The sequence below is a fragment of the Halosimplex halophilum genome, assembly GCF_004698125.1.
GTDB classification, from domain to species: domain Archaea; phylum Halobacteriota; class Halobacteria; order Halobacteriales; family Haloarculaceae; genus Halosimplex; species Halosimplex halophilum.
This window is the reverse complement of record NZ_ML214297.1, coordinates 1,382,628-1,436,542: the sequence shown is the minus strand read 5'-3', so window position 1 is coordinate 1,436,542 and position 53,915 is coordinate 1,382,628. Positions and strand designations below refer to the sequence as shown.

The window sequence follows — 53,915 nt, the reverse complement described above, 5'->3', positions numbered from 1 at the left end:
ACCCGGACCGCCCCCTCGCCGGTCCCGATGCGGGTCCCCTCCGCGAAGGTCCGGTCGGGCGCGACGCCGGCCACCGCCTCGAAGGCGTCCGTCCGGCCCGTCCGCGCCCAGACCGTCGCGTCGTGTTCGGCCGCGTAGTCGGCCACGGCGCCGACGTGGTCGGGGTGGTGGTGCGTGACCGCGACGTGGCCGACGCGGCGCTCGGCCGCCACCGCGTCGAGGCGGTCGGTCCGTGCGGCGGGGTCGACCAGCAGCGCCGGATCAGAGCCCAGCACGTACGCGGCCGTCTCGCCCGTCGGCGCGCGGGTCTCGACCGCCACGTCGACTCGCGCCGCGTCGACGCGCGTGCGTTCCATGCGTCTCGGGTTCGACCGGCCGACACCTGTCAGTTTCGGGGTCACCGCCGAACCGCTCCGGGGGATCCCCGGGTATAAGCTTTCTGTCCCGATACGTCCGACAAGTTTACCAGTGGCAGGTCCTTCCGGGCGAGCGTGAAACGAACGCTCATCGCGGTCGGACTCGCGACGCTGGTTGCACTGGCCGGCTGTTCGGCGCTCACCGGCGGGAGCGGCGACGGCGACCCCACGACGGTCACGGGCGAGCAGGTCGCCCTCGAAGACGACAGCGCGGGCGCGACCGACGTGAACCAGACGCTCCGCCTGACGGTCGACGAGACGACGAACGGCAGCGAGTGGACCGCGATCGGCGCGACGTACCCCCGCGAGAACTTCACCGTCGACTCCGCCCAGCACGGGGAGATCGTCCTCGGCGTCGACACCGACGACGACGGCGAGCTGGAGCGCGAGTTCGACGAGGGGTCGGTCAGCGGCGTCAACAACAACGCCTACTCCTTCGACGTGACGCTGGACACCGACTACACGCTCTCGGAGGGCGACGTGGTCGTCGTCGGCTACCCCGCCGTCGACAACCCCGACGAGCCCGGCGACTACGAGGTCGACGTGCGCGTGAACGACGAGCAGAACGCGGCGGCCACCGTCACCATCGAGTGACGACGGCCGGCGGTCGAGGCCCCTCTCGACCCGCGAGGGTCGACAGGCATTTACTCGCGGCCGGGCGACTCACCGACAGATGCGCGAGGCACACCCCGTCGAGCGGGCGGTCGGGATGGAGTACTACGTCAGCGACGCGCCCGGTCTCGGGGGCCGCCTGCGCGAGGCGCCCGAGGACTTCCGCGTCACCGAGGTCGAGGCGTTCGATCCCGAACCGCTCGATTCCGGGGCCGGCGCCTACCCGAACGTGCTCGCGCGGGTCACCCTGCGGGGGTGGGACACCAACGACTTCGCCGCCGAACTCTCGGACCGCCTGGGCATCTCCCGCGAGCGGGTCTCCTGGGCGGGGACGAAGGACAAACACGCCGTCACGACGCAACTGTTCTCGGTCGAGAAGGTCGAACCCGACGACCTCCGGGCGGTCGACATCCGCGACACCGAGATCGAACCGCTCGGGCGGACCGGCCGGCCGGTCCTGTTCGGCGACCTGGCGGGCAACGCCTTCGAGATCGCCGTCCGCGGGCTCGACCTCGACGCGCCCGAACTCGCCGACGCCGTCACCGCCGATCTCCGGGCGTTCGCCAGCGGGAGCGACCCCGGGGAGTCCGAGACCGCGGACGCCACCGCTGGCGACGAACCCGTCACCGTCGGCGTCCCCAACTACTTCGGCCAGCAGCGGTTCGGCAGCAAGCGGCCGGTCACCCACGAGGTCGGCCTGGCGGTCCTCCGCGGCGACTGGAAGGGCGCGGTGCTGGCCTACGTCGGCAACCCGGCCGATCGCGAACCCGAGTCGACGCGGGAGGCCCGCGCCTACGTCGACGAGACCGAGGACTGGGCGGGCGCGCTGGATCGACTCCCGAGGCGACTCGGCTTCGAGCGGTCGATGTGCCACCGGCTCGTCGAACGACAGGGAGGGGGCGGCGACCTCGACGACGAGGACTACCGCGCCGCGCTCGAGGCGGTCCCCTCGAACCTCCAGCGGCTGTTCGTCAACGCCGCCCAGTCGTACGCGTTCAACCGGATCCTCTCGGAGCGGCTGGAGCGGGGGCTCCCGTTCCACGAACCCGTCGCGGGCGACGTGGTCTGTTTCGCGGACTCGGACGCGCCGGCGGGCGTCGCGCTCCCCGATACCGACCGCACCCAGCGCGTGACCGAAGACCGGGTCCGGACGGTCCGCCGGCACTGCGAACGGGGCCGCGCGTTCGTCACCGCCCCGCTGGTCGGCACCGAGACGGAACTCGGCGACGGCGAGCCCGGCGAGATCGAGCGGGAGGTGCTCGACGACCTTGACCTCGACCCCGCGGACTTCGACCTCCCCGGCGAGTTCGAGTCGACGGGGACGCGCCGGGCGATCCTGCTGCGGACCGACCTGTCCGTCGACGGCGCTGGCGCGGGCGGGACCGACGGCGCCGACGGACGCGGCGACGCCGACGGGGTGGTGACCTTCGAGTTCACGCTCCCGAAGGGCAGTTACGCGACGGTCGTCCTGCGGGAGTATCTCAAGGGCGACCCGGACGACCTCTGAACGAGGCGCCGGGTCGTCGGCGGTGGGCTGTCACCGACACACACGGAACGGCCCGTTCCGCGCTCCTTTTGCCGCTCGACCGGAATATCCCCGTACATGGAGTGTCGGCGCTGTGGCTCGTCGCTGGAGCGGCCGGGCGACTACTGCCTGGTCTGTCGCTCCGACAACGCCGACGCCGTCGTCCTCGAACTGGACCGGGACCGCGCCCGCGTGACGACGCTCGTCGACGAGGAGGTCGTCGGCGTCCGCGAGGTGACCACGACGCCCGAGGACGGCGACGAGAGCGAGGTGGTCGAGTTGCGCAACTTCGCCGGGCTGGTCGCCGACGAGGTGCGCCGCAAGCGCCCCGAGGAGGTGTACGCGACGGGCGACCGGGAGGTCCTGCGGGCGGTCCGCGGGCAGTTGCACCACGAGTTCTACCGCGTCGGCGACGAGGACGACCCCGTCGAGTCTGTCCTCGCCCGGCGGGGCGAGGCCCCGCTGGAGGTCGTCGACGCGGCGCCGAGCGAGAAGATCGGCGGCTCGCACTCGACGCTCGTCGGCGGCCGGGCGGGCAAGCGGGCCATCCGGACCGTCGCCGGCCACCCCCACGTCAAGAAGATCATCCCCGGCCCCATCGACGCCGGCGGCTCGGGCTCGCGGTCGGGCGTCCGCGCCAAGGCCACCCGCGCCGGCGAGAACGGCAACGTCCGGCTGCTCATCCGCGACGGCTCCTCGGTGCAGGAGAACCGCGTCGTCACGACGGCCCGCGAGCGCGAGCTCGGCGAAGTGGTCCGGGAGGACCTCAACGAGGCGCTGCGCGAGGCCGACCTGCAGGACTGACCGACACCGATCTCGCGGGCGAGCACCCGGAGCGTTCTACTCGTCGCCGACGGCATCGAACGCGGCCAGCAGCTGGTCGCGGCCGGAGGCCCGGAAGGGGGCGTCGATCTCGCGCAGTTCGGCGCGGGAGACGAACCGCGCGTCGGCGGCGTCGGAGGCGGCCGCGACCGTCCCCGTCGCCGCGTCGGCGGGCGCAGCGTAGTTGAACGACACCATCGTCGTCGCGTCGAACTCCAGGAAGCCGTCGCCGAGCAGTTGCAGGTCGGCGGGCGCCACCGACAGCCCGGTCTCCTCTTCGAGTTCGCGCGCGGCGCCGGCGCGGGGCGGTTCGCCGTGTTCGACCCGGCCGCCGGGCAGCGCCCACTCGCCGGCGTCCTCGCCGACGCCCAGCCGGACCAGCAGCAGTTCGTCGCCGTCGACGACCGTCGCCCGTGCCATCGGGACCGGGTTCCGGTAGACCGTCAGGTCGCAGGCCGCGCAGTACGGGCGCGTCCCGTCGGATGTCTCCCGTTCGCCGAGTTCGGCGCCGCAGGTCGGGCAGTGCGTGACGGTGTCGGTCTCGACCGTCCATCCCATGTCCAGTCCGTCGCGCGGCGACGGCAAACGAGTTGCCCTCGCGGGCCGTGACGCGGCGGCGGGCGAGTGGCCGCCGGCAGCCGGGCGGTCTGCGAGCGGCTGTCGGCGACCGGGCGGCGGCCGGCGCGTCGAGCGGTGCGGGCGGCTGCGACTCGCAGGGTTTATACGGCCCACTGCCGGACGGTACGATACTATGGCCGAACAGCAGGGACGAACCGGGAGCGCGGGACGGTTCGGCGCGCGGTACGGCCGCGTCGCCCGCCGCCGCGTCGCCGAGATCGAGAGCGAGATGAACGAGGACCACGAGTGCCCCGAGTGCGGCGAGGACCGCGTCGACCGCCAGGGCACCGGTATCTGGGAGTGCGGCTACTGCGGGCACACCTTCACCGGCGGCGCGTACAGCCCGACGACCCCCGGCGGCCGGACGGTCACCCGGTCGATCCGCGCCGCGCTCGCCGACGACGACGAATGAGCTACAAGTGTTCCCGCTGCAAGCGCGACGTCGAACTGGACGAGTACGGCGGCGTCCGCTGTCCGTACTGCGGCCACCGCGTGCTCCTGAAGGAGCGCAGCCGCGACGTGAAGGAAGTCGACGTACAGTAGCGCGGAGCCGTGGACCACGAGGCCGTTTTCGACTGCGAGTATCCGGACGCCGAGCGCGCGCGCCGCGTCGAGCGCAGCGTCGCCGTCGAGGCCGGCGACATCGAGGGCGACCGCACGACCGCGACGCTGGAGCGCGACGGCGCGACGCTGACCGTCACCGTCAGCGCCGCCGACCTCGTCGCGTTGCGGGCCGGCTGTAACACCTGGCTGTCGCTCGTCGCCGTCGCCGAGGAGTGCGGGGCCGCCGTGACGGCGGACTGACGGAGCGGCGAGCCGACCTACCGCTCCCGCGAACCAGGCCCACAAGTTATGAGCCTCGGCGCTGTACCGTACGCCCATCATGGGTAGGTACCACGTGTGGGAGGGGGGTCCGTGAGCGAGCGGGTCGAGGGTCGCGGGGCGGCGGACGACCCCCTCGTCGACGAGTTGCTGGACGCGGTCGACGACCCGGCGGTCGTCTGCGGTCCGGACGGCGCGATCCGCGTCTGGAACGGCCCGTTCGCCGAACGGGTCGAGGCGGACCCGCGGGAGTCGTCGGTCGGCGAGGTCGTCGACTGCCCGAGCGACCCGCTGGAACGGGCCGTCGAGACCGGCGAGCGCACCATCGGGAACGGCGTCGTCGACGGGACCGGCCGGGAGGTCACCGTCGCCGTCCGGCCGGTCGAGCGCGAGGGGGGCGTCACGGTCGCGGTCGTGACGTTCGCCGAGCCGACCGACCCCTTCGAGACCGAGCGGGCGCTCTACGAGGCCAGCGTCGACGCAGCCGCCGACGCGGTGTACGTGGTCGACCGCTCGCACACGATCCGGGCGGCCAGCGACGGGTTCACCCGGTTCACGGGCGTCCCGACCGAGCGCGTCGAGGGCCGGGACGTGGACTGCCTGCGCGAGCTCGGGATCATCGACGGCGAGATCTTCCACGAGGGGATGCGCGCGCTGCGCGCGCTGTTCGCGGGCGGGGCCGAGAGCCGGACGGTCACCTCGGAGGTCCGGCTCGACGGCGGGACGGGCGTCGTCGAGAACCGCATGACGCCGATCGAGCGCGGCGGCGAGGTGGTGGCGGTCGTCAACGTCGTCCGAGACGTGACCGAGCGCGAGCGCCGCCGGGAGGCGCTGGCGGCCAACCGCGAGCGGCTCGGCACCATCATGGCGGACCTGCCGGTGATGATGGTCGTCGTCGACGGGGACGGGCGGGTCGACCACTGTCAGGGGCTGGACTTCGACGCGCTGGTCTGCGACCGCGAGGAGTTCCTCGGCGAACCGGTCGAGGCGTTCGAACCCGTCTGCCCGGACCTGGTCGATGGGTTCCGGCGGGCGCTCGACGGGGAGACGACCGTCGAGACGGCGACGATCGACGGCCGGACCTACAAGGCGTGTCTCGAACCCCTCTCGGAGTCGGCGACGACCGGCGAGGGCCGCGACGACGCGTCGGACACGGGCGCCATCGCCGTCGCCATCGACATCACCGACCGCGAGCGCCGCGAGGAGGAGATCCAGGCGCGCGAACAGGAGCTGCGGGCGGTCATCGACAGCAGCCCCGACCCCATCGCCATGCAGGACACCGAGGGGCGCTACCAGGTCGTCAACAGGGCGATGCTCGGGAACCTGGGGATGGACCGCGACGCGGTCGTCGGGGCCACAACCGGCGACGTGTTCGCCGACCCGGTCGCCGAGCGGATGGAGGACCACCGGCGGGCGGTCCTGGAGTCCGGCCGGGCCCGGACCGTCGAGGAGGAACTGGCCGGCGGGGACGGCGAGCTGGTCGTCCAGCTGACGATCGCGCCGTACCGCGGCCCCGACGGCGAGGTGCAGGGGACCGTCACCATCGCCCGGGACATCACCGAGCTGGAGCGCCAGCGCGGCGAGCTGGAGACGCTGGCGGAGATCCAGGAGCTCGTCCAGGAGAGCGTGCGCGCGCTGACGGGGGCGACGACCAGCGAGGCCGTCAAGGAGACCGTCTGCGAGCGGCTGGCCGAGTCGGAGTACTACGAGTTCGCCTGGATCGGCGGGCGCGAGGCCTCCGAGCGGGAGCTGCGGCCGGAGTGTTGTGCCGGGATCGCCGACGACTACCTCGAGGAGATCACGGTCACGGTCGGGGCGGGCGAGCGGGGCGGCGGCCCGGCCGCCGAGGCCTACCGCACCGGCGAGGTGCAGGTCGTCCACGACATCGCGAGCGACCCGGTCTTCGAGCCCTGGCGGACGGCCGCCGTCGAGAACGGGTTCGGGTCGATGGTCGCGGTGCCGCTGACCCACGGGGCGACGACCCACGGCCTGCTGGCGGTGTACGCCGCCCGCCCGAACGCCTTCAGCAAGCGGGAGCTGGCGGGCTTCGAGACGCTCGGCGAGGCGGTCGGGTTCGCGCTCGCGGCCGCCCAGTACCGCCGGCTCGTCGAGTCGGACTCCGTCCTCGAACTGGAGTTCGAGGTCCACGGCGACCTCCCGCTGTTCGAGGCCAGCCGCGAACACGGCTGTCGGTTCGAGATCGACCACGCCGTCCGGACCGGCGACGACCGCGTCGTCAACTACCTCACCGTCGAGGGCGTCGACCCCGAGGTCGGCGCGGCGGCCGCCCGGGAGCTGTCCAACCTCGAGGAGATCCGCGAACTCGACCGCGAGGACGGCCCCCACTTCGAGATGACGCTGACCGACTCCGCCTTCCGGTACCTGGCCGACGCCGGCGCGCGCGGCAAACGCGGCGTCGTCGAGGACGGCGTCGGCCGCATGCTCGTCGAGGCGCCGGCGGATCTCGACGTGCGGCAGGTCACCGAGGCGATGGACGCCCGGTTCCCCGAGGTGCAGCTGGCCGCCAAGCGCGAGCGCCACCGGACCGACGCCCCCTGGTGGCCGGGCCACGGCGACATCGGCGCCCGGCTGACCGACCGCCAGCGCGCGGTCCTCAAGACCGCCTACTACAACGGCTACTACGAGTGGCCCCGCGAGGCCGACTCCGAGACGCTGGCCGACTCGCTGGACATCGCATCGACCACCTTCCTCCAGCACCTCCGCAAGGGCCACCGCCGCGTCCTCGAGGCGATGTTCGACTCCCAGTGACCCCGCCGGCCCACCGCGCCGGGAACGTCCGGCTCTCGGAACAGGTGAGCGAGACAACAGGTACCCTAGGCTTCTAGGGCCGATATTCTTGATGGAGAGCGGGCAACGGTAGGGTAGATGGGTATGAGTGAACGGAGCGGGTCAACGGACGACGGACGTGGTCGCGCGGAGCCTGCGGTCGAGGACCTGGAGGGGGATCGGCCGTTCATCGACACGGTGTTCGAGGCCCTGTCGGACTGGCGGCGCCGCGAGGTCTGCCAGTTCTTCCGGGAGGGCGACGTGAGCACCGCGACGGTGGACGAACTGGCGATGCTGCTGGCGGCCAGCGAGCCCTCGGGTCTGGGGGAGGCCCGCGGGCGCAGCCACGACGAGTTCGCGACGGAGCTCGTGGAGACGCACCTCCCGCGGCTCGACGCGGCGGGCGTCGTCGACTACGACCACCGCTCGGACACGGTCCGCTACTGGGGCCAGCCGACCGTCGAGAAGTGGCTCGAACACGTCACCGAGGTCGACGGCCGCAACAACTGACGGGTCCGGCGGCGCGACGGACACGGTCGGGACCCGAACGGCGCCGCGGTCGGGCCCGGCGGCCGGACCGCTCGCCGTCCCGACTCGAAAGCGGGGGTTTTTCACCACGGGTCCCGCACGGCAAGGTATGCAGGGTAATCTGCCGCCTGAAGCACAGGAGAAGCTCGAGGAACTGCAGGACCTACAGGAGAAGGCCCAGCAGGTCGCCGCGCAGAAACAGCAGGCCGAGACCCAGCTCCAGGAGGCCGAGACGGCCCTCGAGGAGCTCGAGAACATCGACGAGGACGCCGGCATGTACCGCCGCGTCGGCGAGCTGCTCGTCCAGACGGAGTACGGCGAGGCCCAGGACGACCTCGAGGAGAAGGTCGACAGCCTCGAAGTGCGCGTCGAGACGCTGGAGAAGCAGGAGGAGCGCGTCCAGGAGCAGTTCGAGGAGCTCCAGACCGAACTCCAGAACATGCTCCAGGGCGGCGGCGCGGGCGGTCCGGGCGGCATGGGCGGCCCGGGTGCCGGCGGCGCGTAGATGCCGACCGACGACGCGGCGGCCGACGGGGACGCCGACCCGACGGACGAGGAGGTCGTCCAGACCGCGGCCGAGGCCGCCGAAACCGTCGTCTTCTCGCGGTTCGACCGGTCGGCGGTCGACGACCTCGACGTGACCGTCACCTTCGAGGACGGGGTCCTGGAGGTCGACGTGTACCTCAACGCGCCCGACGCCGCGGGCGACCCCGACCGCGTCGCCGACGACGCCGCCCTGGCCGCGCGCGGCGCCGTCGACGACCTGTTCGCGTAACCCGGCCGGTCCTCGGCCGGCGACGCTCGCTCCGGTAGTGACGACGCTGGCTCGCCCAGTGGCGACGCTTGCCAGTGGAATCGCTGTCCGACTATCCACGAATGCCGCTCGCGACGCCGTGGGGCTACGCCATGTAGTGCTGCTCACGACGCCGTCGCTCGACACGAAGCCACTGCTCGGCGAATCCGGCCGGCGTCATACGGATGATTGCAAGCGTTTACCGGGTCGACCGCACGCGGTCGTGCGGTCGATCCCGGACTGTCTTGCAATCATCCGTATCAGTCGTGGTCGACCTCGGCGACCGCGGGGTCGTCGTCGACCACGCGGTCCCCGACGAAGCCCGAGCGGAAGGCGATCCAGGCGAGCGCGCTCATGAAGAGGATGGGCGGGAGGATCATGAAGCCCCACAGCGGGTTGATCCCCCACCCCAGCAGGAGGAGCACGTCCGCCACCCCGAGCAGGAGGAAGGGCAACACCGCCAGCGCCGCCCGCTTCCGGTTGTACCCCCCCTCGTCGGTCTCGGCCATACCCGGCCTTGGGTACCCACCGCAAAAAGCGACGCGCTCTCGCGCGCGGCGGCGTCCGTCCGGCGGGACGAACCGGCGGGACGAGCGAGCAGTTAACAGGCTCCGGTCGGAAGGGTGGCCAACGCATGACGGGGACCGGACCGGGTCGGCGCGGGCGACGGCTCGGGCAGTTCGTCGCGGCCGCGCTCGCGCTCGCGGCCGTCGCCGGGCGCGCGGCCGCCCACTCGGGGTCGCTGGGCGGGTCGGTCGCCTCGGCGACGGTGCCGACGTGGCTGACCATTCTCACGGGCGGTGTCGTCGTCGGTGGCTCCTTCCTGTTCACGACGCTGCTCACGGACCACGACGCGATGCGCGGGGTGAACTGGTGGCGTCTCGCCCTCCCGGCGCCCGCCCGGATCCGTCGGACGGTCGTCCCGTTCGCCCGCGCGCTCTCGGTGGGCGTGCTCCTCCTGGTGGTGGCGACCGGGTTCGTCGGCCCGCGCGAGGGCGTCCGGAACTTCGCGCTCCTCGTGGTGTGGGTCGGCTGGTGGGCGGGCTACACGGCGACGACCTACCTCGTCGGGAACACCTGGCCCGCGCTGAACCCCTGGCGCGCGCCGCTCGCGGCGGCCCGGTGGGTCCGCGCCAGCCCCGACGAGCGCGGCGGTGACGCCGACGAGGGAGACGATACCGACGGCTCCGTCGTCGGCGGCGTCTCGCTCCCGGCCTCGTGGGGCCGCTGGCCGGCGGTCGGCGGGCTACTCGCGCTGGTCTGGCTGGAGGTCGTCAGCCCGGTCGGCGAGAACTCGCGACTGCTCGCGGGCGTCGTGGTGGCGTACACGCTGGCGACCGTCGCCGGGTCGCTGCTCGTCGGTGAGTCGTGGTTCGACCGCGTCGACCCGATCAGTAGTGTCTTCGCCGCGTACGGACGCGTCGCACCGCTCCAGCGCGACGCCGACGGCTCGCTCGCCGTCCGGTTGCCCGGGACGGCGCTGACGGAGGATCCCCTCCCGGACCGGCCCGGCGAGGTCGCCTTCGTCGTCGCCCTGCTGTGGGTGACGACCTACGACGGCCTCGTCGCGACGCCGGCCTGGGCGGCGGCCGTCGAGCCCGTCGTCGCCCTCGGCGTCCCGGGTCTCGCCGTCTACGCCGCGGTCCTGCTGGCCGGGTTCGGCCTGTTCCTCGGCGTCTACCGGCTGGCCGCGCGGCGAGTGCGGACGAGCGCCGACACCTACGTCACCGCGCGGGCCATCGAGCGGTGGTTCGCGCCCGCCCTGCTGCCCATCGCCGCCGGCTACCACCTCGCGCACTTCCTGGGCTACTTCCTCGGGCTCGCGCCCGCGCTCGCCGCGGTCGCCGCGAGCCCGTTCGCGCCGCCGGCCACGCCGATAGCGCTCGTCCTGCCGGGCTGGTTCGCGTCCGCGAAACTCCTGTTCGTCCTCGGCGGGCACGTCCTGGCCATCTGGGTCGCCCATTCGCTGGCGTTCGAACTGTTTCCAGGTGTTCTGGCCGCCATCCGGAGCCAGTATCCCTCCGTAGTGGTGATGGTCTTTTACACGATGACCTCCCTATGGGTGATCACGCAACCGTACGCGCCGCCGCCGTACGTCTGACCATGCCCGACGACACCGCCGCTCCACCGCACGCCGACCGCGCGCCCGCGCTCCGGCCGAGTCGCGACACCGCGGTCCCCGCCGACGAGGAGCCCGCCGCGACGTGTTCGCACTGTGGCTGTCCGTTCCGGAGCGAACACGCCCGCGACCTCCACGTCGGCGAGCGCCACGACCCGACGCCGGCCGAGCGCGAGCGCTACGAGGCCGCGCTGGAGACCGAGCGCGACGACCTCTGGCTGTTCCACGCCAAGGCTGTCGTCGCGCTGGGCGTCACCTACGCCGCGACCGTCATCCTCTACATGGCCGTCCTCGGCAGTTTCTTCTGACCCGGCGCCGCCGCTCGACGACCGACGGTCGTCCGAAAACAGCGCGTGCGCGACGGCGCGACGGGCGGGAACGGTCCGACGCGCCGGGGGAACGATGGGGACCGCACGGAGCGTGTGACTGCGGTGGGGTGTGCGGCTACAGGTGGAGCGTGTGACTTCGGATGGGTGTGACCGTGGGTGGAGCGTGTGACTGGGCCGCGTCAGCGGGAATCCTTACGGCGCGGGCGTGGCGGTCGCGTTGCCCGTCTCGGCCGGCTCGTCGGCGTCGTCGTCCGGCGTCAGGTCGCTGATCCGCTCGCCGAGCGACTGGGCGCCGTCGACGGCGCCGCCGGCGACGCTCCCGACCGTCTCGTGGATGTCGCTCACGAAGTCGGGCACCTGCGCGGGCACGTCGACGGGCGGTCCCTGGCTCCCGCTGGCGGCGTCGGCCGCGCCCGCGGCGGGCACGTTCGAGGGCGGCCCGCGGCGAGCGTCGGAGTCGTTCTCGTCCGCCTCGGAGTCGTTCGCGTCGTCGGCCGCGGACCCGTTCTCGGCTGCCTCGTCCGCGTCGTCCTGTGCGTGGTCGTCTGCCTGTGCGGTCCCGTCCTGCGCGTGGTCGGGTGCGTTGCCCGGCATCGCCACGGCTGCGCCGGTCGCGACCAGCAGGACGCTCGCGAACACTGCGGCGAGTTTGAGTTTCATTTCTATCTGCGTCCACTCGCTCCGTGGACGGCGGACCCCTTGAAGGGGGCAAGCGCTCGCCCCGGATTTGGCCGGTTTTGAGCCGGTTTGTCTCGGTTTGTTCCCGGTCAGAACCCGGTTTCAGAGGGATTAGATCGGCGATCCGGGGGAGCGACCGGAACCGGCGGTAGACCCCTCTGTCCACGGGCCGCGCGCGCTCGTCCGGCTGCTCGTCGGGGGTGGCACGGCCCCCGGGGGACCGCGCAAGCAGTCAGCAGACCTGCCACCCGCCGTCGACGTGGAGGAGTTCGCCGGTCGTGTAGCCGGCGGCGTCGCTGGCGAGGTAACAGATGGCCGGGGCCACGTCCGCCGGGACGCCCGCGCGCCCCATCGGGATGTCCTTGAGGAAGCCGTCCTCGCCGCCGCCGGCCGACTGCTTGGCCTCCTCGGTCCACCCTTCGAGGAACTCGGTGGCGATCTGGCCCGGCGCGACGGCGTTGACCCGGATCCCCGACTCGGCCAGGTCGAGGGCGGCGCCGCGGGTGAGCATCCGCACGGCGCCCTTGGTCGCGTCGTAGCCCACCTGGCCGTGCTGGGCGAGCGAGGAGCTGATCGAGGCGGTGTTGACGACGGCACCGGGCTCGTCGCGCTCGATCATGTCGCGGGCGGCGACCTGCGTGCCGAGGAAGACGCCGCGGACGTTGACCCCGAACATGGCGTCGAGGTCGGCGGCGTCGAGGTCGGTGACCGACCCGCCGCGGAACAGCCCGGCGTTGTTGACCATCACGTCGACGCCGCCGAGTTCGCGGACCGCCGCGACGACGCTCTCGACCTCGTTCCGGTCGCTCACGTCCGTCTCGACGAACTCGGCGTCGCCGCCCGACGCCTCGATGCGTTCGTCGGTCGGCGTCTCGGCGTCGAGGTCCTTGGGCTCGCGGCGCACGTCGGCGACGACCACGGTCGCGCCAGCCTCGGCGAAGTCCAGGGCCGTGGCGCGGCCGATGCCGGAGCTGCCGCCGGTGACGATGACCACCTCGTCGCTGAAGTCGAAGGTCGCGGTTCCCATGGTCGAGCTGTCGGCCGAGCGGGACAAAACCCCACCGGCGGCCCGCTCGCGGGGTCGCCTCGCGGTCCTCGGGGTCCCGGCGGGTCCGACCCGCCTGTCCTTCGGGAATCGCCACAAGGCTCTTTCGGGACGCGCTCCCACGGACGAGTATGCAGGAGGCCTGGATCCAGCTCCAGTGTCCCGAATGCGGCGAACAGTGGGAAGCCAACCCCGCCGACCTCCCCGAACCGGACGCGGAGTTCGGGTGCAAGGACTGCGAGGAACGGCGCCCCCTCTCGGAGTTCACCAAGACCGCCCGCGACTTCGAGATCCTGGAGGAGTTCCACGGGAGCTAGGGACCGCGCCGCGACCGCGGTCGACCCCCGCCCGCGGCCGTCGCCCGCTCTCGCCCGTGCTAGCCGGCCCCACGCGGCCGAAACGCTTAGGCGCGCTCGCCCGGACGCTCGACCGCATGGGCGAGTTCGACGCCGTCTGTTTCGACCTCGACAGCACGCTCTGCGTCGCCGAGCAGTCCGACGCCGAGATCCACGCCGCCGTCTTCGACCGCGTCGGCCTCGACCCCCTGTTCTCGCCCGCCGACGTGCGCGCCGTCGACGCGACGGACCTGCCGACCGCCCACTCCGACCGGGAGTTCTACGAGCACCTCTACCGGGCGGTCTGCGCCGACGTGGGCGCCGACCGGGCCCACGCCCCCGAACTGGCCGAGGCGACCGTCGAGGTGGTCGACGAGACCGCCGTGAGCTTCCGCGAGGGAGCCCGCGAGGCGCTCGACCACGTTCGGGAGCGCCACGAGGTCGGCCTCGTGACGAACGGCGGCGAGGCGACCCAGACCGCGAAGCTGGAGCGGCTGGGGGTCGCCGACGCCTTCGACGCGACCGTCTTCTGCGACCCCGCGAACGGGGTGGAGCCGAAACCCGACACCGAACCGTTCGAGCGAGTGCTGGCCGACCTCGACGCCCCGGCCGGTCGAACCCTCTACGTCGGCGACAGCCACGGCGCGGACGTGGTCGGCGCGCACGCGGCGGGACTGCACTCGGCGTGGGTGCCGCTGGTCCGCCACGACGCCGCGCCGCCCGCCGATCCCGACCCCGCGCCGACCCACCGGCTGGACGGGATGGCCGAGCTACCGGACGTGCTCTGAAACCGGGGTTCCGTCGCCCGCGCCGACCAGTTCGAACCGGACCGCGAGCGCCGGCGGCCCGTCGTAGACGAAGCGGTACTCGCCCGCCGGGAGCGCCTCGCAGACGACGAACTTCCCGGCCGAGAAGCCCGCGGCGCTCGCGCGGAACGACCACTCGAAGCCCTCGCCGGGGTCGTGGACGTGAGCGGTGGCGTTGAACCCGCCGCGACCCGCGGGGAACCGCGTGACCGTCCGCCACGCCTCGCCGTCCAGCCGCTGGAGCGCGTAGCGGTGGCGGGTGCCGGTCGACCGTTCCCCGTCCGCGACGTTCGTCAGTTCGAACTCGACGGCGTCGCCGCGCTCGACGACCCGCTCGCTCGCGGTCAGGTCGAAGCCGTCCGCCCCCGCTGGGAGACCGCCGCTCGACCCGATCCGGGGCGCGGTTTCGCCTCCCGAACAGTCCGGCGGGGTTCCGACGGACGGCGTCGGTGTCTCAGCGGACGCCGCCGCGGTCCCGCCGGCGGTCGCCGCTGTCGCGTCGCTTCCCGAGTTGGCCACGGCGGTCCCGGAGGCCAGCCCCTCGGGGACCGAACCTGTCCCGAGACAGCCGGCGAGCGACGCTCCTGCGAGCAGTGCGACCGCCGCGACCGTGCGGGTTCCGTCGCGCATGGCCGGTCCGACGGCCGGGGAGTACCTCAACGTCCGGTGAACTAAAACGGCGATTTACGCGGTGGGCACGTTCAAGGTGGCGGGCGCCGTCGGCCCGCGTATCGTGAACGCGAGGGGAGTCGAGCCGTGAGGAGCATCTTCCCGCTGCGGTCCGAGCCCGACGTGGACGACCGGGAGCCGAAGCTGGTGAACCTCGCCGAGGCCGACGCCGACGAGGTGTTCGACGCCCTGGGGTCGGAGACGGCCCGCTCGCTGCTGCTCGAACTGCACGACGAACCCCGGCCGGCCTCCGAGCTCGCCGAGGCGGTCGACACCAGCGTCCAGAACGTCCAGTACCACCTGACGAAACTCGAAGCCGCGGACCTCGTCGAGGGCGTCGACACCTGGTACTCAGAGAGCGGGTCGGAGATGACGGTCTACGCGCCCGCCGACGAGTCGCTGGTGCTATTTGCGGGCGAGGACCCGAAGTCGTCGCTGCGCCGGCTGCTGGAGCGGCTGGTCGGCGCCGCGGGCGCGCTGGCCGTCGGCGCCGTCGCCGTCGCGCTCGCAGTGGGCGGTCGCGAGGGGACCGAGCCGACGGTTAACGCGACGACAAACATGAGCGGGCCGCCCGTGGGACCGACCGGCGCCGGGACCGACCCGCTGGTCGCCGCCGGCGCCTTCCTCGCGGGCGGCCTGTTCGTCCTCGCGGTGCTGGTCGTCGTCGAGCGACTGTGAGAGAACGGCGAGTCGAGGTCGAAACCGTCGTCTGCGTCAGGCCTCGACGGGGAGGCCGGCCCGTTCGGCGGCCTCCTCGGCGCCGGCGTCGTCGTGGAGGACGGCCGCGACGGCGCGGGTGATGGCCTCGGGGTCGTCGTGCTGGAAGATCGACCGGCCCATCGAGACGCCGTCCGCGCCGGCGTCGACGGCGCCGCGGACCATCGAGAGGGTCTCGCGGTCGGTGCCCTTCGAGCCGCCGGCGATGACGACCGGGAGGGCGGTCGACTCGACGACGCGACCGAACGTCTCGGCGGAGCCGCTGTAGGCGGTCTTGACCACGTCGGCGCCCAGTTCTTCCGCGAGGCGGACGGCGTGGCCCAGATCCTCGGCGAACAGCTCGGGGTCGTCGTCGCGCACGTCGTGGCCGCGGGCGTAGGCCATCGCGAGCGTGGGCAGGCCGTAGCGCTCGGCCTCGCTGGTGACCTCGGCGAGCTCCGAGATCTGGTCCGGTTCGTGCTCGCTGCCGACGTTGATGTGGAAGGAGACGGCGTCGGCGCCCGCGCGGATGGCGTCCTCGACGGTGCCGGTCGGTCGCTTGTCGCTCTCGTCGGGGCCGATGCTGGTCGAGCCGTTGAGGTGGACGATGTAGCCCGCGTCGTTGGTGTTCGGGTGGACGCGGTCGGCGACGCCGCGCTGGGTGAGCACGGCGTCTGCGCCGCCGCGCGTGACGGCGTCGACGGTCGATTCGATGTCGACGAGGCCCTTGACGGCCCCCAGTGTGATCCCGTGGTCCATCGGGACGATCAGGTGCCGGCCCGCTGTCCCGATGCGGGCGAGGCGCGCGTCTTTCCCTGCGGTCATGTTGTGTGAGGGTGTGGCAAGTACGGTTATGTGCGTTCCGGTTGCGGACGGTACTGCGAGTCAGTCGGACCGTTCGGCGGCGGCCCGCTCGGCGCCGGCCAGCGCGCCCTCCTTGAGTTCGCGGGCCTTCGATTCGAGCCGCTGGACGGTCTCGGGGAACGGCTGGTCCACGTCGGGGTCGGCGCCGTCGGCGACGATGTCGACCAAGGCGGAGCCGACGATGACCCCGTCGGCGCCCGCGGCGACGATGCGCTCGGCGTGCTCGCCGGTCTTGATGCCGAACCCGACGGCCTTGGGAACCGCCCAGTCGTCGACGCGGGCCAGCGACTCTTCGGTCTGATCCGACACGTCGTCGCGGGCGCCGGTCACGCCCAGCCGCGCCTGCACGTAGACGTACCCCGAGACGTGCTCGCGCATCCGCTCCAGGCGCTCGCCTTTCGTCGTCGGCGCGATGATGAACACGAGGTCCTGGCCGAACTCGTCGCAGGCCTCCCGGAGCGGCCCCGCTTCCTCGGCGGGCAGGTCGACGACGACGAACCCCTCGATGCCGACCTCGCTGGCCCGCCGGGCGAACGCCCGCGGCCCCGTCTCCCCGGTCTCGGGGTGAGTGTACTGGGCGATGAGGTTGTAGTAGGTCATGCAGACCAGCGGCACGTCCACGTCCAGATCCTCGACGAACTCGAAGTACCGGTCGGGGGTCATCCCGCCCTCCAGCGAGCGGACGACGGCCTCCTGGATGGTCGACCCCTCCGCGATGGGCTCGGAGAACGGCAGGCCGAGTTCGATTACGTCGGCGCCGCCCCGCTCTAAGGCCTCGACGTACTCCAGCGACTCCTCGTAGGTGGGGTCGCCCGCGGCGACGTAGGGGACGAACGCGGGCTCGTCGGCGAAGACGCGTTCGAGTCCCATCAGAGGTCACCCCCGCTGCCCGCGGCGTCGCGCAGCACCGACATGTCCGGCGCCACGTCGAGGTCGCGCTTCTCGGTCTCCTCCAGCACGGTCTCCAGGTCCTTGTCGCCGCGGCCGGAGACGTTGACGATCACGAGGTCGCCGAGTTCGTCGTGGTGTTCCTTCAGGTAGCCGAACGCGTGGGCCGTCTCCAGCGCCGGGATGACGCCCTCGTCCTGCGAGAGCCGGTGGAACGCCTCCAGCGCGCTGTCGTCGTCGACGTTGACCGCGTCGACCCGGTCCTCGTCGACGAGGTGGGCCAGCTCGGGGCCGACGCCGGCGTAGTCCAGCCCGGCCGACACCGAGTGGGACTCCATGATCTGCCCGTGGGAGTCCTGCAGGAGTTTCGTGCGCGCGCCGTGGAGGACGCCCTCGTCGCCGGTCGACAGCGACGCCGAGTTGGGCGCGACCCCCTCCGCCTCGTCTACCTCCAGGGAGGACCCGCCGGCCTCGACTGCGTAGAGGCCCACGTCCTCGTCGTCGACGAAGTGGTGGAACGTGCCCATCGTGTTCGACCCGCCGCCGGCGCAGGCCAGGACCGAATCGGGCAGTCGGCCGGCCTTCTCCTGGACCTGTTCGCGGGCCTCCTCGGAGATGACCGCCTGGAAGTCCCGGACCATCGCCGGGAACGGGGCGGGGCCGACCACGCTCCCGATGACGTAGTGGGTCGTCTCGACGGTGGTCGCCCAGTCGCGCATCGTCTCCGAGATGGCCTCCTTCAGCGTCCCGCGGCCGGTCGTGACGGGGTTGACCTCGGCGCCGTTGATCTTCATCCGGAAGACGTTGGGGCGCTGGCGCCGGATGTCCGTCTCGCCCATGTAGATCTCGCAGGGCATGTCGAGGTGCGCGGCGGCCATCGCCGTCGCCGTCCCGTGCTGGCCGGCGCCCGTCTCGGCGATGATCCGCTCTTTGCCCATGTACTTCGCAAGCAGCACCTGCCCGAGGGCGTTGTTGAGCTTGTGCGCGCCGCCGTGGAGCAGGTCCTCGCGCTTGAGGTAGACCTCGGTGTCGTAGCGGTCCGACAGCGACTCCGCGTGCTGGAGCGGCAGCGGCCGCCCGCCGAAGTCGGCGAGTCGCCGCCGGAACTCGTCCATGAACCCGTCCTCGTTGTCGAGGACGTACCGCTCGTAGGCCTCGGTGAGCTCTTCGATGGCCGGCATCAGCGACTCCGGCACGAACTGTCCGCCGTACTCGCCGAACGTCTCGTCTGTGCTCATGATTGTGTGTCCGCCTCCGCCTGATTCTCCGCGGTCGTGTCCGATCCCGCCGCCGCGAGGCGCCGGGTGTTGGCCGCCACGTCGCTACCGCCCGCGGCGTCCATGATCGCCGACCCCACCAGCAGGGCGTCGGCGCCCGCCTCGCGCATCCGAACCGCGTCGTTCGTCGTCGCTATGCCGCTCTCCGCAATGAGGGTGACGTTTTCCGGCACCTCGGGCGCGACTGCCTCGAACGTCGCCAGGTCGACCTCCAGCTTCGCGAGGTCGCGGTTGTTCACGCCGATGATCTCCGCGCCCGCTTCGAGGGCTCGCTCGACCTCCGCGGCGGTGTGTGTCTCGACGAGCACCTGGAAACCCCGCTCGCGCGCCGCGGCCAGCAGGTCCGCCAGGTCGTCGGTCCCCTCCTCGTCGAGGAAGCGGACGATCAGCAGGACCACGTCCGCCTCGACGGCGTCGAGCTGTGCCTCGCGGACGACGAAGTCCTTCCGCAGGACCGGCACGTCCACCGCCGCGCGGACCCGTTCGAGCGCGTCGGTCGACCCCCCGAAGTGCTCGGGCTCGGTCAGCACCGACAGCGCCGCCGCGCCGCCCGCGACCATCGACTCGGCCAGCTCGACCGGGTCGTCGGTCCGCTCGCCGTCGGTCGTCGGGCTCGTCGGCTTGACCTCCGCGACCAGCGGGACGCGCCCGTCGGCCTCGGCCCGTTCGAGCGCCGCCGGCAGCGACCGGGCGTCCACCTCGACCCGCTCGCCGTCCGCGCCCTCCCGCGCCGCCGCGCGCTCGCGGGCCGCGTCGAGTATCGACCGCACCTTCGGTGCGATCCCATCATCAGTACTCATTGATGTCCACTAACGGACAGAGTTGTACATAAGGTTTGCGTCACGGGGACGACGGCGGTGTTCGAGGCGGTGGAGGTGTAGCGGCTGCGGTGCGGTTGGCGCGCGCTGGAGCGCGCGTTCATGCGCGCGACGGTAGCCGCGCGAGGGATTCGCGACTCGTGTGTCGCGAATCGGCTGGGGAGGCTCGTGGCCGTCTGCGGTGCTGTGCGGTTGCTGTGTCGTGCGGTTGCGGTTCCTGGTGGACTGAAAGGGCGAGGCGCGCTCGCGCCGATAGTCGCCTGAGCGGGCACTATCCGCGCGGGCGGTGCCGAGAGCGCGGATATCCCGCTCAGCGACCGCGAGCGCGGCGAGGGCTTTCAGCACTCGCTGTCGAGTGCAGTCGATCCAACTCTGAGCGTGCGCGGCGAGGGCTTTCAGCACTCGCTGTCGAGTGCAGTCGATCCAACTCTGAGCGAGCGCGGCGGGGGCTCTCATCGCTTGCTGTCCCAGGTAGTCGATTCGATCCAGAGCGAGCCTGTCGAGGGCTTTCACCGCTCACCGTCGAGTACGGTCACAGTCACCGGTCCTCCCGAACCAGATCGGCAAGAACTGGCCGAAACAGCCACACGAGACCCGATCGAAGTCGCTCAGTCACCACCGAAGGGGCGCCAGACCAGCAGCGCCACGGTGGCGACGAAGACGACGGTGGAGATGCCGTACGAGCCCGCCGAGACCGCGGCGGCGATGCCGGAGCCGCTGCCGACCACGCCCGTCGCGATCGACGCGAGCACCGGCCAGCTACAGGAGACGCAGGACAGCAGCCCCAGCACGCCGGTCACCGCCGAGCCGGCGGCGTCGAGGACGGTGGCGTACACGAGGTAGGCGAGCGTGAGGTAGCCGACCACCTTGTAGGGGATCAGCACCAGCGAGACGCCCATCCCGTTGTAGGTGACGGCCGGCGCCCAGCCCGGCGGGAGACTCGTCAGCGCGACGCCGAGGCCGAGCGACCCGTGGCCGGGGCCGACCAGCCCGCCGGTGTAGGCGAGGACGCCGAAGTAGCCGACGGCGAGTGCGGCGGCGACGGCGCGGTTGCGCCGGGACGCGGACGCGATGTCCGTCCGCGCGACCGCCCATATCGAGGCGTTGATCCAGACGAACGGGTAGACCCACAGGCGCAGCCCCCGCGCCGAGAGCAGGTCGGCCGACCCGAGCGCCGCGTAGGCCAGCAGGAGGAGCAGTTCGGTGTTGACGAGCAGGGCGCCCCACAGCAGCGTCGCGCGGCGGGGACGGAAGCGGTCGGCCAGGGAAGTAGTATCGACGGTAGCCATGGGTCAGACCGCCAGGGCGTCGACGACGATGGCGACCAGCAGCGCCCCGAGGTAGGCGTTGGAGGCGTGGAACGCGCGGAACGCCGCCGACTCGGTGCGCTCGCGGTGCAGCCGGAGGACCGCCCAGAGGAAGACGCCGCCGAAGACGCAGGTCGTCGCCGCGTACACCCACCCGAGCGCGGCCAGCTCCGCGAGCGCGACCGCGGCGACCAGCGTCGCCGCCAGGTAGTAGAGGATGTGCTTGCGGGTCGCGGCCTCGCCGCGGACGACGGGCATCATCGGGAACCCGCCCTTCGCGTAGTCGTCCTTGTACGCCAGCGCGAGGTTGTAGAAGTGCGCGGGCGTCCACAGGAAGATGACCCCCGCCAGCGCCGCGCCGGGGAGGCCGACCTCGCCGGTGACGGCCGCCCAGCCGATCAGCGCCGGGAGCGCGCCGGCGAACCCGCCGATGACCGTGTTCTGGACGGTGTTGGGCTTGAGGACGAGCGTGTAGACGACGCTGTAGAAGAGGATCGCCGACAGGCCGAGCGCGGCCGCGAGGGGGTTCAGCTGGGCGAACACGGCCAGCGAGGCCGCGGCGAGCGTCAGGCCGAACGCGACCGCCCGGCGGACCGGGATCTGGTGGGTCGCGATGGGTCGGTCGGACGTGCGGTCCATCTTCTTGTCCTTCTCGCGTTCGAGGACGTGGTTGAACGTGCCCGAGGCGCCGATGGCGAGGACGCCCCCGCCGAGGGTGAGGACGATCGTCCGCACGGTCAGGTCGGGCGGCCCCGTGGCGGCCAGCGCCATCCCGGCGGCGGCGACGAGACAGAGCAGCCACATCAGCCGCGGTTTCGTGAGCCGGAAGTACGCCGCCGCGGTCGCCGTGACCCGCGTCCGCAGCGGCAGGTCCGCGGGCGCGGTGGTGGGCGCGGGCGCGTCCCCGTCGGGTTCGGCGCCGTCCGCGGCGTCGTCGACGCCGGGTTCGACGGCCCATCCCTCCTCGGGCGCGTCGGGGGTCTCGGGTTCGAGTTCCCACGCGAGCGCGACCACGAGCGCGGTGAACAGGACCATCCCGACGGCGAGGTGGGCGCCGGTCAGCGCGGCGGTCGGGCCGGTCGTGACGACGAGGGCGCCGATGGCGACCTGGACCGGGAACAGGACCAGGGCGAGCGCGAGCGCGGCGAGCACGCGCCCGCGGATCGCGGCGCGGTCGCGGACGGCGGCGACGGCGGCGGCGACGGCGAGGACGCCGACGAGCAGGGCCACGACGCGGTGCCCCCAGGCGACCAGCAGCGCGGGGTCGGCGAGCGTGACCGGGCCGCGACAGACCGGCCACGACGTACACGCGCGGGCGGCGTCGGCGACCGCCGCCGTGGCACCCGCGGCGACGAGCAGGTAGACGCCCATCGCCGTCGCTGCGAGCAGGCTCGGGAACGACGGTCGGGAGGCGCGTCCGAACATGAGAGTCCGCTGTTGCCCCGACTTTGGGGCGTTCGCACTTAGTGTTCGCGCTTCGCGACCGGGACCGCCCGAGGCGGCCGCATACGTTCGGGGAAAGGCCCAGGTACGTCGTCCGGGCAACGTCGGACACCGCGCCGGATTCAGCACGTTAATATGCGGACAATCCCAAGCCGAGATCAATGAAGGGTAAGCGCGTCGCACTCCTGACGCTGTTCGCGGCCGCCCTGGCGGCGGTAGCGGTCGAGCCCGCCGCCGCCCAGTCGGCCGACACGACCACCGAGCGGCTCATCTGGAACCTGAACAACCAGCTCATGTACATCGCCGTCCCGATCACCATCCTCGTGGAGGCGATCCTCTTCTACACCGTCTGGAAGTTCAGGAACAACGAGTCGCCGCTCCCGACCAAGGAGAACCGCCGGCTGGAGATCACCTGGACCGTCGCCACGGCCATCATCCTGCTGTTCGTCGGCGTCGCCTCCTACCAGGTGCTGGCCGACCCGTTCGTCACCGCCACGCCCGACACCGACGTGGACTCCCTGACCGAGGGTGGTGAGGAGGCGCTCGAAGTGCAGGTGACCGCCCAGAAGTACAACTGGCAGTTCGAGTACGCCGAGTCGGGCGTCACGAACGCAAACACGCTGGTCCTGCCGACCGACCGGCCGGTGCGGCTGAACATCACGTCGTCGGACTGGCTGCACGCGTTCCACGCCCCCTCGATGGGACTGAAACAGGACGCGTTCCCCGGCCAGTCGAACTACATCGTCACCGAGGCGACCGACACGGGTGAACACCAGCTCTACTGCGCCGAGTACTGCGGCGTCGGCCACTCCCAGATGCTCGGCACCATCGAGGTGCGCACCCAGGAGGAGTTCCAGACCTGGCTCGACGAGAACGGCGCGGGCGACTCCGGGAACGGGAACGCCACCGCCGACGACGGGACGGCCGCCGTCTCGCCCTGACGGACGCCTCGCCGCCGACTCACTGCGACCGACCCATCGCCCACTCACCGCGGTCGACTCCGACCGCTCGCGACGCCCTCCGTTCTTCGACCGACATCGTTCCCCCGATAGCTCCCCGTTCGACTGGGGGGTCCGGCTGGAGGGCTTTTCAGCCGGCCGCGCGTACGCCCGGCCGATGGAGTACTTCGAGGACCTGACCGTCGGCGACACCGGCGAACACGGCAGCTACGAGGTGACCGCGGCGGAGATCACGGAGTTCGCGGAACGGTACGACCCCCAGCCGTTCCACACCGACCCCGAGGCGGCCGCCGACTCGCCGTTCGGCGGCCTGGTCGCCAGCGGCTGGCACACCGCCGCCGCGACGATGCGGCTGCTCGTCGACGGCCACCTCTCCGACGGCGCGACCCGGGGCGCGCTCGGCGTCGACGAACTCCGGTGGCGCCGCCCGGTCAGGCCCGGCGACGAACTCACGGTGCGGACCGAGATCGTCGACAAGGACGAGTGGGACGACGAATCGGGCCTCGTCTCGGTCCGGGTCACGACCGAGGCCGACGGCGAGGAGGCCCTCTCGATGGTCGGGCTCGTCCTCTACGAGCGGCGGGAGAAGCGGTGACTCGCGGCGGGCGACACGGAGAAGCGCCGCCGGCCCGCGCCGGCGGGAGCGCCGCTCAGTTGCCGGCGACGAGGCCGGGCTCGGGCGCGCCCTCCTGTTCGGTGTAGGCGGCCAGCCGCCGCTCGCCGCGCTCGGTGATCCGGTAGACGGTCTCCGCGGTCACCGGCTCGACCAGCCCGCGCTCGACCAGCCGGTCGATCCGCTCGCGGGCGTAGTCCGTCGGCATCCCCAGACGGTTCGCGACGAGCGGCGCGTACGTCGGCCGCTCATCGGAGAGGTGGTCGAGTATCGCTGCGTCCGCACTGCGGAACCAGTCTGGGTGCTGTGACATCGGTATCCCCGACGTACCATGGTACGTGTTCACATATAACGTTGTCGGCCGCGGGAGCCGGTCGGTGGTCCGAAAGCGAGAGGGTCCGGTCCGGGAGATCGAGACGTGGTACTCGGGCCAACAGAGTGAAACCCGCGGGGTCCCGAGCGTGAGTAGAGCAGTGTCATCGAGCGACCACGGCCGACCGACTGTCCTCGTCGTGGACGACGAGTCCGAGGTAGCGGACGTGCTCGCGCTGAAGGTCCGCGACCGCTACGAGACGCGGGTCGCCTACGGGGGGCGGGAGGCCCTGGAGTCGATAGACGAGGACGTCGACGCGGTCCTGCTCGACCGGCGGATGCCGGAGGTCCACGGCGACGAGGTGCTCGCGGAGATCCGCGAGCGGGGCTACGACTGCGTCGTCGTGATGACGACCGCCGTCGACCCCGACCTGAACATCCTGGAGATGGACTTCGACGACTACCTCGCCAAGCCCATCGAGACCGAGGCGCTGCTGTCGACGCTCGACCAGCAGCTCGACGGCCGGCAGTCGGGCGACCCGAAACTCGAGGAGTTCTTCTCGACCGTCTCGAAGCTCGAGGTGCTCGAATCGGAGCTGACACCGGCGGAGCTGGCCGACAGCGACGAGTACGAGCGCCGCAAGCGCGAGGCCGAGCGGCTGGGCCGGGAACTCCAGGAGAGCCACCCCGACTTCGAGGAGATCGTCGACACCTTCCGCGACATCGGCCGCAACGACTGAGCGTCCGGGTCGGCCGCGACCGTGGTATCCCCGCCGGGGAGGCGGCTGCCTACAGGTCGTCCAGCGCCGCCCGGACCTCGTCCAGGTCGGGCCGGCCCTCGGGGTCGTCGGCGGCCCAGGCGTAGCGGACCGTCGTGGCGGTGTCGACCACGAACACCGCGCGGTTGCACACGTCGCGGTGGCCCGCGAGCTCGTCGAGCCGGACGCCGTAGCGCTCGGCCACGGCCCCGTCGCTGTCGGACAGCAGCGGGAACGGGAGGTCGTGCTCGCGGGCGAGCGCCCGGTGGCTGAACGCGCTGTCGCGGGAGACCCCGAGGACGGTCACGCCGTCGCGGCCGCCGACGCCGTCGTCGTCCCGGAGCGCGCGCAGCAACTCGGTACAGGCCTCGTTGAAGTCGAACAGGTAGAACGCCAGGACGACCGGCCCGTCCCGGGTGTGCTCGGCGAGCATGTACTCGCGGACGACCTCGCCGTCGGTGCCGGGCAGGATGAAATCGGGCGCGGCGGACCCCGCTGTGAGCATTGCTACCCCGTCGGTTCGCGGGCCCGTCGCATAAACGACCCGGGCCGCGTCGCCAAGCGATAGAGCTTTTCCCCGCCGGTCGATAGGCCCCGACAGGATGCTCCAGGGCGCGACGCTGGCGCAGGCAGGGATCGACGCGGCCGCGATCAAACCCGCCGAGGTCGAGGTCGAGCGGGCCCGCGACCTCGCCGTGGAGGCGCTCGCGGTCGACTACGAGGGCCGCGAGCACCTGCCGTCGCCGGAGACGCTCGCCGCGCTCGCCGACGGGAAGGAAGTCCGGGTCACGACGCCCGTCCGCGCCGACGGCTTCGACCCCCTCGGCGACCGGGACCTCGCCGAGTCGCTGCCCGAGTCGGTCCGGCGGGTGCTCGTCGCCGGCCACCCCGCCTACCTCACCGACGCCGAACGCGAGCGGGCGGTCGCGCCCCGCCTCCGCGAGGCCGCGGCCCGCGCGCGGGACCCCTGGGTCGGGACCGAGGGGATCGAGCGGATCGCCCTCGCCGTCGGCGGCACGCAGTTCGAACTCCTCGGACCCGGTACGGACCGCCGCCTCCGCGCGCTCCGGCAGGCGGGCTACGAGGGAGAAGTCGCGCTCTACGCGCCGACCGTCCTGACCGACGAGGAGGACGCCGTCCTCGACGCGCTGGGCGCCTACGCCGCCCGCCGCGGCCCCGTCCGCTCGGCGCTGCCCGACGGCGCGCCGACTGACGCCACCGCCGGGGGACGCGCCCGCGAGGTGCTCTCGCAGGCCGTCCGCGACTACGGCCTCGTCGGCGGCGTCGAGACGGTGGCCGACCGGGTCGACGAACTCCGCGACGCGGGCGCCGACCGGATCGTCGGCTACCCCGCCCGCGGGCTCGACCCGTTCCTGTGACCCGCGTCGCTGTCGTCGGCGGCGGCGCGCTCGGCGTCACCGCCGCCCGCGACCTGGCCGCCCGCGGCGCCGAGGCCGTCCTCTTCGAGCGCGACGACCTCGGTAGCGGCGCCTCCGGCCGCGCGGCCGGCATCGCCTACGACGCGTTCGCGGGGGACACCGACGCCGCCGTCGCCGCCCGCGCGGTCGAGCGCTTCCGGGAGCTGGACGCCGAGGGCACCATCGAGTTCGTCGAACACCCGTACGTCTGGTTCGCCCGCGCGGGCGACGACCGCCACGCCGACGCCGTCCGCGAGAGCGCCCGGCGGATGGGCGCCAACGGCCGCGACGTGGAGACGCTGGATCCCGACGAGTTCGCCGACCGGTTCCCCATGCTCGCCGGCGTCGACGTGGCCGCCGCCGCCCTCGCGCGCGACGCCGGCTACCTCGACCCCGCCGCGTACGTCGCCGCGATGGGCGAGCGCGCGGTGTCGGCCGGCGCCGACCTCCGGACGGGGAGCCCCGCCCGACTCGCCGACGACGGGACGGCCGTCGAGACGCCCGCCGGGACCGAGCGGTTCGACGCCGTCCTCGTCGCCGCGGGCGCCCACACGAAGCGCCTGCTCGCCGGGGTCGACGCGCCGATCCCGATGAAACCCTACCGCGTGCAGGCGCTCGTGACCGACCCCGGCGACGGGAGCGAGCGGGTGCCGACCTGCTACGACGCGACGGCGGGCCGCTACGCCCGACCCCGCGAGGGCGGCCTGCTCGTCGGCGACGGCACCCAGGAACGGGAGTTCGACCCCGACGACTACGACGAGTCCGCGGACCCCGACTTCGAGCGGGCGTCGCTCGACTGGCTGGGCGAGGTCTGTCGCGACGGGGTCGGCCCCGTCACCACCGACGACCTCGCCGTTCGCCGGTCGTGGGCCGGGCTCTGCACCGCGACGCCCGACCGGGACCCGCTGCTGGGCGAGATCCGCGAGGACCTGTACGTCGCCACCGGCTGGCACGGCCACGGGTTCATGCGCGCGCCGGCGCTGGGCGAGCGAGTCGCCGACCAGATCCTCGGCGGCGACGGTATCGCTCCCTTCGACCCGAACCGCTTCGACGGCGACGAGGACTTCGACGTGGTCGAGGGGATGACCGTCGACGAGTGAGGAGGGGACCGCGACTGGACCGCACCGCGGCGAAAGCGCGTCGTTACTGTTCGTCGTCGCTGTCGTCGGCGTCGCCGGTGTCGTCGTCCTCGGTGGCTTCCGCCCCGGCGTCCAGTTCGTCGGCGTCGGCCTCGTCGTCGACCTCGGTGACCTCGTCGGCCTCCAGCGCCTCGTCGGTGTCGGGATCGACGGGTTCGGCCTTCGGGATACGCACTTCGAGCGTGCCGTTCTCCCGCAGCGTCGCGGTGGCCTCGTCGGCGTCGACGCGGGCCTCGGCGGGGAGTTCGACGTGGCCGTCCAGCGCCAGCCCGCGGCCGGGGTAGCGCATCTCGAAGCCCTCGTGGAACCCGCGGAACCGGTCGATGCGGACCTCCACGAGCCCCGAGTCGAACTGCACCTGCACGTCCGAGGTCTGGGCGCCCGGCGCGTCGAACACCGCGAGGTAGGCGTCGTCGCTCTCCAGCAGGTCGACCGGCAGCGGCGTCCGCTCCTGGGCGCGGCCCATCGCCCGCCCGACGTTCTCCAGCACGGTGTTGCCCAGCGACTCGCCGATGTCACGCAGCGTGTTCATACCCGCCGGTTGGGGCGGTACGGCCTTCAGGATTGTGCCCGCGGCGTCGGGACAGAAGGAGGTCGGCGCCGACCCGCGGACGCCCGCGGGCCGCTACAGCTCGATCTCTTCGAGGCAGTCGGTGCCGCCGCAGACCGGACAGGACAGGTCGGAGACGCCGTGGTCGTCGGGCACGTCGTAGGTGTAGTGGTTCTCGAACATGTCGAGGAAGCAGTCCTCGTCCGTGCACTTGACTTCCTTCGTCGGTGGCATACCCGCGGGTTCGGACGGCCGACGGATACTGTTTTCGACCACCGGGTCGTGGAACGGCGGTTCCGGGAAGCCGAACCTTCATATCGAAAGAGTGAGAGTCGGGTGGTATGGGTTCGCGTGTCCTGGGCGTCGATTTCAGCGGGGCGGGCGACGCGGGGCGCTCGCTGTGGCTGACGGAGGCGCGGTCGACGGGGGAGGGACTGGTCGTCGAGGACTGCTACAGCGCGGCCGACGAGTGGGGGGTTGACCGCGAGCGCGCCCACGCCGGCCTCCGCGAGCGGGCGACCGAGTTCTCGGTCGTCGGGCTCGATTTCCCCTTCAGTCTCCCGCAGGCACTGCTCGACGAACACTGCGGCGGCACCTGGCGCGGCCTGGTCGCGTGGCTGACCGGCGACGGGCCGGGCGATCCCGACAGCTTCGCCTCGACCTGCCGGTCGACCGCCCGGGCCTACACGGGCGACGGCACCGCGCAACTGCGCCGGGAGACGGACCTCCGGCGCGCGGCGCTGTGTCCCTACGACTCCATCGTCCAGTACCAGACCTTCCACGGGGTCCGCAACGTCCTCGCGGGGCTGGCCGACGACCCCGACGCCGCCGTCCTGCCGATGCAGTCGGGGCCGGCGGCCACCCGCGTCGTCGAGGTGTACCCCGCGGCCACCTTCGGCTGGCTCGGACTCTACCGCGAGGGGTACAAGGGCGACCACCGCCAGCGCCGCGCGACCAACCTCGAAGGCATCGAGGCCTGCAGCGTCGACATCGGCGCGTTCCGCGACACCTACGAGTCGAGCCACGACGCGCTCGACAGCCTCGCCGCGGCCGTCTCGGCCGGCCGTGTCGGCGCCGACCCGCCCCGCCACGGCCCCCGCGAGGAGGGCCACATCTACGTCTAGCCCGCCGACACGCCGACCGGCGGCGGCCCTTCCTCAGGCGTGTTTCGGCAGCGTGACGGTGAACACCGACCCCGTCGGATCGTTGTCGTCCACCTCGATCTCGCCGCCGTACTGGTCGACGAGCGTGTGCGCCAGGTAGAGCCCGATGCCGGTGCCGGGGCTCTCCGGCCCCATCTCCCCTTTCCCGAAGACGGCGTCTTTCTGCGAGTCGGGGATGCCCGGGCCGTTGTCGGCCACGCGGACGGTGACCACGGTCGCCGACTCCTCGACGCCGACGCTGACCCGGGGGTCGGCGCCGTCGTTGTGGCGGGCGGCGTTGCTCAGCAGGTTGCCGAACACCGACGAGAGCAACTCGTTGGCCCGGACCGAGACGCGGGGGACCTCGCCGTCGACCGAGACGGTCAGGTCGTCGTGGCGGCGGTCGGCCTTCTCGATCTCGTCTTCGAGGATCTGTCCGAGGTCGACGCCGGTCAGCGTGAACTCGCCGTCGCCGCCGATACTGTCGACGAAGTCGCGGGCGATCGTCGTCAGCTCGTCGATGTGGTCGCAGGTCCCCTGGATCCGCTCGACGTACTCCCGGCCGTCCCCGTCGTCGACGTACTGGTCGATCCCGTCGGCCCAGGCCAGCAGCAGCTGGATGTCGTTGTTGATGTCGTGGCGGACCAGCCGGTTGATGACCGCCAGTTCCTCCGTTCGGGTCTCCAGCTCGCGCTCGCGGCGCTTCTGCTCGGTGATATCGCGGGTGATGAGCTGGAAGGAGTCGGCCTCGCTGCCGACGCTGACCGGCGCGGCGACGTTGTGGAAGTGCCGGACGCCGAAGCTGTCCTGGAAGGTGACGGCCGACCCCGCGGTGAGCGCCCGCCGCCCGTGTTCGATGCGGCCGGCGGCCGTCTCCGTCGGCAGCACGTCCGAGAGGTGCGTCCCGGTCAGCTCCGAGCGGGTGGTGTCGAACGAGCGGGCGGCCGCCTCGTTGGCGGCCGTGATCGTCCCGTCGACGGCGACCTGCGTGATCTCGTCGGGCGTGTTGTTGACCAGCAGCTCGTACTTCTCGTTGGCCCGGCGCTGTGCGACGACGTTCTCGATGCGGTTGGCCAGCAGCTGCAGCTGCCCCTCCTCGGCGATGTCGTCCTTCCGGAGGTAGTCGTCGACGCCCGCGCCGATCGCCCGGCTGGCCGTCCGCTCGTCGCCCTGTCCGGTCAGGAGGATGAAGGGGAGGCCGTACTCCTCGTCGACGCGCTCGTACAGTTCCAGCCCGTTCAGTCCGGGCATCTCGAAGTCGCTGACGACGCAGTCGACCGACCGCTCGTCGAGGGTCTCCAGGGCCTCCTCGGCGTCCTCGGCCTTCCACACGGAGATGTCCGCCGCCTCCCCCAGCCGGTCGGAGACGATCGTGCGGAAGAAGCCGCTGTCGTCGACGAGCAGCACGTCGATCGACGACGTATCCATCATACCGGAGCGTCGCCGACCGTGGTGTTATAGCTGACTCCCGGATTTTCGCCGGCGATAATCGAAGCCGGGCGTCTGTCCCGGTCCGGCGGACGGGCCGCACAGAAGCGCCCGAACCGGCGCCGCTGACTGCAAGCCCGGGATATTTCAGTCCGGAGCCGTACTCGCTCGCATGAGCGACGAACACGGGGGGTTCGAGGGGGTCAGGGAGAACCTCGACGGGAACCCGATGTGGCAGCTGCTGGGGTACGCGAAGCCGTACTGGGTCCGGCTGACCGCCGGCGTCCTCGCCTCCTTTCTGACGCGGTTCGCGCGGCTCGTCCCGCCGATCGTCGTCGGGGCTGCCATCGACCGCGTCATCCGCGGCTCCGGCGATCCCGGCCTCCTGACGACGGTCGGGTTACTCCCCGGCGGAACCATCGAGGGCGAAGCCGCGCGGATGGCCCTGCTCCAGCGGCTGGTCGTCATCGCGGCGCTCGCCTATCTGGTCCGGTCGGTGTTCCGATTCGTCTCGAGGTACCTCCTCCAGTCCACGGCGCAGAAAGTTCAGCGCGACCTGCGTAACGACACGTACGACCACCTGCAACACCTCTCGATGGGCTTCTTCGCCGACCACCAGACCGGCGGGATGATGTCCATCCTCAACAGCGACATCAACCGGCTGGAGGCGTTCCTCAACACGGAGTTCCGGCAGATGATTCGCGTGGCCGCCACCGTCGGCGGGATCTCGTTCGTCCTCTACTTCTACTACTCGCAGAAGCTCGCGCTGATCGCGCTCGCGCCGGTCCCGGTCATCGGCGTCGCGAGCTACGTCTTCCTCAGCCGGATCGAACCCCGATACAAGTCGATCCGCGAGACGGTCGCCCGACTCAACACTCGACTCGAGAACAACCTGAGCGGCGCCGCGGTGATCAAGGCCTTCGACCGCTACGAGTTCGAACACGACCGCGTCGCCGCCCAGAGCGAGACCTATCACGACGAGAAGGTCGACGCCCTGCGCATCCGGCGGGGCTTTTTCGCGGCGCTCCGACTCGTCACCGGCGTCGTCTTCGTCGTCGCCCTGTTCGTCGCCGGCAGCGACATCATCGTCGACCGCCCCGGTGCGCTCTCGGCCGGAGCCGTCGCCGTCTTCTTCCTCTACCTGCGGCGGCTCTACTCCCCGATGCGCCGCGTCGGCAAATCGGCCAACAAGTACCAGCTCGCCAAGTCCAGCGCCGAGCGCGTGTTCGGTCTCCTCGGCCAGGAACCGACGGTGACGGACCCGGAGGACCCGTACGTCCCCGACTCGGTCGACGGCGCGGTCGAGTTCGACGACGTGACCTTCGCCTACGACGAGGAGCCGGTCGTCCGCGACGTGGACCTCGACATCGACGCGGGGGACACGGTCGGGCTCGCCGGCCCGACGGGCGCCGGCAAGTCGACGCTGCTGAAGCTCGTCCCGCGGTTCCACGACCCCGACGAGGGGGTCGTCCGCGTGGACGGCCGGGACGTGCGGGAGTACGGCCTGCAGGCGCTGCGCGACCACGTCGCCGTCGTCGAACAGCAGCCGTACCTCTTCTCGGGCACCGTCGCCGAGAACGTCGCCTACGGCGACCGCGAGACCCTCGACGGCGAGGCGGCCGGCGACGAGTCGGCCCGCGAGCGGGTCCGCGAGGCCGCCCGCGCGGCCGAGGCTCACGAGTTCATCACGGACCTGCCGGAGGGGTACGACACCCAGATCGGCGAGCGGGGGATCAAGCTCTCGGGCGGCCAGCGCCAGCGGGTCGCCATCGCCCGCGCCCTGCTGAACGACCCGGAGGTCATCATCTTCGACGAGGCGACCAGCGACGTCGACACCGAGACCGAGGAGCGCATCCAGGAGAGCCTCGACCGCCTCGTCGAGGACCGGACCGCCTTCGTCATCGCCCACCGCCTCTCGACCATCCGCGACGCCGACCGCATCGTCGTGATGGACGACGGGCGTGTCGTCGAGCGGGGCACCCACGACGAACTGCTCGCCGAGCGCGGCGACTACGCCGACCTCTGGCACGCCCAGGCCGACGAGGGCGCCGTCAGCGCCGACGACCGGGGGGTCCCATCAACGGACTAATCTGTCGGGCCGTTGAACCGGGGGCCATGCCAGTCGATTCCGAGCGGTCGGGATGGGTCACCGAGCAGCGGGGACTGACCGCCCTCGCGCTGGCGAGCGCGCTCCTCGCCCTGTTCGTGCTCGTCCCGTACCTCCAGTTCGTGCTGTTCGGCGTCGTCCTCGCGTACATCCTCTACCCGATCCAGCGCCGGGCCGAGCGGTTCGTCCGGCCGACGTTCGCGGCGCTCGGCGTCGTCATCGCGACGCTGCTGGTCGTGTTGCTCCCGCTGGTCTGGGTGCTGTCGCTCGCCGTCCGGCAGTCGTTCGAGGTCGTCGCCGCCATCAGACAGGGCGACATCGACCTCGCGATGGTCGAACGGATCCTGGCCGACAACGGCCTCGCCGTCGACCTCGTCGCCGTCTACGAGGCCAACCAGGGGCGCATCGCGGCGGCCATCCGGCAGGTCACGACGGGCGCGGTCGACCTCGTCGGGAGCCTCCCGGGACTGTTCATCGGGCTGACCATCACGCTATTCGTGCTGTTCGCGTTGCTCCGGGACGGCGAGGGGCTGCTCGCGTGGATCGAGTGGGTGTTGCCCGTCGAGGACGACACCCTGGCGGAACTGCGCGCGGGACTGGACGACCTGATGTGGGCGTCGGTGGTCGGCAACGTCGCCGTCGCGGCCATCCAGGCGGTGATGCTGGGCGTCGGCCTGCTCGTCGCGGGCGTCCCGGCTATCGTCTTTCTCACCGTGGCGACGTTCGTGCTGACGCTGCTCCCGCTGGTGGGCGCGTTCGGCGTCTGGATCCCCGCGTCGGTCTACCTCGCGGCCACCGGCCGGCCCACCGCCGGCGCGGCGCTGGCCGTCTACGGCCTGTTCGTCACCTTCTCGGACTCGTACCTGCGGCCGGCGCTGATCGGCCAGACCGCCGCGTTCAACTCCGCCATCGTCATCGTCGGCATCTTCGGCGGGCTCGTCGTCTTCGGCGCGGTCGGCCTGTTCGTCGGTCCCGTGGTCCTGGGCGGCGCGAAGCTCACCCTCGACGCCTTCGCCCGGGAGCGCACCGGGACCGCGCCCGAGGCCCCGGCCGAACCAGCGCCCGTCGACCCCGAGCCCGACTCCGACTCGGACGACCCGGACGCCGACCCCGGGTGAGCCCGGGAGAAGACACTTTATACGCGTCGAGCGGGTACGGACTGGCGATGACCACCGACCCCGCGACGCTCTCCGTGACCATCGTCGACGGGTACGTCGACGAGCCGGCGCACTTCGGCGTGCCGCCCTATATCTCGACGTACCCGCGCTACACCGCGGGGGCGCTCGTCGACGCCGGCGTGCCGCGCGAGCAAATCACGTACCACACCATCGACGACCTGCGCGACGACAACGGCCGCTGGGCCGACGTGGCCGACGCCGACCTCATGATCTACGTCGGCGGCATGACCGTCCCCGGCAAGTACGTCGGCGGTACCCCCGCCGAACCCGACGAGGTCCGGCGACTCACCTGGGAGGCCGACGGGACGACCCTGCTGGGCGGCCCCATCCGCTTCGGCGTCGGCGAGGAGAACAAGGGCGCCGAGGAGACCGAACGCGACGACCTCGACTACGACTTCGTCGCGAAGGGCGACGTGGAGGCCGCCGCCCACGACCTGGTCCGCGAGGGGCTGGAGGGGTTCTCCGACCGGATGCGGGACAACGAGGAGATCCGCCGGTGGGCCCGCGAGGGCGCGTTCGTCGTCGAGCAACACCCCAACCACCCCGACTACCTCATCGCCGAGCTGGAGACCTCCCGTGGCTGTGCCTACCGGTGTTCCTTTTGCACGGAGCCGCTGTACGGCGACCCCGCGTTCCGCACCGCCGACTCCGTCGTCGACGAGGTCGACGCCCTCTCGGACCACGGCGTCCGGGACTTCCGGCTGGGCCGCCAGGCCGACATCCTCGCCTTCGGCGGCGACGGCGAGGCGCCCAACCCCGACGCGCTCCGGGACCTCTACGGCGGGATCCGCGAGGTCGCGCCCGACCTGCGGACGCTGCACCTCGACAACATGAACCCGGTGACGATCACGGACTACCCCGAGAAATCGCGGGAGGGGATCCGGATCATCGCCGAGCACAACACGCCCGGCGACACCGCCGCGTTCGGCCTGGAGTCGGCCGACCCGGTGGTCCAGGAGGAGAACAACCTGCTCGTATCCGCGGAGGAGTGTCTCGAAGCGGTCCGCGTCGTCAACGAGGAGGCGGGCTGGCGGCCGGGCGGCGACCGCGAGTCGGCGCCGAACTTCGGGGCCGACGCCTCGCGGCGCCTGCCGAAGCTCCTGCCGGGGATCAACCTCGTCCACGGCCTGGAGGGCGAGCGCTCGGAGACGTTCGAGCACAACAAGCGGTTCCTCCGGGACCTGCTGGACGAGGGGCTGATGGTCCGCCGTATCAACATCCGGCAGGTGATGGCCTTCGAGGGGACGGAAATGAGCGAGACGGGCGCGGAGATCGCCCGCGACCACAAACAGCAGTTCAAGCGGTACAAGCGCGAGGTCCGCGAGGAGATCGACAACGCGATGCTCCGGCGGGTCGCGCCGCCCGGGACGGTGCTGCCCGACGTGCACCTGGAGTACCACCAGGACGGCAAGACGTTCGGTCGGCAACTCGGCACCTACGCGCTGCTGGTGGCGATCCCCGGCGAACGGGAGCTCGGGCGGACGGTCGACGTGGCGGTCACCGACCACGGCTACCGCTCGGTGACCGGCGTCCCCTACCCGCTCGACCTGAACGCGGCCTCGATGGACGAGCTGACGGCGGTCCCGGGGATCGGGCGGTCGACCGCGGGCGACGTGGTCGTGAACCGGCCCTACGACTCGCTTGACGCCGTCGAGGCCGACATCGACCTCGGACGGTTCGCGACGGTCGACGGCGAACCACCGGCGCCGGTGCCCGGGCTCGGCGACCGCGAGGGACGGGTCGGAACCGCGGACTGGACGGAGACACCCGAAGCGGACGACTGACAGCGGGAACCCGCGCGCCCGCCGGTGACCGAGCCCGGTCGTCGGCCGCCGGGTCCGTCGGCGACCTCCGGGCGTCAGCCGCTGCCTGCACCCGCGAACAGAAGGTTCTTGCCCGTCCCCGTCGGTAGCTGCACCAATGAGTGACGTCGAGGTGAGCGTCGTCCTCCCGGCCTACAACGAGGAGGCCACCATCGAGCGGACGGTGGAGGTCACGCTGGAGACGCTCGCCTCGTTTCTCCCCGCCGGTACCTTCGAGGTGATCGTCGCCGAGGACGGCTGCGACGACCGCACGCCCCAGATCGCCTCGCGGATGGCGGACGAGGACGACCGGGTCCGACACATCCACAGCGACGAGCGCCTCGGCCGGGGCGGCGCGCTGGAGTACGCCTTCGAGCGGGCCGACGGCAAGACGCTGGTCTACTTCGACACGGACCTCGCGACGGACATGAAACACCTGGAGGAGCTGGTCGAGAGCGTCCGCTCCGGGGAGTACGACGTGGCGACCGGCTCGCGGTGGATGCCCGAGAACCAGGCCGACCGCCCGACCAAGCGGGCCGTCTCCAGCCTCGGGTACAACACGCTCGTCCGCCTGTTCCTCCGGTCGGACCTGCAGGACCACCAGTGCGGGTTCAAGGCGATCTCGCGGGAGACCTTCGACGCGTTGCGGAGCGAGGTGGAGGACGAACACTGGTTCTGGGACACCGAGGTACTGGTGCTGGCCCAGCGGCGCGGGTACGGGGTCAGGGAGTTCCCCGTCGACTGGGAGCCCAAGGGCGACACGAAGGTCGACCTCGTCCGGGACGTGTTCGGCATGGGCAGCCAGATCCTCCGGACGTGGTGGCAGCTGTCGGTGAGCCCGCGGATCTCACGGCGGGTGAGCATGGCCGCGGGGTCCGTGCTGGTGATGCTCGCGCTGGTGGTCGCGGTGAGCGTCGTCTTCGACCTGGGGGCGGTCGTCGACGCGATGAGCGGCGCGGACCCGCGGTGGGTCCTCGCCTCGGGCGTCGTCTACCTGCTGTCGTGGCCGCTGCGGGGGCTGCGCTACCGGGACATCCTCGACCGGCTGGGCTACCCCAGCGACACGTGGTTCATGACGGGCGCGATCTTCATCAGCCAGACGGGCAACCTCGTCTTCCCGGCGCGGCTGGGCGACGGCGTCCGCGCCTACGTCGTGAAGGCGAGGCGGGACGTGCCCTACCCCAGCGGGTTCGCGTCGCTGGCCATCGAACGGGTGTTCGACCTGCTCGCGATCACGGTCCTCGGCGGGAGCGTCCTCGTCGGCCTGGTCCTGACCGGTGGGACCGACCAGATCGTCGCGGCTATCGCGGCGGAGGTCCCGCCGGTCACGGTCGGCGGCGAGACCATCGACCCCGGCGCGGCCGCCCGGACCGCCCTCCGGGTCGCCGCGGCCGTCGGCGCCGCCGCGGTCCTCGCGGTGACGGCCATCCTGGTCAGCGCCCGCCTGGAGGGCGAGTACGTCCACCGGGCGGTCACGGCGGTCAGCAGCGACTCCTACGCCGACTACGTCGCCGGCGTCATCGAGCAGTTCGTCGGCGACGTGCAGGCCGTGGTCAGCGACCGCGGCGCCTTCCTGCGGGTCGGCGTCGGCAGCCTCGTCATCTGGGTCGTCGACGTGCTGACGGCGCTGGTCGTCTTCGCGGCGTTCCCGGGCGAGGCCACGTCGCTGTCCCCCGCCCTGGTCGCCACCGCCTTCTTCGCCGTCAGCGTCGGCAACCTCGCGAAGGTCCTCCCCCTCTCGCCCGGGGGGATCGGCCTCTACGAGGGGGCGTTCACGCTCATCGTCTTCGGGCTGACGAACGTGGCCGCGCCCGTCGCCTTCGCCATCTCCATCGTCGACCACGTCGTCAAGAACGCCGTCACGATCCTCGGCGGCCTCGTCTCGATGGCCTGGCTGAACGTCTCGCTGACCACCGCCGTCGAGGAGAGCCGCGAGGCGGGCGAGGTCGAGGCCGCCGCGGCGACCGAGGACTGAGCGGGCGAGCCCCCGTGTCAAGTCTGCGCCTCGGCGTCGCCGGGCTCGGCGGCCGTCTCGCGGGAACGCGCCCAGCCGAGCCACACGAACGCGACGGCGATCAGGGCGAACCCGAGCACGGACGTAAACGGCTCGGGGAACAGGAAGAGGACGGCCCCGATCAGCACCAGCAGGGTGATGGACACGTACCGGAACGCGACTCTGAGCGGGTGATCGACGTCCATACGGAACCCACGGGCGGCGCGGCGAAGGGCCTTGGGGAGTCACCACCCCGGGCGGGAACCGGCGCCCTCAGTACAGGTCGGTCGCGAACGGCCCGAACGCGCCCGCGACCGCGTGGGCCAGCGCCGACTCGCGGTCGATGGCCTCGCCCGTGAGCACGCCCGCCGCGCCGGCCCGTTCGCTCAGTCCTTCCGTGTCGAGCAGGTCGTCGAGCACCGGGCCGAGTTCCTCCCCCGAGCGGACGCGCTCGGCGATGGCGTCGGGGAGCCGCAGCGCGGGGCCGCCGCCGCGTTCGAGGGCGTCGCCGTCCGAGACCGCGGCCCACATGACCAGATAGAGGCCGGGTCGCTCGGCTAGCTCCGCGACGCCGCCCTCGATCCCGACGCCGTAGTCGGCCTCCGGGTCGGCCTCCAGCGCGCGCGCCGCGCGGTTCTCCGCGCCGGTCACCGTCTCGGTTCGGCCTCGGGGTTGCTCGGCCACGCCGGAGTCGACGGCGACGGCCGCCACGTCGACCTCCTCGAACACCTCGCCCGCCACTCGCTCGGTCGCCCCGACCTTCACCGGGTTCTCGCTGCCGACCGCGACGCGTGTCATATCTCGATCCTGCCCGACGGTCCGCTTGCGCGTTTCGGTTCACGCCGAATACAGGTTTATAAATGCGCGTTGGTAACGTGTGGAAGTCGTTCACACACCGGTCGAAATACCGTCTGACGGCCGTTTTCGCGAACGACACATTTCAGTAGCGAAAGATTTATAAAACTTTCTCCGCATGGTTGTTCCACCACCGAACGTCCGGGATTCTCGCGGCCTTGCTGCCCGGATCGACACGCCCCCAGCAATGAGCGACTCCAGACTCAGAACCCAGCGAACAGACGCACAGGAGACCGAGACGAACGACGAGCGGACCGGCGAGTCCTGCCCGGAGTGTTCCGGCCAGCTCGTGGTAGACGACGAGCGCGGCGAGACGGTCTGCGAGAGCTGCGGCCTGGTCGTCGAGACCGACGAGATCGACCGCGGGCCCGAGTGGCGCGCGTTCGACTCCAAGGAGAAAGACGAGAAGTCCCGCGTCGGCGCGCCGACGACGAACATGATGCACGACAAGGGCCTCTCGACGAACATCGACTGGCGCGACCAGGACGCCTACGGCAACTCGCTGTCGTCGAACCAGCGCCAGAAGATGCAGCGCCTGCGCAAGTGGAACGAGCGATTCAGGACTCGGGACTCCAAGGAGCGCAACCTCAAGCAGGCGCTCGGCGAGATCGACCGCATGGCCTCGGCGCTCGGACTGCCCGAGAACGTCCGGGAGACCGCGTCGGTCATCTACCGCCGCGCGCTCGACGAGAATCTCCTGCCGGGCCGCTCCATCGAGGGCGTCTCGACGGCGGCCGTCTACGCCGCCGCGCGGCAGGCCGGCGTCCCGCGCAGCCTCGACGAGATCAACGAGGTCTCCCGCGTCGAGAAGTCCGAGATCGCCCGCACCTACCGCTACGTCATCCGCGAACTCGGCCTGGAGGTCCAGCCCGCCGACCCCGAGAGCTACGTGCCCCGCTTCGCCTCCTCGCTGGAACTGTCCGACGAGGCCGAGCACCGCGCGCGCAAGCTCCTCCAGAACGCCAAGGAACAGGGCGTCCACTCCGGGAAGTCCCCCGTGGGCCTCGCGGCCGCCGCGGTGTACGCCGCCGCCCTGCTCACGAACGAGAAGACGACCCAGGCCGCCGTCTCCGAGGTCGCCGACATCTCCGAGGTGACCATCCGGAACCGGTACCACGAACTGCTCGAGGCCGAGCAGGGCCTCCCCGCGGTCTGACTGGCCGGCGTCGCCGCCCTCGGGCGGCCGTCAGCCGCCGCGGACCGCCCCGCGACCCGCCTCCGGGTGGATCCGTTCTCGCAGCCCCCACCGAGGGCCCCGACTGTGGCCGCCCACGCCGCGATCGAGAATCAGGCCTGATAACCGCGGGGGCACGTTTAATTCGGACGCTCACACGGATCTGCGTATGGCTTCCGATTCCGGTGACCTCGGCACCGAGGCACTCGACGCCCGCTCCGAGGCAGGGGACATGACAGTCGACGAACTGGGGACCGCTATCGACGAGCTGTTGCGGGCCTCCGAGAGCGTCTCCCAGAGCTCCCAGCAGATCAGCGACCTCGCCAACGAACAGTCCGAGAACATGCGCGAGGTCGCCGGCGAGGTGTCCAACCTCAGCGCGACCGTCGAGGAGGTCGCCTCCAGCGCGAGCCAGGTCCGGCAGGTCAGCACCGAGGCCCGCGACCTGGCCGACGACGGCCGCGAACTGGCCGACGACGCCATCGACGCCATGGAGTCCGTCGACGAGGCCAACACCGAGGTCTCCGACGACGTCGAGCAACTGCGCGACCGCATCGACGAGATCGACGAGATCGTCGAGGTGATCAACGACATCGCCGACCAGACGAACATGCTCGCGCTGAACGCCTCCATCGAGGCCGCCCGCGCCGGCGAGGCCGGCGAGGGGTTCGCCGTCGTCGCCGACGAGGTCAAGAGCCTCGCCGAGGAGTCCCAGCAGAACGCCACGGAGATCGAGCAGCTCGTCTCGAACATCAAGAGCGACACCGAGAGCACCGTCGAGAGCATCGAGCACGCCAACGAGCAGGTCGAGGAGGGCATCGAGCAGGTCGACGACACCGTCGACGTGCTCCGGGAGATCGACGCCGCCGTCGAGGAGGCCGCCCAGGGCGCCCAGGAGGTCGCCAGCGCCACCGACGAGCAGGCCGCCTCCACCGAGGAGGTCGCCTCGATGGTCGACTCCACCGCCGAGAGCGCCGAGGAGGTCGCCGGCGAGATCGAGCGCATCGCCGCCGCCAACGAGGAGCAGACGGCCCAGATCAACGAGATCCAGAACCTCATCGACGACCTCCAGCGGTAGCGGGCGGACGGACCGGCGCCGAACGGACCGGCGCCGGGCGGCCGATCCCGGGCCGCCGACCCGCGCGACGCCCGATCCGGTCGATTTTTTCCGGTCCTCGCGGTAGAACCGGTATGCACATCGACTTCTCGTCGTTCGTCCTCGCGGCCGCGACGGCGGACCTGTCGGACGAGCCCGCCGCGCGCGAGCACGCGGACGCCGTCGAGTTCCGCATGGACTTCGCGAGCGACCCGCTCGATTCGCTGGCGGCCTACGACGGCGAACTGCCGCTGATCGCGACCAACCGCCCGGAGTGGGAGGGCGGCGAAGCGCCCGACGACGAGGCCCGGATCGACGCGCTCGAAGTCGCCGCCGAGCACGAGGCGGTCGGCGCCGTCGACGTGGAACTCGCCGCGCTGGAAGAGGGTGACGCCGCCGGCGTGGTCGACCACGCCCGCGACCACGGGGCGGCGGTGATCGTCTCGACGCACGACTTCGAGGGGACGCCCCACCGCGACGCCCTCCGGGAGACGCTCGCCGAGGCGAGCCGCTGGGGCGACGTGGCGAAGCTGGCGGTGACCGCCGAGGGGGCCGGCGACGTGCTGGACCTGCTGGGCGCGACCTGGGCGGCGACAACCGCCGGCGAGACGGTGGCGACGATGGCGATGGGCGAGGCCGGCCGCCACTCGCGGGCGGTCGCGCCGCTGTACGGCTCGCGGATCGGCTACGCGCCGGTCGACCCCGCCGACGCGACCGCCCCCGGCCAGTACGACCTGGCGACGCTCTCGGGGCTCGTCGAGCGGCTCGCGGGCCCGTGACGGATTCCCGGAGTCGGAACCTTAACAACGCGGGACGCCCGACACCGCACAACTAACAGTGAGTACACGGAACCGAAAGCGGCCGTTGCTGGCTGTCGTGCTCGCCTTCCTCTATCCCGGCCTCGGGCACGTCTACCTGCGCGAGTGGCTCCGCGCGCTCGTCTGGTTCTTCCTCAACGTGACGAGCTTCACCCTGCTGATGCCGCCCGACGCCGTCCCCGAGACGTTCGGCTGGTCGGAGCTGGTCGCCGCGGCTGAGAACGTCACGCCCGGGGCGGCGCTGGCGCTGGCCGCCATCACCGTCTTCAGCATGGCCGACGCCTACTGGATGGCCAAACAGCAGAACACCGAGACCGAGGTCCAGGAGGGCACGACCTGTCCCAACTGCGGCCGCGACGTCGACCCCGACCTGGAGTTCTGCCACTGGTGTACCGAGCGGCTGGACCCCGAGTCCGAGGAGACCGCCGACGACCCCGGCGCGGGCGCCTGAGCGCGGCCCCGGTACCTGACGGAGCGCCCGCTGACCGCCGGGCCCGCACCCGGGCTCACCCCGTCGGCGTCCGCTCGTTCGTGGTGCCGCTGACGAGCTCGTCGTACAGCCGGACGAGTTCGTCGCCGACGGCGTCCAGCGTGAACCGCTCGGTCGTCTCGGCGGCGCTGTCGCCGATCCGCTCGCGCTCCGCGTCGTCCTCGCACAGTTCAGTGATGGCGTCGACGAACTCGCCGACCGTCTCGGCCTTGCGGCAGTCCTCGCCGTCTTCGAGCCACTCGTAGGTGGGGATCGACCGGACGACCGGCGGCTTCCCGCAGTGCATCGCCTCCAGCAGCGCCATCCCCTCGTTCTCGTTGCGCGAGGGCCAGAAGAACACGTCGCCCGCCGCGGGCGCCCCGCGCGGGTCCTCGATGTACCCGGTGAACGTGCAGTTGTCCGGCGAGTTCTCGACGAGTTTGCGCGTCTCGCGGGGCTGGAGGAACCTGTCGAGCGTCCCCCCCGTCGGGTTGAGGTAGCCGAACCAGGCGAAGTCGTACTCCGGGAGCCGGCGGGCGACCTCGACGAACGTGTCCAGCCCCTTGCGCTTGATGACGTGGCCGAACATGAACACGACCGGCGGCTCCAGGTCGTAGCGGTCGAGATACTCGGCGCGCAGGTCGGGGTCGTCCCAGCCGGCGAACCGCTCGGCGTCGAACCCGTTGGAGATGACCGTCGAGGGCGTGTCCGTGTACCCGGCGATCACCTCCTGGTTGTGTTCGGAGGGGCAGACCAGGTGGTCGGCCTGGTCGTACGCGTAGGCGAGAAACGGTTTGAGGGGGCGGGCGAGCGCGTTCGAGAAGACGAAGCTGTTCCGGAAGTCCGCGGCCGTGTTGTGCGTGTGGAAGAGCACGGGGATCCCCCGGCGGCGGGCCCGCTTGGCGTAGTAGATCGAGCGCGGCCCGGCGTTGTTGAGGTGCAGGAGGTCACAATCGAGGGTCGGTTCGGTGGTGTAGTCGATCCCGCGGTCGTCGAGGACCGCCCGCTGGTTGTTGACCGACTGGGCGAACCCGCCGGTGACGACGCCCTCGCCCTCGAAGTAGTGGCTGACTCTCATACTGTGGTACCCTGCCGTGCGGTCGACGGGGCCGCCGGCGACCGCCTCACTTCTCGATGATGCTCTCCTCGATGGCCTCGCCGAAGTGGCGCGCCTTGTCGCCGTAGTAGACGCGCACCTCGTCGCCCTCCTCCAGGTCGGTGACCGCCTTGCGGCCGCCGGCGGTGGCGACCTTGATCGTCTCGGCGTTCTGCAGCAGCGTCTCGATGCGGTCGACGCCCTCGTCGGTCTCGACCTCGGCGCCGACCCGGAACATCGGTCGCTTCTCGATCTTGACGCGGCCGACGATGGCCTCGCGGGTGTGGCCCTCGGTGTCGACGACCTGCACCTCGTCGCCGCTGCGCAGTTCCGAGAGGTACTTCGTGCCGCCGTCGGGCGTGCGGACGTAGGCGTGGACCGCGCCGGCGTTGACGCGGAAGGGTCGCGAGGCGACGTACGGCGACTCGGCGGTCTCGGCGTGGACGAAGAAGAGCCCGCGGCTCATCGAGCCGACGAGCATCCCCTCGTCGTGGTCCATGAGATTGCCGGTGTCGATGCAGACCCGGTCCGCGGACCCCGTCTGTTCGATCTCGGTGACCGTCGCCGTCGTGAGCTCCAGCTGCTCGCGGCGCATCTCGTCGCGGACCTCGACGGTCTCGCGGATCTCGTCGGGGTCGTCGGTGTCCAGCAGGACCGAGTCGGCGCCGATCTCCAGGGTCTCGTAGGCGGTGCGGGCCTCCTCGGCGGTGGTGACGCCCGCGACGAGGTTCGTCTCGTCGCCGATGCGCGCGATGAGATTTTCGAGGGGGATGATCTGCCAGTCCTCGCCGACGACGATGGTGTAGTCGGCCGCCGTGGCGACCTCCTCGGCGAACTCCTCGTAGCGCTCGTCGAAGATGCGGACGTAGCCCGCGGTCGCCTTGCCGTCCTGGCGCAGCACCGAGAGATCCGCCGACCCGGAGAGGTCGCCGGGGATCTCCATCGAGCCGTCGCCCTCGCCGTCCTTGCCGACGACGGCGGCGTCCGGTTCGTCCGCCTCGTCGGCCTCGGCGTCCATGACGTGCACGTCGCCGTTGGTGAACGCCGCGACGTTGACGGCGCCCAGGTCGCGGACCCGGGCCACGTCGGACTCGTCGACGAGGACCCAGTCGACTCCCGCCTCCAGCCCCGCCGTGATCCGGCGCTTGCGCGCCTCCCAGTCGCCGACCTCGTCGTCGGCCTTCAGCCACACTTGCCGTGTCATGTATCCACGCTCGCCCCCGTCCGATTTGAACGTGGCGGAAGCGGCGCTATCGGTCGTCGCGGTCGGACCGGTCCCGGAGCGACGGTCGCGAGCCGCTGTACTCTCGAACGACAGCCGCCGCTGGCCCGGTCGGGTTCCGGTGGACAGAATGCGCGAGTACCCCTACCCGCTGTCCACCGACGTACCCCGGATTCCTCGGACCGAAGGAATATGTCTTGTGGTCGTCCCCGGTCGGGGCCCGTGGAGTGAACGCCCGTCCGGATCGACGCCGTCGGGAGTCGGGATCGGTCAGTTCGAAGGCGTCAGTCGGGATCGCTCGGACCGGGACCGGTCGGCCCCGGGGCGGCCGGTCCGGGGGCAGCCGGTTCCCGTCAGGGCTCCAGCGCGTACAGCAACAGCGCGCTGCCGACCAGCAGGAAGACCAGCGTCCCGGCCGTGAGCGTGCCGGTCGACAGCAGGAAGACGCCCAGAGCGATCCCGCCGGCCACCAGCGTAGTGAGCGTCGCGCCGCCGAGGTGGACGAGCACCGACCGCTGGACGGGGGCGTCGCGCCCGAGGTGTTCGGCGAGGCCGACGACGTGCTCGGCGGTGGTCCAGGTGACGACCGTCGCGGCGGTGACGAGCAGCAGGACGGCCGGCGGCGCGCCGCGGGCGCCGGCGGCGAGGACGCCGGCGAAGATCAGGCCGCTCCCGACGGTCACGAGCGTCCGCGAGGCCCGGTCGGTCCCGAAGCCGACGACGGCGAGGCCGGCCGCGGCGGCGACGAACGATCCGAGGTTGACCGCGAGGCCGAGGACGGCGACGACCCCCGGCGCGAGGGCGATCCACACCGACTCGCGGGCGGGGCGGCGGACGACGCTCACGCCGACCACCGCCGTTGGGCGGCGTCGATGGCCGTCTCCAGCGGGTTCGCCGGGTCCCAGTCGACGACGCGGACGCCGACGCGGCGCAGCCGGGAGATCCGCATCGCCCGCTCGACGGTCGCAAGCCGCTGGCCGGTCGAGCCGCTGGCGGTCACGTCCGGGCTGAGGACCGTCACCGGGAACCCCCGGGCGTGCAGCTGGCGGACGATGTCGACGGCGTCGTCGTCGCAGAGCGGCGAGCAGAGCACGAGCTGGGCGTCGCTGGGGAGCTCCCGCCGGAGCCGGCGCTCGGCGAACTCGCCGTAGAAGGCGCCCTCCGGTCGGTTGCCGTCGAAGGCCGGGTGGCGTTCGAGCAGGCTCCGGGCGCGGGCGGCCTGCGTGGCGCCGCCGCGGGGTTCGAGCCAGCACCGCTCCGGCGAGAGGGCCGCCAGGCCCACGGAGTCGCCGGCGCCGATGAGCGAGGCGACGACCACGTCGGCGGCCGCGATCCCGTGGTCGACGGCGGAGGGGGCGTCGACCCGCGGGGCGACGTACGCCTCGGCGCGGGCGTCGACGAGGACGACCACCGTCGCGGCGTGCTCCTCGCGGAAGAGGAGGGTGGCGAACTCGCCGGTCCGGGCGACGCGGTTCCAGTCGATCCGCGAGAGGGGGTCCCCGCGCTGGTACTCCCGGACGGAGTGGAGTTCGACGCCGCTGCCGCCGGTGTCGGTGACGACGCGGCCGACCCGCCGGGCGGTCTGCGGGTGGACGGGGACCTCCTCGTCGGCGCTCAGCTCCAGCGCGGTCGAGAGGGTCGTCCCGTCGTCGCTCTGGACGTGCCGCTCGCGCTCCAGGGCGCCGCTGAAATCGCGGAGGATCACCTGGACGGGGTCGAACGGGTGGTCGCCCCGCACCGCCTCGACGGTGTAGGAGAACGCGACCGTCTCGCCGGCCCGCAGGGCGGTTGCGAACCGGGGGGAGCCGTCGACGACGCGGACTGCCGGCGGGATGCCGTCGACGAGCCGCAGGTCCGGCAGCAGGTCGTCGCTCTCGTTGGTGACGCGGACGGTCACGGTGACTTCCTCGCCGGGCGCGGGGTCGGTCGTCGAGAGCTCGCGCTCGACGGCCAGCTCGACGGGGGGCGGCGAGGAGAGGTAGACGTAGCCGGCGGCGCCGACGACGGTCGCGGCGGCGACCATCAGCGACGGCGGCACGGCCGAGTGGCCGGCCCAGATGCCGACGCCGACGGCGAGCAGACCCAGCCCCGTCAGCCCGGTCCAGCGGTTCGTCCGCCGGTCGACCTGCCGGCGCCGCCGGTCGGTGGTCCGGACCGTCGCGGGGCGGTCGGCGTCGGTCGATGCCTCGCTCCCCCAGTCGGCGGCGTCGACGCCGGGCGCGAGCGCGGCGAGCTCGACCAGCACGCGGTCGGCGCCGGTCGCGAGCTTCGGGCGGCGGCCGACCAGCGACCGGACCTGGTCGCCTGTCGTGGCGACCGACGACTCCGCCGAGAGGAACTCGGCGGCGACGGGGTCGTCGGTCCACGTCCCCGCGGCGACGGCCTCGCGGGCCTCGGCCTCGGGGATCCGCTCGGCCTGGGCGTAGATGGCGAGGGCGGCCCGCCGGAGCCGGTCGGTCGCGTCCCGGCGGGCGTCCACCCGTCGCCGGCTCGTCCCGTGGATCGCCCCGGCGAGCGCGTCGTCGAAGTCCGCCCCGGGGACGGTGACGGACTCGCGGTACTCCACGTCGGCCGTCGTCGCGGTCTCGTAGTCGGTGAACGTCCGCCGGACCAGCACGAGCGCCCCGGTGAGGATCGCCGAGATGGAGATCCCGGCCACGACCCCGTTCCCGAACGGGAGGTCGGGGACCGCGTCGACGCCGACGACCGCCGCGAGCCCCGCGAGGACGACGACCAGCCCCAGGCCGATCCTGGCGGGGTTGTCGCGCACCGACGGCGCGACGAAGTCGATGTCGCCGGTGACGCCCGTGTCGACGGCCTCCATCGCCTCCCGCATCGCCTGGCCCTGCTGGAGTCGCTGGTCGGTGACGCTCCCGGGGTCGCGGTCCACGTCGTCCTGGCTCACGACCGACCACCCGGACCGTCGGCCGCGTCCCCGTCGGCGTCGCTCGCGTCCTCGTCGGATTCGACTCCCCCGTCACCGGTCGCGTCCTCGTCGGTGTCGGTCGCGTCCTCGGCGGTCGCGTCCGCGGCGGTGTCGGCGGCGTCGTCGTCGGGATTGTCGCCCGCCGACCCGCCGTCGGCGGCCGCGGCGACCGAGTCGGCGTCGACGCCCTCGTGGGCGGCCTGGATCGCCCGCAGGGTCTCGACGGCCCGGCGTTCGTGGTCGGCTGTGACGGGCTCGGACCCGTAGCGCACCCGCTCGAAGAGGTCGGTCAGCTCGGCGACGCGACCCTCGTCCATCCCGGCCGCGGCCGCGGCGTCGGCGAACTCGCCGGGCGTGCTCGTCGCGGGGTCGGGCACGTCGAGCGCCGTCGTCATCTCGGCCCAGGCCTCGTAGACGGCGTTCTCGGCGTCCCCGGTGTGGTCGTCGATGCGCTCGGCCGCGCGGGCCGCCGCGGCGCCGACCGCCTCCCGGTCGGGCGCGTCGGGTTCGGCCGGCGGCGACGGGTCGACCGACGCGTCGACGCTGGCGCTGGCGTAGTAGATCACGCCCAGCGCGGCCAGCAGCGCGAACCCGACGGCGCCGAACGTTACCAGCGTGGGCAGGTCGCGCTCGTTGTCCGCCGCGCTCTCGTCGACGCTGCCCCTGTCGCCGCCCCCGCCGAGCGGGTCGCCCGTCACGTTCGGGAGGTCCTGTCCGACCGACGGGGGGTCGAGCGTCCCCGAGAACAGCATGTACACCCCTATCAGTCCGACGAACAGCACCACGGCGGCGACGACCGCGAGCGCCCGGTCGTACCCCATCAACAGCGCCCCCGGGACCGCCAGGACGACCGCCGCCGCGATCAGGATCGCCACCCAGTCGCCGGGGAGTCCGGGGGCCTCGGGCGCGCTCCCGTTGGTCGGCGTCTGCTGGCCCAGGGGGTCGTCGGCGACTCCCACCGATTCGCCCTCGCCAGCGCCGCGCTGGTTGCTCGACGTGGCCGAGAGCGTCGACGCCGTCAGCGCCAGCGCGACCACACACAACACCACCACCGCGGCCGCGGCGAGCCGGTCTGCCATTGCCTGACCAATCAGTCAGCGGGGACTTAAGGTTCCCGTCCCGTCCGTCGGTCGCGCGAGCGCAGGGGACGGGGCGCCGTCGGCGACCCGGCCGCCGTCCCGACCGGGCCACTGTCGGGACCCGGCGGGCGCCCGCACGGTCCTTTTTGATGGTCGCGCTCCAACGCTGTGACATGGCAACACACGAGGCCACGGTCGAGGGCGTCGGCGTCGGCGTCGGTGACGAGGGGCCCGGCCACCCGGTCGTCCTCCTGCGCGTCCGCGAACAGCTGGTCCCCATCTTCGTCAGCGCCGACCAGGCCCAGTCGATGCAACACGCCCTGGACGGCACGCCCTTCGAGCGGCCGCTCACCCACGATCTGTTCGTCGATATGGTCGCCGAGTTCGGCGCCGCCATCGACCGCGTCCGCATCGACGACCTGGCCGACGGCACCTTCTACGCGAAGATCGACACCGAGCAGTACACCGACGAGGAGCGCTCGGAGATGGTGTTCGACGCCCGTCCCAGCGACGGCATCGCGCTCGCCCTGCGGGTCGACTGCCCGATCATCGTCTCCGACGAGGTGATCGACGAGGCCGGCCGCGACCCCGACGAACTCGGCTTCGTCGACGAGGAGGAGGCCCGCCGCGAGCACGACTTCGACGAGGAGGGGTTCGACTTCGACGAGGACGACGACCCCGACTTCGGCGGCGACGACCCGTTCTGAGGGGGTTTTCCGTCTCGAACCCCGAACTGGGGTATGGGATCGGACGGCCTCGTCGACCTCGACCAGGAGACCTGGGTGGTGCTCGCGAAGTACAACCTCGCGCTCGCGACGCTGTTCGGCGTCCTGACGCTCGTCTCGCGGACGATGCTCGAGGGGAACCAGCCGATGCTCGTCGAGAACGGCGTCCTCGCCGTCCTCTTCGGCGCCGTCCAGACCTACGCCTGGCTGTCGGCGTGAGCGTGAGGAAACGGGCGTCGACCGGCGTGCGGTCGCAGTTTTGCGGTTAGCATCCGGCGCTTCGCGCCGGTTCACCGGACGCGAGCGAACGAAGTGAGCGAGTCGTCCGGCTCTTTTTCCCCGAGTTTTTCCGGCGGAGGATTCCCGCAGCGCGCCTCCGGCGCGCGAGGAACTCTCCGTCGGAAAAGGTGGGCTCTAATCGTCGGCGATCACGCGGTCGTCGCTGGTGGCGACGAGGCGGTCGATGGCGTCGACCATCGCCTCGACCGAGGCGCGGGTGATATCGGAGTCGCTGGCGGTCACCGTCACGAAGTCGTCGCCGCGGGACATCTCCACCTCGACAGTGACGATGGCGTCGGTGCCGCCGGTGATGGCGTCGACGTGGTAGGATTCGAGGTGGGTGTCGAACGAGCGGCCCAGCGCCGACTGGACGGCGTTGATCGCGGCGTCCACGGGGCCGGAGCCGATCTCGGCCTCGGTGCGCTCCTCGCCGTCGACGACGAGGGTGACCGTGGCCGTCGGCGTCGACCCGCCGGCGACGGTCGTGAGCTCGGTGATCTCGACGCGGCGGTCGTGTTCGCTGTCGGTCACGTCCTCGGCGATCGTGAGGAGGTCGGCGTCGGTGACGCGCTTGCCGCGGTCGCCGATCTCCTTGACGCGGGCGACGATCTCGCCCAGTTCCTCGTCGGTCACCTCGAAGTCCTTCTCGTCGAGGGCGGCCTTCACGCCGGCGCGGCCGGCGTGTTTGCCGAGCGCGAGGCGACGCTCGCGGCCCACCTTCTCCGGCGGGTACGGTTCGTACATCGCCTCGTCTTTGAGCGTGCCGTCGGTGTGGATGCCCGACTCGTGGGTGAAGGTGTTCTGGCCGACGACCGCCTTGTTCGGCGGCAGCGGGATGCCCGTCGCGTTGGCGACGAGTTCGGCCAGGTCGTAGACCTCCGTGAGTTCGAGCGTCTCGACGCCGTAGCCGTGCGAGAGGGCGATCGCCACCTCCTCGATGGCGACGTTGCCCGCCCGTTCGCCGATGCCGTTGACGGTCCCGTGGACCACGTCGGCGCCAGCGGCGATCGAGGTCAGGGCGTTCATCACGGCCATCCCCAGGTCGTCGTGGGTGTGGGTGCTCACCGGACCCAGGTCCGAGAGGCGGGAGACCGCTTCGAGCGCGCCGTCGGGGGTCGCGTGACCGACGGTGTCGGCCCAGCAGATGCGGTCGGCGCCCGCCTCCAGCGCGGACCCGAGCAGTTCTTCGAGGTAGTCCAGGTCCGCGCGGGAGCCGTCCTCGCCGATGACCTCGACCCACAGGCCCTGGTCCTTGGCGTACTCGACGAGTTCGACGGTGTCGCGGACGTTGTCCTCGTGGGTCGTCCCCACCTTCTCGGTGACGTGGCGGTCGCTCGCCGGGACGACGAGGTTGATCCCGTCCACGTCACACTCCAGGGCGAGGTCGATGTCACGCTGGATGCCGCGACAGAAGCTCGTGACCGTCGCCGACAGGTCCAGCTCGGCGACGCGGGAGATGGTCTCCCGCTCGCCGGGGCCGGTACAGGCGCTGCCGGCCTCGATGAACCCGACGTTCGCGCGGTCCAGGGCGCGGGCGATCCGGGCCTTCTCGTCGGGCGTCAGCGAGACACCCGGGGCTTGTTCCCCGTCGCGCAGCGTCGTGTCGAGAAACTGTACGTCTCCTACGTCGGAGAGGTGAGTCGTCTCGGGATGGTCGCCGAACAGCGTGGTCCCTTCGCGCTCACCGGAGCCGTCACACATGACGGAGAATTTCGCGGCCAGCCGCCGTGAGGCGACTTCCTCTATCCTCCGTGTCGGTATAGTCCGACATCGTACCTGCAGGTGAAGCGAGCCGCCCTAATTAAACCGTCGGGTTCGGCGTCGAACGGTACGGACGCCGGCGCCGCGAACCGCTCCCGGCGGCACCTGCCGACCGACCCGTCATTTACCAGAGTGGCCGTCCAACACTTCCGGTGTCCCATGGTCGACTTGCGCACCGATCCGGACGACGCGCAGGACGACTCGCCAGGTATCGTCGGGGACGCGCTCGCCCGGTGGCACCTCTGGGCGATCGCCACCGTCTCGGCGCTGATGGTGTGGTACACGGTCAGGAACCCGTCGATCACGCCGGACGGCTACGTGGTGTTCTTCGGCCTCGCCGCGGTCGTCGTGGCCGTCTACGGCCTCCACGACATGGAACGGACGCCCGACCTGGTCTGACCGGTCATCCGCCGTCGAGGGGCCGGTCACTTGTCGTCGAGGGAGACCCGGTCACCCGCCGTCGCGCGGCCGGTCACTCGTCGTCGAGGAAAACCCGGTCCCCGGGTTCGACGCCGTCGGCGGCGCCGCCCGGGAGTTCGACGAACCGGTCGGCCTTCGCGACGCCCGTGCCGCGCCACGGGGCCAGCGTCTTCACCTGCACCACCTCGTCGTCGCGGAGCCAGACCACGTCCAGCGGCGTGCGGACGAACAGCATGTGCACGTCGCGGTAGCCGGTCCGGCCGAAGTCGAAGACGAGCGCGTAGCCCTCGGGCAGCGACGACTTGCCCATCAGCCCCTTGACCTTCGCGAGCAGCGAGTCCGCGAGCTCGGCGTCCGTCGCGAGCGTGCGCGGGTCGCCGTCGGCCGGCTCGTGGACGAGGCGCATGGCACCATCCTGGGGAGAACGGGACAAAACCGTTGCCCTCAGTCGTCGGTCGCCGCAGTGGGGGCCGCCCTGCCGCCCGCCAGCGCCCCGCTCCCGTCGCCCGCGCCGTCGGGCAGGCGGAAGCGGTCGAGGGCGGCCCGGAGGTCGTCGGCGCGGTCGGCGACCGACTGCACGTCCGCGGTCACCGTCGAGACCGAGGCGGTCTGCTGTTCGGCGGCCGCGGCGACCGACTCCGCCTCGTCGCGGGTCTCCTCGCTGATACCCGCCACCTCGTCGACGACGGCGACCACGTCCTGGGTGGTCTCGGCCTGCTCGTCGGTCGCCGCGCTGATCTCGCCGACGCTCTCGTCGAGTTCGCCCACGTCGGCGACGATGTCCTCGAAGTCGCCCAGCGCGCCCTCGATCGTGGCGACGCTGTCGCCGACCTGGGCGTGCATCTCCCTGACCGTCGCGGCCGCCTCGGCGGACTCGCGCTGGAGCTCTGCGACGAGGTCGCCCACCTCCTCGGCCGCGTCGCGGGTCTCCCCGGCGAGGCCCTTCACCTCGTCGGCGACGACCGCGAACCCGTCGCCGCTCCCGTCGCCGGCCCCGGCGCGGGCGGCCTCGATCGAGGCGTTCAGCGCCAGCATATTCGTCTGCTCTGCGATGCCGTCGATGAACGAGACGATCTCGTCGATCTCGGTCATGCGGTCGGCCAGCCCCTCGACGGCGTCGGCGGTCCGCTCCATCCGGTCCTCCAGGTCGTCGAGCGCGTCGACGGCCTCGGCCGCGGCGTCGCGCCCGGAGCGGCCGCGCTCGGCGGCGGTCCCCGCGGTGTCGGCCACCTCGTCGGCCGAGGCCGCGATCTGCTGGACGGTCGCCGAGAGGTCGTTCAACTGCTCGGCGGCCGCCCGGACCTGCTCGCTCTGGCGGGTCGCGCCCTCGGAGATCCCCTGGACCGACTCGGCGACCTCGTCGCTCGTCCGGTCGAGCTCGTCCATGCTCGCGGCCACGTCGTCGCTGGCCGCCGACACCTCGTCGGCGAACGCGCGCACGTCGCCGACGGTCGCGCCGAGCGTCTCGACCAGGCGGTTGTAGTTCTCGCAGATCTCCCGGTACTGGTCGTCGTCGCCGGCGATGTCGCCGGCGTCGAGCCGCGCGGTCAGGTCGCCGTCGGCGGCGCGGTCGGCCGCACCGGCGAACGCCTCGACCAGCGACTCCAGCCGCGCCGAGCGCCGTTCGAGGTCGGCGGTCATCGACTCCAGTTCCGCCGTGTGCTCCCGCAGGTTGTCGGCCATCCGCGACAGCGACTCGCCGAACGCGCCCGGCACCCGCTCGTCGAGGACGGGCGCGTCGAACTCCTGGTCGGCCAGCGCGTCCGCTTGCGCGGCGACGAGTTCGATGTGGGAACTCATCTCCGCGAACGACCGCGTCAGGCTCCCCACCTCCGAGGGGTCGTCGCTGGCCGGCACGGCCACGTCGACCTCGCCCGCGGCGATCCGGTCGGCCGCCGCCTCCAGCCGCTGGATCGGGACGACCACGTCCTCGCGGGTGATCCAGACCGTGTTGACCAGGGCGAGCGCCGCCGCGACGAACAGGACCGCGCCCAGTGCCACCCGCGCGACGCCGGCCGTCACGAACGGCAGGACCGCCTGTCCGACCGATATCAGGAACTGAATTCCCGCAGCCCCGACGACCGTCCGCTCGACGGACTGGTCGAGCCCCATCGCAGTCATCCACCGCCGTATGAATCGCTTGTACCACTTCACGGGGCGATCGTACATGGTCAGTCGGTCGACGACGGGCCCCATAAAATCGGGAACTGTATTTCAATAGCTGAGAAGACGCGGGGTGGCCGCTCGCACGCTCACGGCTCCCGGTCGTCGACCGTCGCCTCGATCTCCACGATCTCCGGGCTCGTGATGTCGAGGGCGACGAGCCCGTCGGCGCCGGTGCGGTACCGGGACTCGGCCGCGCCGACGATCGCCAGCGTCACGTTCGCCGGCGCGCCGTC

At 71.9% G+C, this 53,915-nt stretch carries 60 protein-coding genes (2 of these 60 cut by a window edge); 32 read left to right on the top strand and 28 right to left on the bottom strand.

Annotated elements, in window-relative coordinates:
• Window positions 1-356, bottom strand: partial view of an MBL fold metallo-hydrolase gene (locus E3328_RS07320; protein ID WP_135363931.1) — the beginning only. It extends 463 nt beyond the left edge of the window; 356 of the gene's 819 nt are visible here — the first part of the coding sequence; its start codon is at window positions 354-356; its stop codon lies off the left edge, out of view.
• A 135-nt stretch (window positions 357-491) separates the two neighbouring features.
• Between E3328_RS07320 and E3328_RS07315 the strand changes: the two genes are divergently transcribed.
• The 3 genes from E3328_RS07315 to E3328_RS07305 all read left to right on the top strand — a co-directional run bounded on the left by E3328_RS07315 (window position 492) and on the right by E3328_RS07305 (window position 3,357).
• Window positions 492-1,010: a hypothetical protein gene (locus E3328_RS07315; RefSeq protein WP_135363930.1), complete on the top strand. Its 519-nt coding sequence runs from the start codon at window positions 492-494 to the stop codon at window positions 1,008-1,010.
• Window positions 1,011-1,089: 79 nt separating this feature from the next.
• Complete coding sequence (gene truD, locus E3328_RS07310; RefSeq protein WP_135363929.1) at window positions 1,090-2,535, top strand: tRNA pseudouridine(13) synthase TruD; 1,446 nt, start codon at window positions 1,090-1,092, stop codon at window positions 2,533-2,535.
• 96 nt (window positions 2,536-2,631) lie between these two features.
• Window positions 2,632-3,357 (top strand): DUF2103 domain-containing protein, encoded by a 726-nt coding sequence (locus E3328_RS07305; protein WP_135363928.1) that lies wholly within the window; start codon window positions 2,632-2,634, stop codon window positions 3,355-3,357.
• 36 nt (window positions 3,358-3,393) lie between these two features.
• Here E3328_RS07305 and E3328_RS07300 read toward each other — a convergent pair whose 3' ends face one another.
• On the bottom strand, window positions 3,394-3,933 hold the full coding sequence (locus E3328_RS07300; RefSeq protein WP_135363927.1) for an NUDIX hydrolase: 540 nt from the start codon (window positions 3,931-3,933) through the stop codon (window positions 3,394-3,396).
• A gap of 193 nt (window positions 3,934-4,126) precedes the next feature.
• Between E3328_RS07300 and E3328_RS07295 the strand changes: the two genes are divergently transcribed.
• From E3328_RS07295 to E3328_RS07265, 7 genes are all read left to right on the top strand, one after another.
• Entirely contained in the window at window positions 4,127-4,405 is a 279-nt protein-coding gene (locus E3328_RS07295; protein WP_135363926.1) for a 50S ribosomal protein L37ae, read from the top strand.
• Window positions 4,402-4,536 carry a DNA-directed RNA polymerase subunit P gene (locus E3328_RS07290; protein WP_135363925.1) on the top strand — a complete coding sequence of 45 codons (135 nt, stop codon included), beginning with the start codon at window positions 4,402-4,404 and terminating at the stop codon, window positions 4,534-4,536. The genes E3328_RS07295 and E3328_RS07290 overlap by 4 nt, the downstream gene beginning before the upstream one ends.
• 9 nt (window positions 4,537-4,545) lie before the next feature.
• On the top strand, window positions 4,546-4,797 hold the full coding sequence (locus E3328_RS07285) for a KEOPS complex subunit Pcc1 (RefSeq protein ID WP_135363924.1): 252 nt from the start codon (window positions 4,546-4,548) through the stop codon (window positions 4,795-4,797).
• A 111-nt stretch (window positions 4,798-4,908) separates the two neighbouring features.
• Window positions 4,909-7,584: a PAS domain-containing protein gene (locus tag E3328_RS07280; RefSeq protein WP_167837330.1), complete on the top strand. Its 2,676-nt coding sequence runs from the start codon at window positions 4,909-4,911 to the stop codon at window positions 7,582-7,584.
• A gap of 123 nt (window positions 7,585-7,707) precedes the next feature.
• A complete protein-coding gene (locus E3328_RS07275; RefSeq protein ID WP_135363922.1) occupies window positions 7,708-8,112 on the top strand; it encodes a DUF7344 domain-containing protein in 405 nt (134 codons plus the stop codon).
• Between the two features lie 127 nt (window positions 8,113-8,239).
• Window positions 8,240-8,635 carry a prefoldin subunit beta gene (locus E3328_RS07270; protein ID WP_135363921.1) on the top strand — a complete coding sequence of 132 codons (396 nt, stop codon included), beginning with the start codon at window positions 8,240-8,242 and terminating at the stop codon, window positions 8,633-8,635.
• Complete coding sequence (locus tag E3328_RS07265) at window positions 8,636-8,905, top strand: DUF3194 domain-containing protein (RefSeq protein WP_135363920.1); 270 nt, start codon at window positions 8,636-8,638, stop codon at window positions 8,903-8,905.
• 278 nt (window positions 8,906-9,183) lie between these two features.
• Here the strand turns inward: E3328_RS07265 and E3328_RS07260 are convergent, their stop codons facing one another.
• Window positions 9,184-9,432 (bottom strand): DUF8142 family protein, encoded by a 249-nt coding sequence (locus E3328_RS07260; RefSeq protein WP_135363919.1) that lies wholly within the window; start codon window positions 9,430-9,432, stop codon window positions 9,184-9,186.
• 125 nt (window positions 9,433-9,557) lie between these two features.
• Between E3328_RS07260 and E3328_RS07255 the strand changes: the two genes are divergently transcribed.
• Complete coding sequence (locus E3328_RS07255; protein WP_135363918.1) at window positions 9,558-11,024, top strand: hypothetical protein; 1,467 nt, start codon at window positions 9,558-9,560, stop codon at window positions 11,022-11,024.
• A 2-nt stretch (window positions 11,025-11,026) separates the two neighbouring features.
• On the top strand, window positions 11,027-11,350 hold the full coding sequence (locus tag E3328_RS07250; RefSeq protein ID WP_135363917.1) for a DUF7410 domain-containing protein: 324 nt from the start codon (window positions 11,027-11,029) through the stop codon (window positions 11,348-11,350).
• A gap of 213 nt (window positions 11,351-11,563) precedes the next feature.
• Here E3328_RS07250 and E3328_RS07245 read toward each other — a convergent pair whose 3' ends face one another.
• On the bottom strand, window positions 11,564-12,031 hold the full coding sequence (locus E3328_RS07245) for a hypothetical protein (protein ID WP_135363916.1): 468 nt from the start codon (window positions 12,029-12,031) through the stop codon (window positions 11,564-11,566).
• A 250-nt stretch (window positions 12,032-12,281) separates the two neighbouring features.
• Window positions 12,282-13,076, bottom strand: a complete 795-nt coding sequence (locus E3328_RS07240; protein ID WP_135363915.1) for an SDR family NAD(P)-dependent oxidoreductase — start codon at window positions 13,074-13,076, stop codon at window positions 12,282-12,284.
• Between the two features lie 149 nt (window positions 13,077-13,225).
• On the opposite strand from E3328_RS07240, the gene E3328_RS07235 reads away from it, so the two are divergent.
• Both E3328_RS07235 and E3328_RS07230 read left to right on the top strand, forming a co-directional pair.
• Window positions 13,226-13,411: a DUF7836 family putative zinc-binding protein gene (locus E3328_RS07235; protein WP_135363914.1), complete on the top strand. Its 186-nt coding sequence runs from the start codon at window positions 13,226-13,228 to the stop codon at window positions 13,409-13,411.
• Window positions 13,412-13,527: 116 nt separating this feature from the next.
• Entirely contained in the window at window positions 13,528-14,217 is a 690-nt protein-coding gene (locus tag E3328_RS07230; protein WP_135363913.1) for an HAD family hydrolase, read from the top strand.
• On the opposite strand, the gene E3328_RS07225 is transcribed toward E3328_RS07230, so the two are convergent.
• Window positions 14,200-14,865 (bottom strand): hypothetical protein, encoded by a 666-nt coding sequence (locus E3328_RS07225; RefSeq protein WP_135363912.1) that lies wholly within the window; start codon window positions 14,863-14,865, stop codon window positions 14,200-14,202. The two genes, E3328_RS07230 and E3328_RS07225, sit on opposite strands and share 18 nt — an antisense overlap.
• 126 nt (window positions 14,866-14,991) lie before the next feature.
• Between E3328_RS07225 and E3328_RS07220 the strand changes: the two genes are divergently transcribed.
• Window positions 14,992-15,582: an ArsR/SmtB family transcription factor gene (locus tag E3328_RS07220; protein WP_135363911.1), complete on the top strand. Its 591-nt coding sequence runs from the start codon at window positions 14,992-14,994 to the stop codon at window positions 15,580-15,582.
• A gap of 36 nt (window positions 15,583-15,618) precedes the next feature.
• Here the strand turns inward: E3328_RS07220 and E3328_RS07215 are convergent, their stop codons facing one another.
• From E3328_RS07215 to E3328_RS07190, 6 genes are all read right to left on the bottom strand, one after another.
• The gene (locus tag E3328_RS07215; protein ID WP_135363910.1) at window positions 15,619-16,425 is read right to left on the bottom strand and encodes a 2-amino-3,7-dideoxy-D-threo-hept-6-ulosonate synthase; all 807 of its coding nucleotides are present in this window, start codon (window positions 16,423-16,425) and stop codon (window positions 15,619-15,621) included.
• Window positions 16,426-16,485: 60 nt separating this feature from the next.
• Entirely contained in the window at window positions 16,486-17,334 is an 849-nt protein-coding gene (gene trpA, locus E3328_RS07210; protein ID WP_135363909.1) for a tryptophan synthase subunit alpha, read from the bottom strand.
• Window positions 17,334-18,590: a tryptophan synthase subunit beta gene (gene trpB, locus E3328_RS07205; protein WP_135363908.1), complete on the bottom strand. Its 1,257-nt coding sequence runs from the start codon at window positions 18,588-18,590 to the stop codon at window positions 17,334-17,336. Before trpB ends, trpA begins: the two co-directional genes overlap by 1 nt.
• Window positions 18,587-19,429: an indole-3-glycerol phosphate synthase gene (trpC, locus tag E3328_RS07200; protein WP_135363907.1), complete on the bottom strand. Its 843-nt coding sequence runs from the start codon at window positions 19,427-19,429 to the stop codon at window positions 18,587-18,589. Before trpC ends, trpB begins: the two co-directional genes overlap by 4 nt.
• 626 nt (window positions 19,430-20,055) lie before the next feature.
• The gene (locus tag E3328_RS07195) at window positions 20,056-20,736 is read right to left on the bottom strand and encodes a DUF7546 family protein (protein WP_135363906.1); all 681 of its coding nucleotides are present in this window, start codon (window positions 20,734-20,736) and stop codon (window positions 20,056-20,058) included.
• A 3-nt stretch (window positions 20,737-20,739) separates the two neighbouring features.
• Complete coding sequence (locus tag E3328_RS07190; protein ID WP_135363905.1) at window positions 20,740-22,179, bottom strand: heme o synthase; 1,440 nt, start codon at window positions 22,177-22,179, stop codon at window positions 20,740-20,742.
• Between the two features lie 179 nt (window positions 22,180-22,358).
• Here E3328_RS07190 and coxB point away from each other — a divergent pair, with 179 nt between their 5' ends.
• Together coxB and E3328_RS07180 are read left to right on the top strand one after the other, a co-directional pair.
• Window positions 22,359-23,138: a cytochrome c oxidase subunit II gene (coxB, locus tag E3328_RS07185; RefSeq protein WP_135363904.1), complete on the top strand. Its 780-nt coding sequence runs from the start codon at window positions 22,359-22,361 to the stop codon at window positions 23,136-23,138.
• A gap of 175 nt (window positions 23,139-23,313) precedes the next feature.
• Entirely contained in the window at window positions 23,314-23,751 is a 438-nt protein-coding gene (locus E3328_RS07180; RefSeq protein WP_135363903.1) for a MaoC family dehydratase, read from the top strand.
• 55 nt (window positions 23,752-23,806) lie between these two features.
• On the opposite strand, the gene E3328_RS07175 is transcribed toward E3328_RS07180, so the two are convergent.
• On the bottom strand, window positions 23,807-24,082 hold the full coding sequence (locus E3328_RS07175; RefSeq protein ID WP_135363902.1) for a DUF2250 domain-containing protein: 276 nt from the start codon (window positions 24,080-24,082) through the stop codon (window positions 23,807-23,809).
• Window positions 24,083-24,242: 160 nt separating this feature from the next.
• On the opposite strand from E3328_RS07175, the gene E3328_RS07170 reads away from it, so the two are divergent.
• On the top strand, window positions 24,243-24,821 hold the full coding sequence (locus E3328_RS07170; RefSeq protein WP_135363901.1) for a response regulator transcription factor: 579 nt from the start codon (window positions 24,243-24,245) through the stop codon (window positions 24,819-24,821).
• Between the two features lie 49 nt (window positions 24,822-24,870).
• Here E3328_RS07170 and E3328_RS07165 read toward each other — a convergent pair whose 3' ends face one another.
• Window positions 24,871-25,344, bottom strand: coding sequence for a redoxin domain-containing protein (locus tag E3328_RS07165; protein ID WP_135363900.1), 474 nt, complete (start codon window positions 25,342-25,344; stop codon window positions 24,871-24,873).
• Between the two features lie 97 nt (window positions 25,345-25,441).
• On the opposite strand from E3328_RS07165, the gene E3328_RS07160 reads away from it, so the two are divergent.
• Both E3328_RS07160 and E3328_RS07155 read left to right on the top strand, forming a co-directional pair.
• The gene (locus tag E3328_RS07160; RefSeq protein WP_135363899.1) at window positions 25,442-26,218 is read left to right on the top strand and encodes a DUF7388 family protein; all 777 of its coding nucleotides are present in this window, start codon (window positions 25,442-25,444) and stop codon (window positions 26,216-26,218) included.
• On the top strand, window positions 26,215-27,357 hold the full coding sequence (locus tag E3328_RS07155; RefSeq protein ID WP_135363898.1) for an NAD(P)/FAD-dependent oxidoreductase: 1,143 nt from the start codon (window positions 26,215-26,217) through the stop codon (window positions 27,355-27,357). Before E3328_RS07160 ends, E3328_RS07155 begins: the two co-directional genes overlap by 4 nt.
• A 43-nt stretch (window positions 27,358-27,400) precedes the next feature.
• On the opposite strand, the gene E3328_RS07150 is transcribed toward E3328_RS07155, so the two are convergent.
• Together E3328_RS07150 and E3328_RS21845 are read right to left on the bottom strand one after the other, a co-directional pair.
• Window positions 27,401-27,928 carry an Hsp20/alpha crystallin family protein gene (locus E3328_RS07150; protein ID WP_135363897.1) on the bottom strand — a complete coding sequence of 176 codons (528 nt, stop codon included), beginning with the start codon at window positions 27,926-27,928 and terminating at the stop codon, window positions 27,401-27,403.
• 93 nt (window positions 27,929-28,021) lie between these two features.
• Window positions 28,022-28,180, bottom strand: a complete 159-nt coding sequence (locus E3328_RS21845) for a DUF7559 family protein (protein ID WP_167837329.1) — start codon at window positions 28,178-28,180, stop codon at window positions 28,022-28,024.
• A 107-nt stretch (window positions 28,181-28,287) separates the two neighbouring features.
• Between E3328_RS21845 and E3328_RS07145 the strand changes: the two genes are divergently transcribed.
• Window positions 28,288-29,070, top strand: coding sequence for a DUF429 domain-containing protein (locus tag E3328_RS07145; protein ID WP_135363896.1), 783 nt, complete (start codon window positions 28,288-28,290; stop codon window positions 29,068-29,070).
• 33 nt (window positions 29,071-29,103) lie between these two features.
• Here E3328_RS07145 and E3328_RS07140 read toward each other — a convergent pair whose 3' ends face one another.
• Window positions 29,104-30,519 carry a sensor histidine kinase gene (locus E3328_RS07140; RefSeq protein WP_246022924.1) on the bottom strand — a complete coding sequence of 472 codons (1,416 nt, stop codon included), beginning with the start codon at window positions 30,517-30,519 and terminating at the stop codon, window positions 29,104-29,106.
• A gap of 169 nt (window positions 30,520-30,688) precedes the next feature.
• Here E3328_RS07140 and E3328_RS07135 point away from each other — a divergent pair, with 169 nt between their 5' ends.
• The 4 genes from E3328_RS07135 (at window position 30,689) to E3328_RS07120 (ending at window position 37,578) form a co-directional block, all read left to right on the top strand.
• The gene (locus tag E3328_RS07135; protein WP_135363895.1) at window positions 30,689-32,605 is read left to right on the top strand and encodes an ABC transporter ATP-binding protein; all 1,917 of its coding nucleotides are present in this window, start codon (window positions 30,689-30,691) and stop codon (window positions 32,603-32,605) included.
• A 26-nt stretch (window positions 32,606-32,631) separates the two neighbouring features.
• Complete coding sequence (locus E3328_RS07130) at window positions 32,632-33,741, top strand: AI-2E family transporter (protein ID WP_135363894.1); 1,110 nt, start codon at window positions 32,632-32,634, stop codon at window positions 33,739-33,741.
• 47 nt (window positions 33,742-33,788) lie between these two features.
• Entirely contained in the window at window positions 33,789-35,585 is a 1,797-nt protein-coding gene (locus tag E3328_RS07125) for a radical SAM protein (protein WP_135363893.1), read from the top strand.
• 136 nt (window positions 35,586-35,721) lie between these two features.
• Window positions 35,722-37,578 carry a flippase-like domain-containing protein gene (locus tag E3328_RS07120; RefSeq protein WP_135363892.1) on the top strand — a complete coding sequence of 619 codons (1,857 nt, stop codon included), beginning with the start codon at window positions 35,722-35,724 and terminating at the stop codon, window positions 37,576-37,578.
• A 17-nt stretch (window positions 37,579-37,595) separates the two neighbouring features.
• On the opposite strand, the gene E3328_RS07115 is transcribed toward E3328_RS07120, so the two are convergent.
• Together E3328_RS07115 and yjjX are read right to left on the bottom strand one after the other, a co-directional pair.
• Window positions 37,596-37,802: a hypothetical protein gene (locus E3328_RS07115; protein WP_135363891.1), complete on the bottom strand. Its 207-nt coding sequence runs from the start codon at window positions 37,800-37,802 to the stop codon at window positions 37,596-37,598.
• A gap of 67 nt (window positions 37,803-37,869) precedes the next feature.
• Window positions 37,870-38,394 carry an inosine/xanthosine triphosphatase gene (gene yjjX, locus E3328_RS07110; protein ID WP_135363890.1) on the bottom strand — a complete coding sequence of 175 codons (525 nt, stop codon included), beginning with the start codon at window positions 38,392-38,394 and terminating at the stop codon, window positions 37,870-37,872.
• A 244-nt stretch (window positions 38,395-38,638) separates the two neighbouring features.
• Between yjjX and E3328_RS07105 the strand changes: the two genes are divergently transcribed.
• From E3328_RS07105 to E3328_RS07090, 4 genes are all read left to right on the top strand, one after another.
• Window positions 38,639-39,607, top strand: coding sequence for a transcription initiation factor IIB (locus E3328_RS07105; protein WP_135363889.1), 969 nt, complete (start codon window positions 38,639-38,641; stop codon window positions 39,605-39,607).
• 187 nt (window positions 39,608-39,794) lie between these two features.
• Window positions 39,795-40,703, top strand: coding sequence for a methyl-accepting chemotaxis protein (locus E3328_RS07100; protein WP_135363888.1), 909 nt, complete (start codon window positions 39,795-39,797; stop codon window positions 40,701-40,703).
• Between the two features lie 113 nt (window positions 40,704-40,816).
• Window positions 40,817-41,500 (top strand): type I 3-dehydroquinate dehydratase, encoded by a 684-nt coding sequence (locus E3328_RS07095; RefSeq protein WP_394345904.1) that lies wholly within the window; start codon window positions 40,817-40,819, stop codon window positions 41,498-41,500.
• Window positions 41,501-41,558: 58 nt separating this feature from the next.
• On the top strand, window positions 41,559-41,990 hold the full coding sequence (locus tag E3328_RS07090; protein ID WP_135363887.1) for a zinc ribbon domain-containing protein: 432 nt from the start codon (window positions 41,559-41,561) through the stop codon (window positions 41,988-41,990).
• Between the two features lie 55 nt (window positions 41,991-42,045).
• Here E3328_RS07090 and E3328_RS07085 read toward each other — a convergent pair whose 3' ends face one another.
• From E3328_RS07085 to E3328_RS07065, 5 genes are all read right to left on the bottom strand, one after another.
• A complete protein-coding gene (locus E3328_RS07085) occupies window positions 42,046-43,086 on the bottom strand; it encodes a glycosyltransferase family 4 protein (protein WP_135363886.1) in 1,041 nt (346 codons plus the stop codon).
• 46 nt (window positions 43,087-43,132) lie between these two features.
• Window positions 43,133-44,308 (bottom strand): 3-dehydroquinate synthase II, encoded by a 1,176-nt coding sequence (locus tag E3328_RS07080; RefSeq protein WP_135363885.1) that lies wholly within the window; start codon window positions 44,306-44,308, stop codon window positions 43,133-43,135.
• A 371-nt stretch (window positions 44,309-44,679) separates the two neighbouring features.
• Window positions 44,680-45,171, bottom strand: a complete 492-nt coding sequence (locus E3328_RS07075) for a DUF7519 family protein (protein WP_135363884.1) — start codon at window positions 45,169-45,171, stop codon at window positions 44,680-44,682.
• Entirely contained in the window at window positions 45,168-47,231 is a 2,064-nt protein-coding gene (locus E3328_RS07070; protein WP_135363883.1) for a DUF58 domain-containing protein, read from the bottom strand. The genes E3328_RS07075 and E3328_RS07070 overlap by 4 nt, the downstream gene beginning before the upstream one ends.
• Complete coding sequence (locus tag E3328_RS07065; protein WP_135363882.1) at window positions 47,228-48,331, bottom strand: DUF4129 domain-containing protein; 1,104 nt, start codon at window positions 48,329-48,331, stop codon at window positions 47,228-47,230. The genes E3328_RS07070 and E3328_RS07065 overlap by 4 nt, the downstream gene beginning before the upstream one ends.
• A 173-nt stretch (window positions 48,332-48,504) precedes the next feature.
• Between E3328_RS07065 and E3328_RS07060 the strand changes: the two genes are divergently transcribed.
• A complete protein-coding gene (locus tag E3328_RS07060) occupies window positions 48,505-49,038 on the top strand; it encodes a bifunctional nuclease family protein (protein WP_135363881.1) in 534 nt (177 codons plus the stop codon).
• A 33-nt stretch (window positions 49,039-49,071) separates the two neighbouring features.
• Window positions 49,072-49,275: a hypothetical protein gene (locus E3328_RS07055; RefSeq protein WP_135363880.1), complete on the top strand. Its 204-nt coding sequence runs from the start codon at window positions 49,072-49,074 to the stop codon at window positions 49,273-49,275.
• Window positions 49,276-49,470: 195 nt separating this feature from the next.
• On the opposite strand, the gene E3328_RS07050 is transcribed toward E3328_RS07055, so the two are convergent.
• The gene (locus tag E3328_RS07050) at window positions 49,471-51,036 is read right to left on the bottom strand and encodes a (R)-citramalate synthase (protein ID WP_246022922.1); all 1,566 of its coding nucleotides are present in this window, start codon (window positions 51,034-51,036) and stop codon (window positions 49,471-49,473) included.
• A 219-nt stretch (window positions 51,037-51,255) separates the two neighbouring features.
• Here E3328_RS07050 and E3328_RS07045 point away from each other — a divergent pair, with 219 nt between their 5' ends.
• Window positions 51,256-51,495, top strand: coding sequence for a hypothetical protein (locus E3328_RS07045; RefSeq protein ID WP_135363879.1), 240 nt, complete (start codon window positions 51,256-51,258; stop codon window positions 51,493-51,495).
• A 73-nt stretch (window positions 51,496-51,568) separates the two neighbouring features.
• Here the strand turns inward: E3328_RS07045 and E3328_RS07040 are convergent, their stop codons facing one another.
• The 3 genes from E3328_RS07040 to E3328_RS07030 form a co-directional block, all read right to left on the bottom strand.
• Window positions 51,569-51,922, bottom strand: coding sequence for a DUF192 domain-containing protein (locus tag E3328_RS07040; RefSeq protein ID WP_135363878.1), 354 nt, complete (start codon window positions 51,920-51,922; stop codon window positions 51,569-51,571).
• 38 nt (window positions 51,923-51,960) lie between these two features.
• Window positions 51,961-53,685 carry a methyl-accepting chemotaxis protein gene (locus E3328_RS07035; RefSeq protein ID WP_246022921.1) on the bottom strand — a complete coding sequence of 575 codons (1,725 nt, stop codon included), beginning with the start codon at window positions 53,683-53,685 and terminating at the stop codon, window positions 51,961-51,963.
• Window positions 53,686-53,768: 83 nt separating this feature from the next.
• Window positions 53,769-53,915: the end of an RAD23 family protein gene (locus E3328_RS07030; protein ID WP_167837328.1), read on the bottom strand. Its footprint extends 810 nt past the window's final position; the window shows 147 of its 957 coding nt (coding positions 811-957); its start codon lies beyond the right edge, outside the window; its stop codon occupies window positions 53,769-53,771.

Excerpts from the sequence above, each read along its gene's own strand:
- E3328_RS07145 (WP_135363896.1), top strand. The coding sequence starts at position 28,288 with ATGGGTTCGCGTGTCCTGGGCGTCGATTTCAGCGGGGCGGGCGACGCG.
- E3328_RS07100 (WP_135363888.1), top strand. The coding sequence starts at position 39,795 with ATGGCTTCCGATTCCGGTGACCTCGGCACCGAGGCACTCGACGCCCGC.
- E3328_RS07095 (WP_394345904.1), top strand. The coding sequence starts at position 40,817 with ATGCACATCGACTTCTCGTCGTTCGTCCTCGCGGCCGCGACGGCGGAC.
- E3328_RS07050 (WP_246022922.1), bottom strand. The coding sequence starts at position 51,036 with ATGTGTGACGGCTCCGGTGAGCGCGAAGGGACCACGCTGTTCGGCGAC.
- E3328_RS07175 (WP_135363902.1), bottom strand. The coding sequence starts at position 24,082 with ATGTCACAGCACCCAGACTGGTTCCGCAGTGCGGACGCAGCGATACTC.
- E3328_RS07120 (WP_135363892.1), top strand. The coding sequence starts at position 35,722 with ATGAGTGACGTCGAGGTGAGCGTCGTCCTCCCGGCCTACAACGAGGAG.
- E3328_RS07085 (WP_135363886.1), bottom strand. The coding sequence starts at position 43,086 with ATGAGAGTCAGCCACTACTTCGAGGGCGAGGGCGTCGTCACCGGCGGG.
- E3328_RS07275 (WP_135363922.1), top strand. The coding sequence starts at position 7,708 with ATGAGTGAACGGAGCGGGTCAACGGACGACGGACGTGGTCGCGCGGAG.
- E3328_RS07045 (WP_135363879.1), top strand. The coding sequence starts at position 51,256 with ATGGTCGACTTGCGCACCGATCCGGACGACGCGCAGGACGACTCGCCA.
- E3328_RS07300 (WP_135363927.1), bottom strand. The coding sequence starts at position 3,933 with ATGGGATGGACGGTCGAGACCGACACCGTCACGCACTGCCCGACCTGC.
- E3328_RS07135 (WP_135363895.1), top strand. The coding sequence starts at position 30,689 with ATGAGCGACGAACACGGGGGGTTCGAGGGGGTCAGGGAGAACCTCGAC.
- E3328_RS07150 (WP_135363897.1), bottom strand. The coding sequence starts at position 27,928 with ATGAACACGCTGCGTGACATCGGCGAGTCGCTGGGCAACACCGTGCTG.
- E3328_RS07250 (WP_135363917.1), top strand. The coding sequence starts at position 11,027 with ATGCCCGACGACACCGCCGCTCCACCGCACGCCGACCGCGCGCCCGCG.
- E3328_RS07225 (WP_135363912.1), bottom strand. The coding sequence starts at position 14,865 with ATGCGCGACGGAACCCGCACGGTCGCGGCGGTCGCACTGCTCGCAGGA.
- E3328_RS07105 (WP_135363889.1), top strand. The coding sequence starts at position 38,639 with ATGAGCGACTCCAGACTCAGAACCCAGCGAACAGACGCACAGGAGACC.
- E3328_RS07255 (WP_135363918.1), top strand. The coding sequence starts at position 9,558 with ATGACGGGGACCGGACCGGGTCGGCGCGGGCGACGGCTCGGGCAGTTC.
- E3328_RS07125 (WP_135363893.1), top strand. The coding sequence starts at position 33,789 with ATGACCACCGACCCCGCGACGCTCTCCGTGACCATCGTCGACGGGTAC.
- E3328_RS07190 (WP_135363905.1), bottom strand. The coding sequence starts at position 22,179 with ATGTTCGGACGCGCCTCCCGACCGTCGTTCCCGAGCCTGCTCGCAGCG.
- E3328_RS07265 (WP_135363920.1), top strand. The coding sequence starts at position 8,636 with ATGCCGACCGACGACGCGGCGGCCGACGGGGACGCCGACCCGACGGAC.
- E3328_RS07180 (WP_135363903.1), top strand. The coding sequence starts at position 23,314 with ATGGAGTACTTCGAGGACCTGACCGTCGGCGACACCGGCGAACACGGC.
- E3328_RS07260 (WP_135363919.1), bottom strand. The coding sequence starts at position 9,432 with ATGGCCGAGACCGACGAGGGGGGGTACAACCGGAAGCGGGCGGCGCTG.
- E3328_RS21845 (WP_167837329.1), bottom strand. The coding sequence starts at position 28,180 with ATGCCACCGACGAAGGAAGTCAAGTGCACGGACGAGGACTGCTTCCTC.
- E3328_RS07140 (WP_246022924.1), bottom strand. The coding sequence starts at position 30,519 with ATGATGGATACGTCGTCGATCGACGTGCTGCTCGTCGACGACAGCGGC.
- E3328_RS07240 (WP_135363915.1), bottom strand. The coding sequence starts at position 13,076 with ATGGGAACCGCGACCTTCGACTTCAGCGACGAGGTGGTCATCGTCACC.
- E3328_RS07295 (WP_135363926.1), top strand. The coding sequence starts at position 4,127 with ATGGCCGAACAGCAGGGACGAACCGGGAGCGCGGGACGGTTCGGCGCG.
- trpB (WP_135363908.1), bottom strand. The coding sequence starts at position 18,590 with ATGAGCACAGACGAGACGTTCGGCGAGTACGGCGGACAGTTCGTGCCG.
- coxB (WP_135363904.1), top strand. The coding sequence starts at position 22,359 with ATGAAGGGTAAGCGCGTCGCACTCCTGACGCTGTTCGCGGCCGCCCTG.
- E3328_RS07195 (WP_135363906.1), bottom strand. The coding sequence starts at position 20,736 with ATGGCTACCGTCGATACTACTTCCCTGGCCGACCGCTTCCGTCCCCGC.
- truD (WP_135363929.1), top strand. The coding sequence starts at position 1,090 with ATGCGCGAGGCACACCCCGTCGAGCGGGCGGTCGGGATGGAGTACTAC.
- trpC (WP_135363907.1), bottom strand. The coding sequence starts at position 19,429 with ATGAGTACTGATGATGGGATCGCACCGAAGGTGCGGTCGATACTCGAC.
- E3328_RS07130 (WP_135363894.1), top strand. The coding sequence starts at position 32,632 with ATGCCAGTCGATTCCGAGCGGTCGGGATGGGTCACCGAGCAGCGGGGA.
- E3328_RS07245 (WP_135363916.1), bottom strand. The coding sequence starts at position 12,031 with ATGAAACTCAAACTCGCCGCAGTGTTCGCGAGCGTCCTGCTGGTCGCG.
- E3328_RS07040 (WP_135363878.1), bottom strand. The coding sequence starts at position 51,922 with ATGCGCCTCGTCCACGAGCCGGCCGACGGCGACCCGCGCACGCTCGCG.
- E3328_RS07080 (WP_135363885.1), bottom strand. The coding sequence starts at position 44,308 with ATGACACGGCAAGTGTGGCTGAAGGCCGACGACGAGGTCGGCGACTGG.
- E3328_RS07165 (WP_135363900.1), bottom strand. The coding sequence starts at position 25,344 with ATGCTCACAGCGGGGTCCGCCGCGCCCGATTTCATCCTGCCCGGCACC.
- E3328_RS07215 (WP_135363910.1), bottom strand. The coding sequence starts at position 16,425 with ATGACCGCAGGGAAAGACGCGCGCCTCGCCCGCATCGGGACAGCGGGC.
- E3328_RS07065 (WP_135363882.1), bottom strand. The coding sequence starts at position 48,331 with ATGGCAGACCGGCTCGCCGCGGCCGCGGTGGTGGTGTTGTGTGTGGTC.
- E3328_RS07235 (WP_135363914.1), top strand. The coding sequence starts at position 13,226 with ATGCAGGAGGCCTGGATCCAGCTCCAGTGTCCCGAATGCGGCGAACAG.
- E3328_RS07290 (WP_135363925.1), top strand. The coding sequence starts at position 4,402 with ATGAGCTACAAGTGTTCCCGCTGCAAGCGCGACGTCGAACTGGACGAG.
- E3328_RS07305 (WP_135363928.1), top strand. The coding sequence starts at position 2,632 with ATGGAGTGTCGGCGCTGTGGCTCGTCGCTGGAGCGGCCGGGCGACTAC.
- E3328_RS07060 (WP_135363881.1), top strand. The coding sequence starts at position 48,505 with ATGGCAACACACGAGGCCACGGTCGAGGGCGTCGGCGTCGGCGTCGGT.
- yjjX (WP_135363890.1), bottom strand. The coding sequence starts at position 38,394 with ATGACACGCGTCGCGGTCGGCAGCGAGAACCCGGTGAAGGTCGGGGCG.
- E3328_RS07035 (WP_246022921.1), bottom strand. The coding sequence starts at position 53,685 with ATGTACGATCGCCCCGTGAAGTGGTACAAGCGATTCATACGGCGGTGG.
- E3328_RS07115 (WP_135363891.1), bottom strand. The coding sequence starts at position 37,802 with ATGGACGTCGATCACCCGCTCAGAGTCGCGTTCCGGTACGTGTCCATC.
- trpA (WP_135363909.1), bottom strand. The coding sequence starts at position 17,334 with ATGGGACTCGAACGCGTCTTCGCCGACGAGCCCGCGTTCGTCCCCTAC.
- E3328_RS07230 (WP_135363913.1), top strand. The coding sequence starts at position 13,528 with ATGGGCGAGTTCGACGCCGTCTGTTTCGACCTCGACAGCACGCTCTGC.
- E3328_RS07270 (WP_135363921.1), top strand. The coding sequence starts at position 8,240 with ATGCAGGGTAATCTGCCGCCTGAAGCACAGGAGAAGCTCGAGGAACTG.
- E3328_RS07055 (WP_135363880.1), top strand. The coding sequence starts at position 49,072 with ATGGGATCGGACGGCCTCGTCGACCTCGACCAGGAGACCTGGGTGGTG.
- E3328_RS07160 (WP_135363899.1), top strand. The coding sequence starts at position 25,442 with ATGCTCCAGGGCGCGACGCTGGCGCAGGCAGGGATCGACGCGGCCGCG.